This is a genomic window from Streptomyces sp. NPDC051738, assembly GCF_044453205.1.
Lineage (GTDB): Bacteria > Actinomycetota > Actinomycetes > Streptomycetales > Streptomycetaceae > Streptomyces.
In genome coordinates, this window is record NZ_JBITCM010000001.1 from 564,865 (window position 1) to 622,535 (window position 57,671).

Below are 57,671 nucleotides of genomic sequence, written 5' to 3' on the forward strand. Positions count from 1 at the left end.
CCGAGGACGTCAAGGCGCTGGCCGGGCCCGTCCTCGCGCACCGGCTGATCCTCACGCCGGAGGCCGAGTTGAGCGGTCGAACCGGTACGGACGTGATCGACGAAGTGCTGGCCACGGTGGAACTGAACAGCGGGGCACGCGTCTGATGCTGTCGGCCACCGGGTGGGGCACGCTGGCCGGCGGCGCGGCGCTGACCGCCGTCGGTTACGGGCTCGGGTACGGCGAGGCCGCGGCGCTCGGCGTGACCTGCGTGCTCGCCGTCGGCGTCGCCGTCCTGTGGGCGCTGCCCGCACCCGTACTGGTCGCCGAGCGGCGGATCGCGCCGAACAGGGTGGGCCGGGGCGATCCCGCCGAGGGTGTCGTCACCCTCACCAACAGCGGGAGCCGTACCCGGCGGGGCCTGCGCGCCGTCGACCGGTGCGGGGACCGGGACATCGCCGTCGACGTGCCGCCGCTGGCCCCGGGCACAGCCCATGAACTGCGGTACGAGCTGCCCACCACCCGCCGCGGCCGCGTCTTGGTGGGACCGCTGCGGCTCGAACGCACCGATCCTCTCGGGCTCGCCCGCCGCATGCGCCCGTACGGCGACGCGGACACGCTGCTCGTACGACCCCGGATCTGCCCGCTGCCCGTGCTGCCGTCCGGCCAGACGCACCATGTCGAGGGCCCGGTCTCCGACACCGCCGACGACGGCTCGCTGACCTTCCACACGCTGCGCGAGTACGTACTCGGCGACGACCTGCGACGGGTCCACTGGCGGTCGACCGCCCGCACCGGCACGCTGATGGTCCGACAGATGGTCGATGTCTCGCTCCCGCACACCACACTCGTGCTCGACACCCGGCAGCGTGCCTACGCCTCGGAGGACGACTTCGAGCTGGCCGTGGACTGCGCGGCCTCCATCGCGTACGCGGCCGCCCGCTCCCACTTCCCCGTGCGGCTGGTCGGCGAGACGGGAGCGGTCCTGCGCACCGAAGGCTCGGGCAGCGACGGCGAGGCGCTCCTGGACGGGCTGGCCGTCGTGCGCCGCTCCGACCTGACGTCCGTGGCGGCCGCCTTCGACGGTCTTGAGAACCATCGCGGGGGCGGGGCGCTGGTCGTCGTCACCGGCACCGGCGACACCCGGGGGCTGGGTGCCGTCGACCGGGTACGGCGCCGCTTCGACCGCGTGACCATGCTGCGTGTCGGCGCCGACGACGCGGCGACGGACGAGGTGTCCGGCCCCGGTTCCGACGTACGGCAGTTGTACGTCGCGTCGCTGGACGAACTGCTCGCCGGATGGCGTGGGGAGGCCGTGCGTTGAGCACCACGGCCGCTGTGGCCACCCCGTCGGTCCGAAGCGAAGTGCCGGATCCGGAACCGGACCGCGCCCGACGGCTGTGGTCGCTGCTGCCCGTCGCCGCTCTGTCCGGCGCCGCGGGATACGGATTCGCCCGGGTCTTCCCGCCTTCCGAGCTGCTTCCGGTGCTGGCGGTGGCCGTGTTCGCCCCGATCGTCCTGTCGGCGGTGCTGTCGGGTCTGCTCGGCCGCCGCCCCGCCCGCGAGTCCCGTCGCCCGGCGGGTCAGGGCGGTCGCCCCACCACGCCGCTCTGGCCGTCGGCCCTGCTCACCGTGGTCGCCTGGGCCGTCGTCGTCAGCGCGACGCTGTTCCACGAGGTGAGCGACGGCCTGCCCGGCGGGCCCGCGCTGCGCGCCGCGTGGTCCGCGCTGCTCGACGCCCCGCACGCGCTGCTCTCCACCATCCTGCCCGCGCCCGGCGAGCCCGAGCTGCTGGTGCTGCCGCACGCCGTCGTGTGGACGGCCACCGCCGTCGCCGCGGAACTCGCCCTGCGCACCCGCGCCCCGCTGCTCCCGGCCCTCCCGGCGGTCCTCGCCTTCGGCTTCCCACTGGTGCTCGGCGCGGACGGCCCGGGATCGTCGTACGCCGCCGCGGGCGCGCTGGCCGGGGCCGCCGCGCTGCTGGCGCTGGTGCGTTCACGCGCCCGACTTCCGCTGCGCGCCCTGCTGTTGCGGCTGCCGGCCGTGGCCGCGCCCGGCCTCGTCGCGGTGCTGCTGGGCCCGCACCTGCCCGGTCTCGGCGCCCCCTACGACCTGCGGGAGACGGTCACGCCGCCGACCGTACGGCCGCAGTCCACCAGCCCGTTGGACCAGGTCGCGGCCTGGACGCGCAACGGCGACGAGGGCGTCTTCACCGTACGGACCTCGGGCACGGCCCCCGGGAACTACCGGCTGGCGGTCCTCGACCGTTACGACGGGACGACCTGGACGAGCGGCGCCGGTCTGACCCGTACCGGAGGCCGGGTCCCGGCGGAGAAGGGCGCCGACCCCGGACGTACCAAGACGCTCCAACAGCGTTTCACCGTACGGTCGTTGCCCGGCATCTGGCTCCCCGCCGCCGACCGGCCCTCATCCGTGCGCACGCCCGAGGGAACCTCCTTGTCCGTCGACCCGGACAGCGGGGTGCTCTCCACGGGAGAGGCGGTCCCGCGCGGCTTCACCTACAGCGCGGCCTCGCATCTCCCCGGGTACGACGCCGAGCGGCTGCGGTACGCGGCCGCCGCCGACGACCCGGCACGGGTGAGGCTCCCCGCCCTCGACGCGGCCGGGCAGCCGATCCCCTCCGTGCGGTCCTTCCGGGAGATCGCCGAGCGGGTGACCCGGGGCAGCACCCACCCGTACGAGCGGGCCGTGCGCCTGGCCGACTGGCTGCGCGCGACCTACCGGTTCGACCCCGGGGCGCTGCCCGGCCACACCTACCGGAGCCTGGAGTTCTTCCTGGCGCAGGGCGGGCGCGGTACGTCCGAGCAGTTCGCCGCCTCGTACGCCGTACTGGCGCGCACCGTGGGCCTGCCCACCCGGGTGGCCGTGGGGTTCCGTCCGGGTACCCGGACCGGCTCCGGGACCTGGCAGGTACGGGGACGGGACGTGCTGGCCTGGCCGGAGGTGAGGTTCAGCGGTGTCGGCTGGGTGCCGTTCCATCCGACGCCCGGCGAGACCGCACGGGGCGGCTCCCCCGCCGTATCGGCGAAGGAGCCCGAGGATCCCCGGCAGGCGGACCGGGAGAGCACCGAACCGGCGCCGCCGTCGACGGGTCCGCGCACGCCGGGTGAGTCCTCCCGCGCCGCCGGGGGTACGTCCGGCTCCGGTCCGCCCGTCTGGCTCGTCGTTCCGCTCGCCCTGCTCCTGCTCGCCACGGCCTATGTGCTGTACGCGCTGTGGCTGCCGTACCGCAGGCGCGGCAGACGGCGAGGCGACCCGGACGCGCGGCGCAGGGTCCTCGGCGCCTGGCAGCAGATCACCGAAGTCCTCACGGAGATCGGCCTGCCCGCCACGGGAGCGCACACGGCGCAGGAGGTGGCCGCCTTCGGCGCGGAGCGCGTGGGTGACGCCGCGGGCCGGCGCCTGCCGGCGCTGGCCACCCTGGTCAACGAGGTCGAGTACGGAGGCCGCAGCCCCGACGCCGCGGCTGCGGCCTCCGCGTGGGCGGACTGCGACGCGGTCGAGAAGACCGTCCGTCGCCGCGTTCCGCGCCGCACCCGTCTGCTCCGCGTCCTGCGCTCCGCGGTCCCGGGCCGCGGGCGCGTGCGTGTCACCAGTCGAGGGCGTCGGCCATGGTCGACTGCCAGTAGGTGACGCGGATCGAGTCGTCGACGTACACACCCTTCGTAGGGAGCGACGGGTTGGCGGCGACGGTCGCGTCCACGTTGAAGTAGACCTCCAGGGACTTGGCCGTGTAGCCGTTGGAACCGCTGCCGTCGCCCGCCGACAGCAGGACGCCCGCATAGCCCGACTCACCGGGGGCCAGCGTGACCACCGCCTGCGGCTTGGAGTCCTCGAAGACCGGCGGGACGGACTGGGCCTCGCCGAACCGGACCGCCGGGTAGCCGACGAGGTTGCAGTTCTTCGAGCCGGTGTTGGTGACGGTGAGGAGAAGGTGGTTCAGGGGGCGGGAGACCTCGGTGGCGGTCGTCCGGGTGGAGGTGGTGGAGCAGGGGGTCTTGGTGGGCCCCGAGTCCGAGTCCCCCTGGGAGCCCGTGGAACCCGAAGAACCCGAGGAGCCCGTCGAACCCGACGTTCCCGTGGAACCCTTAGTGCCGCCGGAACCGGCCGCGCCGCCCGTCGAGCCTTGGGAGGTCGAGCCCGTCTGGTCGGTCTGCCCCGCCCCGGCGGAGCCTCCCCCGCTCGCCTCGGACGAGGACGTGGTCGAGGCCGAGGCCGCGGACCCCGCCGACGCGCCCTCGTCCTTGACGCCCTCTCCGTTGTTGCACGCCGTCAGCGTCAGCGTGACGGCCGTGAGCGCGGCGGCGGCGAGCATGCGAGTGCGGTGGGTGCGTGTGGACATGTGAATCCCCCTGGTGCGGTACGGGTGTTGGCATGGGCCGCTCGACCGGGTGCCGGGAGCGGCGTGCTTGGATGGCCCAAGCTTGTGCGGTGATCCGTTCCGGCCGCCACGACTGCCGGAACATCTGGAACGCTGGAACGCTCGCGATAGCGCTGACCTGGGGGAACGACCGCCCCCTGGAATGGGGTTCCGGAACGTGGGAGAGGGAGGAACCGTGGCGGGGGACGAGTTCTCGGAGCTGCTCGGCCGGTTGAAGGAGCGGTCCGGGCTCAGTTACGGGGTGCTCGGGAAGCGGCTGCACACGAGTGCGTCCACGCTTCACCGGTACATCAACGGGGACGCCGTACCGACGGACTACGCCCCCGTGGAGCGGTTCGCGCGGATGTGCAAGGCGACGCCCGATGAACTGGTCGAACTGCATCGGCGGTGGGTTCTCGCGGACGCCCGGCGGAGGCAGAAGGCGAGCGGGGCGGGGGCGGCCGAGCCCGACGCGGTGGCCGGATCCGACCCCTCTGACGACCCCGCTGACGATGCCGGTCCCGAGGTCGGTCCCGAGGTCGACCCGCCGGCCTCGACGGACGTTCCCGTGGCACGGCGGCGACGTACCGTCGTCCTCGCCGGGGCCGCGGTGGTCGCCGCGCTCGTGTCGGCCGTGCTCGTGGTGAACCTGGTGTCCGGCGAGGGCGATGACGACCGGGACGGGAACCGGCCCGTCGGCGCCGCCTCCCGGACCACCGACTCCGTCGACGCAAAGACCCCCGGCGCCTCCGAGTCGCCCGACGCCAAGGGCAGGTCCGCCTCGCCGTCGGCCTCGCGCGGCGGCAGTCCCACGGTCTCCCCGTCCGGCTCCGCCCCCGGCGGCGGTGGCGCCGGGGCGGCCGAGGGCGGCGGGAGCGAGGACGGTGCCACCGCGCCCAACGTCGCCGTCAACCCGTACAAGTGGGAAGGCCCCTGCAGCCAGCACTACCTGCTCGACCGAGAGCCCGAGCAGGTGGTTCCGCCGCCGAGTGAGCAGGACGCGCGCGGGTGGGTCACCGCGCTCGGCGGGGTCGCCGCCGGGCAGCAGATGCTCGCGCTGACCTTGCAGGGCACCGGGAAGGCCACCGTCGTCCTGGACGCCCTGCATGTGCGGGTGGTGGAGAAGAGCGCGCCGCTCGCCTGGAACGACTTCGCGATGGGCGTCGGCTGCGGTGGTGGCGTGGAGACGACGTCGTTCACGGTGGACCTGGACGCCGGGCGGCCCGCGGTCTCCACCAAGGCCGGTCAGCGCGACTTCCCGTACAAGGTGAGCGAGTCCGATCCCGAGGTCTTCTACGTCTTCGCCGACGCGCGGGCGCACAACGTGAGCTGGTACCTGGAGCTGGACTGGTCCAGCGGCGACCAGCACGGCACCGTACGCATCGACGACAACGGCAAGCCGTTCCGCACGAGCGGCAACGTGGGACGGCCCGCGTACGAGTATCCGCTCGGCAGCTCCGAGTGGGGGCGCAACGAGTACGAGCCCGACATCCCCGGCTGACCCCCGGCCGGCGACCCGCCCGCCCGTTCATGGATGTCAACGGTTCCGTTTGCGTCACGATGACGGTCAGCCAGCTGATCAGCGCCCTTCTCCACCTTGCTTGTCGGGCAGGGTGCCCGGTCCTTCAGGGCCGGGGGGGGAATGTCCGCTCCCGCGTAGCGGGGCAGGGGGAGCCGAGTTGCCGTCAGGGCGATTCGGCGTCTCGGGAGAGAGGGCGGTGAGGCAGGCCTCAAACCGTTCGTGGTGCCGATGGGTTGAGTGCCCTGTGGCCGGGGTTGCCCCTGGAAGGCGAAAGCGTGTCGGTCACTCTCACGGTGATGTTGATCGAAGACGTGCGCGGGAGGGGAACGGGGTGTCTAGGTTCGTGGCGTGAACGTCGCCCAGAAGTCCGGTCTCAACCGGGCGATCCTCGCCCAGGGCTGGGGCCTGCTGCGGCAGCGCACCGGGCACAAAGCCCCCGGCCGGGTCGAAGACGTACCCGCCCCCTACACCAGCCTGCGGTGCAGCGCCTGTGGTTGGATCGACAAGAACTCGCGCAAGAGCCAAGCCGAGTTCGTCTGCTCCTCCTGTGGCTTCACCTGCAACGCGGACACCAACGCGAGTATCAACGTCGCGGCAGGACAGGGCGGGATCCCCCGCCCCCGGCGAACAGCCGGTGCTGGAGGGACGACACCGCCCACACAGCGGTCGAGCGTCCGTGAACCTCGGCCCAAACGGGCTGGAATCCCCCTCTTTTAAGAGGGGGAGGATGTCAACTCTCTGGAAGGACGGCCCTTGTCCAGCTCCTCCTCCCCCTCTCTCTCCACCTACCGCACCGTTCCGCCCACCGCCGATGTCGTGATCATCGGTGGTGGGGTGATGGGTGCGAGCATCGCCTTCCACCTCGCCGAAGCGGGGGTGACCGACGTCGTCGTGGTCGAGCGCGGCGACCTGTGCAGCGGCAGTTCGGGCAAACCGATCGGCGGCGTGCGCGCCCAGTTCTCCGATCCGCTCAACATCGAGCTGGGCAGCCGCAGCCTGCGCGCCTTCCAGGACTTCCCGCACCGTCCCGGCGCCGACATCCGTCTCGACAGCGTCGGCTACCTCTTCCTGCTCACCACGGACCGGCAGGCCGCGGACTTCGAGGCGAGTGTCGGGATCCAGAACTCCCTGGGCGTCCCCACCCGCATGATCGGCCCGGACAAGGCACAGCGGCTGTGTCCGTACATCAGCACCGACGGGCTCCTGGCCGCAGCCTTCTCCCCCACCGACGGCCACGCCCGCCCCGCCCTGGTCGTCCAGGGATACGCCGACGCCGCCACCCGGGCCGGCGTCACCTTCGCCACCCACACCTGCGTGACCGGCATCGACACCGCCGGCGACCGGGTCACCGCGGTGCACACCGACCGCGGCCGGATCGACTGCTCCACCGTCATCTGTACGGCCGGCGCCTGGTCCGGGCAGATCGGCGCCATGGCCGGCGTCGACCTGCCGGTACGGCCGGTGCGCCGCCAGCTCGCGTTCACCGCGCCGCTCACTCCCCCGGCGCCCCGCATCCCCTTCACCATCGACTTCGCGTCGTCGGCCTACTTCCACAACAGCGACGACGGCCTGCTGTTCGGCCTCGCCGACCCCGGCCAGCCGGAGGGCTTCGACACGACTTGGACCCCGGAATGGCTGGAGCTCTTCCAGCAGGTCGCACGAGAGCGGGCCCCCGCGCTGGCGGACATGGAGATCGCCGACGGGTGGGCCGGACTGTACGAGGTCACGCCCGACCACAACGCGCTGATCGGACGCTCCGGCGAGGTGCCCAACTTCCTGTACGCCACCGGGTTTTCCGGCCACGGCTTCCTACAGGGCCCCGCCGTCGGCGAGATCGTGCGCGACCTGCACCTCGGCCGCGAACCCTTCGTCGACATCTCCCCCCTCAGCGCCGACCGTTTCCGGACGGGAGCCGAGATACGTCCCGAAGCCCACGTCGTGTGAACCCCCTGACAGGAAGGGCCTCTTCGATGATCAGCCAGTGGCAGCTGCGCGCCGCGTTCGCCGCGCGACTGTCGGACATGTACGGCCGTGAAGTCCCCGCCTACACCACGCTCGTGGACGTCTCGCGCGAGGTGAACGAGGACGTGCTGCGCGCGCAGGGCGCCGACGCCGAACGCCTCGGCTCCATCAGTCGGGTGACCGCGGAACGCCACGGCGCCATCCGCGTCGGCACCCCCGCCGAACTGGCCCAGGTGGCGCGTGTGTTCGGCGCCCTCGGCATGCGCCCGGTCGGCTTCTACGACCTGCGCGAGGCCGCCGCCAGCGCGGTACCGGTCGTATCGACCGCGTTCCGTCCCGTCGACGGGGAGGAGCTGGCCCGCAACCCCTTCCGTGTCTTCACCTCCATGCTCACCCCGGCGGACCCGCGGTTCTTCGACGCCGACCTGCGCGCCCGCCTGGAGACGTTCCTCGCCGGCCGCGAACTGTTCCCGCCGGAGCTGCTCGCCCTGGCCGACCGGGCGGAGGCGGAGGGGGAACTGCCGGACGCCGACGCCGAGCGCTTCCTCCACCTGGCCGTCGCCGCCTTCGAGTTGTCGACGGAACCGATCGACAAGGCCTGGTACCAGACCCTGGAGCAGGTCTCCGCCGTCGCCGCGGACATCGGCGGCGTGCGCAGCACCCACATCAACCACCTCACCCCGCGCGTCCTGGACATCGACGAGCTGTACCGCCGTATGACCGAGCGCGGCATCGAGATGATCGACACCATCCAGGGGCCGCCCAGGTGGAAGGGGCCCGACCTGCTGCTGCGCCAGACGTCCTTCCGGGCCCTGGCCGAACCCCGCGCCCTGCGCACCCCGGACGGCCAGGTGACCAGCGGCGCCCTGCGGGTGCGGTTCGGCGAGGTCGAGGCGCGCGGTATCGCCGTGACCCGCGAGGGCCGGGCCCTCTACGACCGTCTGCTCACCCTCCTCGACGAGCGGGCGGCCGCGCACCCCGGTGCCGACCGGGCCGAACTCGCCCACAGCCTGTGGACGGAGCACGTCCCCGGCACCGAACGGGAGCTGGCCGCCCAGAAACTGGCGTACTTCACCTACCGCGTCGCACCCGACCGGCCGCGGGACGGCAGCCGCCCGCCGCAGGCCCTCGACGAGCTCCTGGCCCAGGGCTGGGTACGGGCCGAGCCCATCGTCTACGAGGACTTCCTGCCCCGCTCGGCGGCCGGCATCTTCCAGTCCAACCTCAGCGACGCGGGTTCCCGGGACAACGACCAGCAAGGCGCCGCCTACGACAGCGACTGGCTCTCCGGCGCCATCGACCGCGCCGTACTCGACCCCTTCGCCCTGTACGAGCGGCAGCAGAACGAATCCCTCGCCCAGGTCGCCACAGAACTCGACCTGCACCTCACCACCCTCAAGGGAGCATCATGACCACCGCCGCCCTGCCCACCACCGAGGACCTGCGCGCCCGTGCCCTCGCGAGCCTGGAGCGCATCGGCGCGACCGTCCCCGAAGGCACCGGCCTCCAGGCCCGTACGCCCATCACCGGCGAGGACCTGTTCGGCCTGGCCGCCGCCACCGACGCCGAGGTCGAGGAGGCCCTTGCCGCCACCCGCGAGGCGTTCCTCACCTGGCGCACCACACCGGCGCCCCGCCGTGGTGAACTCGTGCGCCGGCTGGGCGAGTTGCTGCGCGAGCACAAGAGCGACCTCGCCGACCTCGTCACCATCGAGGCGGGCAAGATCCGCTCGGAGGCGCTCGGCGAGGTCCAGGAGATGATCGACATCTGCGAGTTCGCGGTCGGCCTTTCCCGGCAGCTCTACGGCCGCACCATCGCCTCCGAGCGGCCCGGCCACCGCCTCGCCGAGACCTGGCACCCGCTCGGGGTCGTCGGCGTCATCTCCGCGTTCAACTTCCCCGCCGCCGTGTGGTCGTGGAACACCGCCGTGGCCCTGGCCTGCGGCGACACGGTGGTCTGGAAGCCGTCGGAACTCACCCCGCTGATCTCCCTGGCCTGCGACCGCCTCCTCGCGCAAGCCGCCGAAGAGGTCGGCGCCCCCCGCGACGTACACCGTCTCCTCCTCGGCGACCGCGCCATCGGCGAGCGGCTCGTGGACGACCCGCGTGTCGCCCTCGTCAGCGCCACCGGCTCCACCCGCATGGGCCGCGAGGTCGGCCCCCGGGTCGCGGCCCGCTTCGGCCGCACCCTGCTGGAGCTCGGCGGCAACAACGCCGCCGTCGTCGCCCCCTCGGCCGACCTCGACCTCGCCGTGCAGGGCATCGTCTTCGCCGCGGCAGGTACGGCCGGACAGCGCTGCACCACGCTGCGCCGCCTCATCGTGCACCGCGACATCGCGGACACCCTCGTCGCCCGCCTGACGGCCGCCTACGCCAAGCTCCCCATCGGCGACCCGTTCGACGAGGGCACGCTGGTCGGCCCTCTCATCTCCGGCACCGCTTTCGACGCCATGCAGGACTCGGTCGCCCGCGCGCAGGCACAGGGCGGCAAGGTTCTCGTCGGCGGCGGCCGGCGCCTGGCCGAGGCGGCACCCGGGGCCGCCTACGCCGAGCCGGTCATCGTCCGCGTCGACGAACAGACCGACGTCGTGCGGCAGGAGACCTTCGCCCCGATCCTCTACGTCCTGACCTACGACACCTTCGAGGAGGCCGTCGCCCTGCACAACGACGTCCCGCAGGGCCTGTCCTCCAGCATCTTCACCCGCGACCAGCAGGAGGCCGAGCGCTTCCTCTCCGCCGAGGGCTCCGACTGCGGTATCGCCAACGTCAACATCGGCACCTCCGGAGCGGAGATCGGCGGCGCCTTCGGCGGCGAGAAGGAGACCGGCGGCGGCCGTGAGTCCGGCTCCGACGCCTGGCGCGCGTACATGCGCCCGGCGACCAACACCATCAACTACTCCAGCCGCCTCGCCCTCGCACAGAACGTCAGCTTCTTGTAGGGCTTTCCCTCCGTTCCGGGTCACTTCACCAAGCGGTACTTGAGGTGCGTGGCGAGAGGTGTGTCGACCACCCGGACCGGTTCGAGGTTCCGTCGCCCGGAGCCCAGCTCCTCGAAGAGCCGCAGTCCCTCTCCGAGGAGCGCGGGCACCACATGCAGCTGCAGTTCGTCGATGAGTCCCTCCCTGAGGTACTGCCGCACCGTGCTCGCCCCGCCCGCGATGTCGACGTTCCGGTCCCCGGCGGCGGCCTTCGCCTGGTCGAGGGCGCTGTGGATGCCGTCGGTGACGAAGGTGAAGGTGGTGCCGCCCTGCTTGACCAGGGTCGGCCGGGGGCGGTGGGTGAGCACGAAGACCGGGGCACGGAAGGGCGGGTTGTCGCCCCAGAACTCCTCGCCCGTGTCGTACATCATCCGCCCCATGACCACCGCCCCGGTCGCGTCGAACCACTCGCGCATCAGCTCGGAGTCGCGGTTCTCCTCCCCGCCGGTCATGCCCTGGCGCTCCCGCCAGCTCGCCAGGTTGTGAATCCACTCGAAGAGCGGCTCGGCGCCGTCGCCTCCCGGGTTGTCGAGGGAGACGTCGGTGCCGGCGACGTAGCCGTCGAGGGAGATGGCCATATCCGCGGTCACGATCACGATGGGGGCTCCTGAAGTCCTGGTTCTGGTCCTGGCCCGGTCCTGGTCCCGGTCCCGGTCCCGAGATGTGCTGCCTTCACTCTCACGTCGATCGGGACCCCGCACATTCGACATCCCCGGCGATGCGCGCAGCAGATACGTGCAGGACACACACTTGCAAAGAAACTTAGGTAAGCCTTACTATCCGAAATCGCACCACTCAGGGCCTAGGCCGTCACACCGGTCCGCCCGCGGCGAGCGCTTCACCGACGCAGCCTGGCCGTCCTGCCGGAACCAGCTGCTCAGGACCCGCCCGTGAATCACACCCCCCTCGGTCTCTACGACCCTGCCCGCGACCACAGTGACTGCGGCGTCGGCTTCCTCACCCGCCTCGACGGGGTGCCGAGCCATGACGTCATCCGCAAGGGCGACGAAGCGCTCCGCACCATCCCGCACCGCGGTGGCAAGTCCGCCGAGGGCGTCGGCGACGGCGCGGGCGTGAGCGTCGACCTGTCGGTGGAGTTCTTCGGCGCGATCACCGGCGAGGAGCTGCGCGCCGGGCACTTCGGCGTCGCCAACTGCTTCGTGCCGGTCGCCGAGGACCGCCGCGACGACGCGCTGGACCTCGTCGGCCGCAGCATCGCCGAGCAGGGCTTCGAGATCCTGCTGGTCCGCGACGTACCCGTCGATCACTCCGTCGCCTGCCCCGCCGCCGAGCAGTACCAACTGCCCATCGTGCAGTGGGTGTTCCGCGCGCCGGACCACTGGGAGCGCGCCGACATCGACACGGCCGCGAACCGCGCCCTGCTCGCCGTCGAGGCCGTCGCATACGCCGGCTCCACCGACGACACCGACACCTACGCCGGGCTGTATCCGCTGTCGCTCAGCGCGCGCACCCAGGTGCTCAAGGGGCGGCTCAACTCCGGGGAGGTCATCGGGTACTTCCGTGATCTGCGCGATCCCCGGCACTCCGTCCGGTCGCTGTACTTCCACACCCGGTTCTCCACGAACACCGAGCCGCACCCGACCATGGCCCAGCCGTTCCGTCTCATGGCGCACAACGGCGAGCTGAACACCGACCGCAAGAACCGGCTGAGCGACGAGGCGCTCGCGCGGGCCCGTACCCGGAGCATCGTGCGCCCGCCGGGGCAGTCCGACTCCAGCCGGCTCGACCAGACCCTGCAGAGCCGGGTGTTCGACGACGGCCTCGACCTCGTCGAGGCGGTCGTCTCGCTCATGCCGCCCGCCTGGGAGAACGACCACACCCTGCCCGACGGGGTGCGGGACATGCTGGAGTACTTCTCCCTGTACGAGGAGAAGAACGACGGTCCGGCGGCCCTCATCTTCAGCGACGGCGACGTCATCGGCGCCCGCCTCGACCGGCTCGGCCTGCGCCCGCTGCGTACCGTCGAGACCGCCGAGTACCTGATGGTGGCGTCGGAGGCCGGGCAGGTCGCCTTCCCTGACCAGGAAGTCGTGCATCGGGGGCGTATCGAGGCCGGCGGCATGCTCGTCGTCGACCACCGCACCGGACGCCGGATGCGCACCCGCGACGTGCTCGACGCCCTCGCCGCGCGCCGGCCGTACAGCGACCTGCTCGCCTCGGCCCGGGTGAACCTCGACGACCTGCCCGCGCCCGACTACTACCGCGGCACGACGACGCTCGGCTACGACGGTGATCTGAGCCTCGCCGGGCGGTACGTGGCGTACTCGCTGAACCAGGAGAGCTTCCGGTTCATGCTCGACCCGATGCTCGCCGACGGGTCGGAGCGGATCTCCGCGATGGGCTACGGCAACGCCATCAACGCGCTCAGCGACACCGAGGGCGGCATGGCGAAGTACTTCTCGCAGCGCTTCGCCCAGGTGACCAACCCGCCGCTGGACAGCATCCGCGAGGCCGACGGCATGAGCATGCGGGTGGCCCTCGGTCCGAAGCCGGACGGGACCCACCACACCAGCGGGCGGCAGCTCGTCGTCTCCTCGCCCGTGCTCGGGCACCTGGACATGGTGCGGCTGCGGGACCAGCGGGTCGTGCCGCTGGAGCGGTTCGCCATGCTCTACGACCCGGTGGCCGGGGACGAGACCGCCAACGCGGACGCGCTCCGGGCCGCGCTCCAGCGGCTCTGCGACGACGTCGAGCGGTTCGCCGGCGAGCAGGGCGGCATCGCGGTCCTCACCGACCGGGCCGTCTCCTCCACGCGCGCGCCGCTGCCGGTGATCCTCGCCGTCGCCGCCGTGAACCAGCGGCTCATCGAGACCGGGCTGCGGCTGCGCGTCTCGCTCGTGGTGGAGAGCGGGCAGCTGGCGTCCTCGCACCACGTCGCCACCGCGCTCGGCTTCGGCGCCTCCGCGGTCTACAGCCTCAGCGCCCGCCTGCGCGCCGAGGAGAAGTACCCGAGCGCACCCGCCCCCGCGGGCGAAATCACCGGGACCGACCGGGCGCTCGCGAAGTTCCGCAAGGCGGCCGAGAAGTCGCTCGCCAAGACCATGGGCCGCGTCGGGCTGTGCACCGCCGAGAGCTACATCGGCGGCGAGTTCTTCGAACCGAACTACCTCGACACCCGCGACGACGTGTTCGCGCGGGCCTTCCCGCACATGGAGGCCCCGGTCGGCGGGGTCGGGTTCGCGCGTATCGCGCAGGCCGCGACGGACTGGCACGAGCGGGCCCGTACGGTGGACGGCGAGCAGCAGATTCCGCTGCTCGGGCTGTTCAAGGAGCGGTCGGACGGGGCCGGGCACTCCTTCGGGGTCACGGCCGTGCGCGGCTTCGGTGACATGGTCGAGGAGCGGCCGGAGTTCGGGAAGCCCGAGGACTCCGACGCGCTGCGGCTGCTCACGCTCGGCCAGCTCGACGACGCGTTCGGGATCACCGACGCCGCCTACCGCAACACCGGGTACGACGCGCTCAGCGACGCCGAGATCGACGCGTTCCGGATCACGCCCGGGTACCGCGCCTTCCTGCGGACCACCCACGAGGAACGGTCGCGCCGCCCGGCCGCGCTGCGGGACGTGCTCGCACTGCCCGCCGACGTCACCGGTCTGCGTACGGCGGAGGACTTCGCCCGTGAGCTCGGCCGGTTCTCGACGACCGGCAACGCGAGCGTCACGGCTCGGGGTGTCGTCGTGTCCGTCACCGAGCAGGGCACCTTCCGGCTCCGTCTCACCTCCCCGGGCCCCGACGCCGCCGAGCGGCACACCGCCCTCGCCGCAGGGCTCGCGCACCTGGGCGAGGTCGAGACCCTGGCCGCCGGCGCCGACGGCATCGAGGTCACGGCCACCGGCCCCGCCGCCCGCCTCCTCACCCTCCTGGACAGCGCCCCCGACAGCGTCCCGCTCGACGACGTCCAGCCCGCCCACGAGATCACCCGCTCCCTCGCCTCCGGCGCGATGAGCCACGGCGCGCTCGTGGCGACCGCGCACGAGGCCGTCGCGCACGGCACGAACATGGTCGGCGCGATGTCGAACAGCGGCGAGGGCGGCGAGCACCACACCCGGTACGGCACCATCCGCGGCTCCCGGATCAAGCAGTTCGCGTCCGGCCGGTTCGGCATCTGGGCGGGCTATCTCGCCGATCCGATGCTGGAAGAGCTGGAGATCAAGATCGGGCAGGGCGCGAAGCCGGGTGAAGGCGGTCAGCTGCCCGCGCCGAAGGTCACCGTAGACATCGCGGCGGCCCGTGGCGGCACCCCCGGCATCGAACTCATCTCCCCTCCCCCGCACCACGACACGTACTCCATCGAGGACCTCGCCCAGCTCATCCACGACTGCAAGGCCGCCCGCGTCCGCGTCATCGTCAAGCTGGTCTCCTCGGAGGGCATCGGCACCATCGCGGTCGGCGTGGCCAAGGCCGGCGCGGACGTCATCAACGTCGCCGGGAACACCGGCGGCACGGGTGCCGCGGCCGTCACCAGCCTCAAGTACGCCGGGCGTTCGGCGGAGATCGGCGTCGCCGAGGTGCACCAGGCGCTCGTCGCGAACGGGCTGCGGCAGAAGGTCGTCCTGCGCTGTTCCGGCGCGCACCAGACCGGCGGCGACGTCGTCACGTCGGCGCTGCTCGGGGCGGACAGCTTCGAGTTCGGCACGACGGCCCTGATGATGCTCGGCTGCGTCATGGCGAAGAACTGCAACGTGAAGTGCCCCGCCGGACTCACCACCAACCCGGAGGTCTTCGAGGGCGACCCGCGCGCGCTGGCGCAGTACCTGCTCAACATCGCCCACGACGTCCGCCAGATCCTCGCCCGCCTCGGCCTGCGCTCCCTGCGCGAGGCCCGGGGGCGTACGGACCTGCTGCAACTCCTCGACCACCCCGCGAGCGTCGGGCGCCTGGACGTCCGCCGCCTGCTCGCGCGCGTGCCCGAGAAGGTCGTAGCGGATCCGGAGTACCTGGAGAAGGACTTCACCACCGACGACGCCCTCGTCGAGCGGGTGCGTGCCGCGCTCGTCGACCGGCGTGAGCCGTCCCTGCTCGTCGAGGGCATCCGCCTCGGCAACAGCGACAAGTCCGTCGGCGGGCAGCTCAGCATCGATGTCGAGCGGCTCCTCAACCACGAGAGCCACGGACTCGGCGACCTTGCAGGTGTCCCCGCCGTCACCACCGACGACCGCGGCCGTCGCCGCCTCGTCGACGACGCCGTCCGCATCCGCACCACCGGGTCCGCGGGACAGTCGTACGGCGTCTTCTGCAACGACGGCATCACCCTCGAACACACCGGCACCGCCAACGACGGCGTCGGCAAGAGCCAGAGCGGCGGCCGGATCGTCGTGCGCGCCCCGGGCGGCGGCAGCGCCGAGCGCGGCGGCAACGTGCTCGTCGGGAACTTCGCGCTGTTCGGCGCGACCGGTGGCCGGACCTTCGTGCAGGGCGAGGCCGGTGACCGGTTCGCCGTGCGCAACTCCGGTGCTACGGCGGTCGTCGAGGGCCTCGGCGACTTCGGCTGCGAGTACATGACCGGCGGTACGGTCCTCAACCTCGGCGGCTTCGGCAAGGGCCTCGGCAACGGCATGAGCGGCGGGTTCCTGTACCAGTACGACCCGTCGGGCGAGCTGGCCGGCCGGGTGAGCGCCGACTCGCTGCTGGTGTTCCCGGTGACGGACACCGGGCACGGCGCCTTCCACGAGGAGGCCGTACGGCTGCTGCTGGCCTGGCATGTGGAGGCCACCGGATCCCCGCTGGCCGCCCGGCTGTTGGAGCACTGGGAGTCCGAGCGGCAGCACCTGTACTGCGGGATGCCGCGCGCGCTGCTCCTCTACCAGGACTCGACCGAGATCCTCGCCGCGGCCACCCGGTCCCAGCTCCTCGACGAGCTCGCGACGTCGATCGCGACGGACAAGCTCCGCGCGTTCAAGGTCGACTACCGCGACCGCCGCACCGTGCTCGGCGGCCGTGCCCCGGCCTTCGGCGACCAGGGCAGCGACGACATGTTCTCGCTGCTGTCGTCGTACACGGTGCTCGGCGTCGCGCAGGACCTCGCGCTCCAGCGGGTGCCCGGGGCGACCGGACCGGACGACCCGCGGGTCGCCGAGGCCGTCCGCAATCTCGTGCTCACCGAGGACTTCTTCGTCAAGCAGCGCGTCGTGAAGTACCTGCGCGGCACGCTGGACCGTTTCGACGACGGCGAGTTGGCGACCCTGATCGCGATCAAGCGCCTCGACGACTACAAGCGCGCCCTCAAGCAGCGCAACAACCTCAGTGTGGACGCCCCCGGCACCTACGGCTGGATCGTCCACCAGACCACGAAGAACGCCGGCCGTGTCCGCGCCGCCCGGTTCGACGAACTGCTCGCGAACGCGGCCCTGGAGGACATCGCCTCCCGCCGCGCCCCGCAGGCCCCGACCGAGACGGTGACCGCGTGACCCTCATGCCCCCGACCGGGTCCCTCATCCCCGCCGACGCGCCCTTCTCCGCCCAGCAGGAGGCCTGGCTCGCCGGGTTCATCGCCGGTATCGCCGCCGCCGGCCGCCGGGACGGCGCGGCGGTCGACGCGCCCACGGCGACCATCGACGTCCTGGTCGGCACACAGACCGGGAACGCCGAACTGGTGGCCGACGAGGTCGTCGCCGGGGCCCGCGCCCGCGGCCTCGGCGGGAAGGCCGCCGCGCTCGACGACGTCACGCCCGAGCAGCTCGCCGCCATGTCCCACGTCCTCGTCGTCACCTCGACGTACGGCGAGGGCGAGATGCCCGACAACGCAGGGCTGTTCTGGGAGGCGCTGCAGTCCGACACGGCGCCGCGCCTGGAGGGCGTGCGCTACTCGGTCCTCGGGCTCGGTGACCAGGGCTACGACGACTTCTGCCAGGCCGCGAAGCTCATCGACACGCGGCTGGAGCAGCTCGGGGCGACCCGGGTGCACGAACGCGTGGACTGCGACGTCGACTTCGAGGAGCCGGCCGCCGCGTGGACTTCGGCGGTCCTGGAGCGGATCGCCTCGGAGACGGGCGCGACGGGCAAGGGCGACGCGAGTGCGCAGGCACCGGCGAAGCCCCGCTCCCCCTGGAACAGGCGCACCCCGTACCAGTCCCGCCTCGCCGTGAACCGGCTCCTGTCCTCCCCGCGCAGCGCGAAGGAGATCCGCCACTTCGAGTTCGACCTCGGCGACAGCGGCATCACCTACGAGGCGGGCGACGCGCTGGCCGTCGTACCGCTGAACGACGACGCTCTGGTCGGCGCGCTGCTGGAGCACCTGGGTGCGCGCGGTGACGAGGAGAGCGCCGAACTCCTGCGCACCGAGCGCGAGATCCGCACCCCGTCGAAGGAGCTGATCGCCGACCTGGTCGAGCGTGCCCCTGACGGCGAACTCGCCTCGGTCGTCGCGCACGGCGACCGCTCCGACCTGGACTCCTGGCTCTGGGGCCGGGATGTGCTCGATCTCCTGCGCGACGCCGGGTCCAAGGCACCGTCGCTCGCCGAACTCCTGCCGTTCCTACGGCCGTTGCAGGCCCGCCAGTACTCGATCTCGTCGAGCCCGCTCGCCCACCCGGGCAGCGTCCACCTCACGGTCGCGTCGGTTCGCTACGGCGCCGGGGACCGCCGGTACGAGGGTGTCGCGTCGACGTACCTGGCGGACCGAACCGGTGCGTCCCCGGTGGGCATCTACCTCCAGCCGAACGCCTCCTTCAGCGTCCCGGCCGACGACGAGGCCCCCGTGATCATGATCGGCCCGGGCACGGGCATCGCCCCCTTCCGCGGCTTCCTGCACGAGCGGGCCGCGCGGGGCGCCTCCGGCCGCAACTGGCTGTTCTTCGGCGACCAGCACCGCGAGACGGACTTCGTCTACGAGGACGAACTGTCCGAACTCCAAAAGAGCGGCGTACTCACCGAGTTGGACCTCGCCTTCTCGCGCGACCAGGCCGAGAAGATCTACGTGCAGACGCGGATGCGGGAGCGGTCACGGGAGTTGTACGCCTGGCTGGAGGAGGGCGCGCACCTCTACGTCTGCGGCAACGCCTCCCGCATGGCGAAGGACGTCGAGGCGGCGCTGCTGGGGGTCCTCGCCGAGCAGCGCGGACGCGGGGACGACGATGCCGCCGAGTACCTCGCCGACCTGCGGCGGGCGAAGCGCTACGTACGGGACGTGTACTGAGCATGACGGACCAGCACGGGTGCGCCTTCGAGGGCTGCTGCCCCAGGCGCGGCGACAGCGTGCGGCTGATCGACTCCCGCATGCCGGAGCTGGCACGGTGCCTGACCCTCTTCCAGTACGTCCAGGCGGTCACCGCAGGGCCGGTCGCGCGGATCGACCAGGCCGGCAGTTACGCGGTACCGAGCCTGCGCGGCGACGCGTTCGCCGTCCGGCCGGGCGAGATCGCGCTGCGCCTCGACGCCGACGGCGTCGCCGCGGCCGTGGTCGCGCGGGACGAGGGCACCGGATCGGTCGCCGTACGCCTGCTCGACGCGGACGGCCGGACCGTGCACCAGGGGCGGCTGCTCTCCGAGGGGGACCGGCTGCTGGTCGGACTCGCCGGCACGGTCGCCACCGGATCGCCGGGCACCGAACGGCCGTCCCCCGCCACGGAGTTGGCGGCGTGGGAGAACGGCGACCAGCTCGCCCAGCTCGACGCGGTCCTCACCGACGGCGGCATCGCCCGGCGCCAGGCGTTCGACCGGTACCGGGGCGAGCACCGGCCGATCGACGTCGGCGTCATCCCCTCCGTGCTCGACCACGTCTGCTCCGTCGGGCTGCCGATCGGCGTCGCGGTGTTCGCCCCGGCGGCCATGCAGGCGTGCGTCGGTCGTGTGCACGTCACCGACCGGACCGTCGGCGGGCGGGTGTTCGCGGCGATCGCGGAGAGCTCGGTGGAGATCGACCTGGCGGGCGTCCGCGCCTGCCACCTCGTCCGCTCCACGGCGGCACACGGCCCGACCTCGGCGCTCGAACTCGACGACGAGGACGGCCGCTGCGTCGCGGTGATCACGCAGTTCGGGATCGTCGGGGAGCAGGTGCACGCGGCGTGGGAGCACCTGGCGGCGTCGCTGCCCGACGCCTAGGGAGTGCGGTGGATCCGGCTGTCGCCGGGACCAGGTCGTGGACCTGTGCTACCTTTGCCTGAAGTGGCAGTTTTGGTTACCAGAGGCTTCTGAGTGCTCTTCGACCTTCCGTCGACGAGCACTCTTTGTGTTTCCGGGGGCTTTCCGGGACTTCTTGATCTTCCCGTCGGGTCAAAATCGCTGCTACGCCGGGTCCGCAAAGTGCGAACCCGGGCATTGCCTTAAGGGAGATTCAGTATGGCAACTGGCGTCGTGAAGTGGTTCAACGCGGAAAAGGGCTTCGGCTTCATCGAGCAGGAGGGTGGCGGCCCGGACGTGTTCGCCCACTACTCGAACATCGCCACCTCCGGTTTCCGTGAGCTTCAGGAAGGCCAGAAGGTGACCTTCGACGTCACGCAGGGCCAGAAGGGCCCCCAGGCCGAGAACATCGTTCCCGCCTGACGCTGACGCGCACGCACGGCCGGGGCCCGCACCTTTGGGGTGTGGGCCCCGGCTCGTGTGCGACAGGTGCCGACAGGCGCCGACAGTGCTGTATCGAGGAAGGTCCCCATTGAACCGCTCGGCTCGTACGAACAGCAGCTCCTCCCGCTCCCGCACGGACAAGGGCTCCGCAGGCTCCACCGGTACCGCCGGTTCCGCCCGGGGCAACCGCGTCCGTTCGCAGGGGACGGGCCGCCAGGGCGCGCCCTCGCGTTCGGCCAAGGCCGGGCGGAGCGGTCGCGGAGGCAGGCCCGCCGCGTCCGGCGGTGAGTTCGCGCTGCCGGTGACGCTGACCCCCGCACTGCCGCCGGTCGAGGCGTTCACCGAGCTCGACATGCCGGGGCAGCTGTTGGCGACCCTGAGCGCCGAAGGCGTGACCGCCCCGTTCCCCATCCAGGCCGCCACGCTGCCGAACTCGCTGGCCGGCCGGGACGTCCTGGGCCGGGGCCGCACCGGTTCGGGCAAGACGCTGGCCTTCGGCCTCGCGCTGCTGGCCCGTACGGCAGGGCAGCGCGCCGAGCCCAAGCAGCCGCTGTCCCTCGTCCTCGTACCCACCCGTGAGCTGGCCCAGCAGGTCACCGACGCGCTCACCCCCTACGCCCGTACGCTGCGCCTGCGGCTCGCCACCGTCGTCGGCGGCCTGTCGATCGGCCGCCAGGCGAGCGCGCTGCGCGGCGGTGCCGAGGTCGTCGTCGCGACGCCCGGCCGGCTCAAGGACCTCATCGACCGAGGCGACTGCCGTCTTGACCGCGTCGCCATCACGGTCCTGGACGAGGCCGACCAGATGGCCGACATGGGCTTCATGCCGCAGGTGACCGCCCTGCTCGACCAGGTGCGGCCCGACGGCCAGCGGCTGCTGTTCTCCGCCACGCTGGACCGCAATGTCGACCGGCTGGTCCGCAACTACCTGCACGATCCCGTCGTCCACTCGGTCGACCCGTCCGCGGGCGCCGTCACGACGATGGACCACCACGTGCTGCACGTGGAGGACGACGACAAGCACGCCACCACGACCGAGATCGCCGCCCGCGACGGGCGGGTGATCATGTTCCTGGACAGCAAGCACGCCACGGACCGGCTGGCCAAGAAGCTCCTGGCCGTCGGTGTGCGCGCCGCCTCCCTGCACGGCGGCAAGTCGCAGTCCCAGCGCAACCGTGCCCTGACCCAGTTCAAGGACGGTCACGTCACGGCCCTGATCGCCACCAACGTCGCCGCCCGCGGCATCCACGTCGACGACCTCGACCTCGTCGTCAACGTCGACCCGCCCGGCGACCACAAGGACTACCTGCACCGGGGCGGCCGTACCGCACGCGCCGGCGAGTCCGGCACGGTCGTCACCCTGGTGCTGCCCCACCAACGCCGCGACATGACGCGGCTGATGTCCGACGCCGGCATCACTCCGACGACCACCAGGGTCCGCTCGGGCGGGACCGAACTGAACCGCATCACCGGCGCCCAGACGCCCTCCGGCGTGCCGGTCGTCCTCCCTCCGCCCGTCACCGAGGACCGCCCCGAGCGCACGGGTTCCGCCCGGCGTTCAGGCCGCGGCCGACCCGGCCAGGGCCGCCGCCGCTCCTCCTCCGCCTCCTCCGGCGCCTCCTCCGCCTCCGCCTCCGCCGCCAAGAGGAAGGGCCGCTGAGACGGGCGCGTCACCAGCCGGTGACGCGCTTCCAGAATTCCTGGATCCGCGGTGCGGTGTCGGCGGCGGATTCGGCGGTTCGCGTGCTGTCGACGACGTGGTAGCCGTGGTGCTGGGCGGCCGTGGCGCAGGCGTGGTTGGGCAGGATGCGCAGGCGGGTGCCGACGGGCAGGTCGGGCAGGCGTGCACCGTCGCGGACGTTGAGGGTGCCGTGTTCCTGGCTCGCGGCCGTCATGACCAGACCGGGGACGAGGGTGCCGTCGAGGGTGGTGACCAGGCCGTAGCCCTGGTCCTGCGCCTGGCCGGAGGTGCCGCGATCGCGTGACATGGCCATCCACCCGCCGTCGGTGACGATCCACCCGTACTCGGGGCGGTGGCCGATGACGGTGACGACGACCGACAGGGCGAGGTCCTCGATGCGGCAGACGCCGAGGCCGGCCATCACCAGGTCGAAGAAGACGTAGTTGCCCGCGCGTAGTTCGGTGACGCCGGTGAGGTCCTCGGCCGCGTGGGCCGTGGGCGTGGAGCCGACGCTGACGGTGGCCACGGGCAGACCGGCCGCGCGCAGCCGCTCGGCCGCGGCGACGGCGGTGTCGCGTTCATTCCTCGCCGCCAGGCGCCGCTCCTCGGCGGTGTAGGCGAAGTAGGACTCGCCCGCGTGGGTCAGTACGCCGTCCAGACAGCCCGCTTCGTGCAGGATGCGGCCGATCTCGGGGAGCGCGGGGGCGTCGGGCCTGAGGCCGCCGCGGTGGCCGTCGCAGTCGATCTCGATCTGGGTGGGGACGGGGAGACCGGCCCGGCGGGCGGCGTCGGCGACGAAGGTCGCCTGCTCGGTGCTGTCCAGCAGGATGCGCAGGGCGACACCGCGGCGCAGCAGGGCGATCACGCGCGGGAGTTTGTGGGGGTCGATGCCGACGGCGTAGGTGATGTCGCGGTAGCCGCCGTCGGTGAACGCCTCCGCCTCGGCGAGGGTGGAGACGGTGATCGGGCCGGGGGTGCCGTGCCGCAGGAGGGCGGCGACGTCGAGGCTCTTGGCCGTCTTCACGTGGGGGCGCAGGGCGACGCCGAGCCGGTCGGCCCTTTCCGCCAGCCGTTCGATGTTGCGCCGGGTCCGGTGGACGTCGACGACGGCGAACGGGGTGTCGGGGTCGGCCAGGGTCAGGGCGGGGTGGGGAGTGCTCACAGGGAGATGTCCATCCGGATTTTGGATTCTGGATTGTGATTCTGGATTGCGACTCTGGATTTTCATTCCAACTATAGACAGACAGTCCAGAAGTTCCGGGCGGTGTGGTGCCGCCGTACGCGATAGGGGCGGGACTTGTGAGAGTCGCAGCAGGTCGCCGCAGTCCTTATAGGCTCCCCGCGTGCCGATCAAGTGTGAGTTATCCACGGATGCAAATCAGCAACTGCGATTCGCTCTGCTCGGTCCGCTTCAGGCTTGGCGCGGCGACGCGTCCGTGGAGCTCGGGCCGGTTCGTGAACAGGCTCTCCTGGCCTCTCTCCTGCTTCGACCGGGCAGGACGGTCAGTCGGCAGCAACTGCTCGACGGCGTGTGGGGTGCCGATCTTCCCGGTACCGGCGACAAAGTGCTCCCGGTCTATGTGCACCGGTTACGCAAACGCCTGGATGCGCACGCGAGCGCGGAGCGCTCGGGCCGGTCCGTGATCGACACCGTTCGCGGTGGCTATCGCTTCGCACCGGCGAGCGCGCAGGTGGACCTGACGCGATGCGAGGAGATCGCCGTCGAAGGGCGTGCGGCGAGGGATTCCGGAGACCTGGATGCCGCCGTGGACGCATGGTCCAGGGCACTGGGGCTCTTCCACGGCGAGCCCTTGACCGGAATCCCGGGCCCCTTCGCGGAGGGGGAGCGGTTGCGGCTGGTGGAGCGGCGGCTCGTGCTGGTGCAGGACAAGGTGGACTGCCAGCTGCGGCTGGGACGGCATGCCGAGGCCGTCGGCGAACTCTTCTCCCTGACCACGACCCACCCCCACAACGAGGCGCTGGCCGCCCTGCTCATGCGTGCTCTGCACGCCGGCAACCGGCAGGCCGACGCGCTCGACGTCTACGCCACGATGCGCCGCCGTCTGGTGGACGAGCAGGGGGTGGAGCCCGGCGCCGAACTGCGCCGGGTGCACGAGGCGGTCCTCCGGGGCGACGACGCGTTTCCGCCGACGGCAGGTCTCACGACATGGCACGTGTCAATAGGGCACGTGACGACAGGGCAGCCGACGGAACAGCCGGATGAACCCCGACGGCCGGGTCAGGCTCGCCGGCCCGGTCAGGCGCGTCAGCAGCGCCGGGTACGCCAGGAACTGCCCGTCGAGATCGGCCACTTCACGGGCCGGGAGCGGGAACTCGACCTGCTCGTCGCGCCTGCCGACGCGCGGGCGGTCACCGTCCGGGCGGTGGACGGCATGGCCGGCGTCGGGAAGACCGCGCTGGTGGTGCGTGCGGCGCGAGCGCTGCGGGACCGGTACCCCGACGGCTGCCTGTTCGTGGAGCTGCACGGGCACCGCGAGGACCGTGAGACGGCCGGGCGGCACCGCGTACTGCGCCGGTTGCTGCGGGCGGTGGGCGCCGGTGAGGGCGAGGGCTCCGAGGACCTGGACGAGTCGGCCGCGTCATGGCGGGCGGCGACCGCATCCCTGCGGCTGCTCCTGGTCCTCGATGACGCCGCCCGCGCCGAGCAGGTGCGGCCGCTGTTACCCGCCGGCCCCGGCAGCATGGTGATGGTGACGAGCCGCCGGCGCCTCACCGGGTTGGACGCGGACCGCAGGGTCTCCCTGTCGCCCCTCGGCATCGACGAGGCGGCGGGCCTTTTGACCCGCATCGTCGGCGGCGAAGGATCCGACCGCGAGCGCATCGCCGTACGCGAACTGGCCACCTTGTGCGACCGGCTCCCGCTGGCGTTGCGCATCGTCGGGGCACGCATCCAGGACCGCCCGCTGTGGGAGGTGGAAGCCCTGCTGGCGCGCCTGGCCGACGACGAGCGGCGGCTCGACGAACTCGCGGTGGAGGACCGCAGCGTCGAGGCCGCGTTCCAGATCTCCTACGACCGGCTTCCGGTCGCCGAGCAGCAGGCCTTCCGCGCCCTGGGCCTGTCGCCCACCGTGCGGCTGGACCGGCTGACGCTGGCCGCGCTGGTCGACTGGACGCCCCCCGACGCCGAGCGCCGCCTGGAAAGCCTGGCCGACGCGAGTCTGGTGCAGCGGGTGACCGCCGACCGCTACCGCTTGCACGACCTGGCGGCGGTCTACGCCCGACGCGTTGCCGCCGCATCGCCCGACGAGGTCGCGGCGGGCCGCAGCGGTGTGTTCCGGCTGTACGTGACCGCCGCCCGCTGCGCCAGCGACTGGGGCGCCTCCTTCCCGACCGGCCCGCAGGGCATCGGCCCCTTCACGGACTGGGAGGAGGCCACCGCCTGGCTGGACGCGGCGGGCGGTGAACTGGTCGACGTGGTCGCTCAGGCGGTGGCCGTGGGCCGGCTGGACGACGCCTGTTGGCTCGCCGAGGGCCTGGTCGACTACCTCACCCGACAGGGGCGGTTCCACGAGTGCCGCAGCGCGCTGGAGACGGTGCTGCCGGTGGTGGGCCGGGCGACCGACCGGCGCATGGTCTCCGCGCTGCGCACGAGCCTGGGCATCATGTACGGGCTGCGGGGCCGCTACGAGCAGGCCCGCGCCTGGTTCACGGAAGCGCTGGACATCAGCCGCCGGGCCGGTGACCCGCATGAGCGGGCCCGAGCCGCGGCAGGTCTCGGGACCTTCGCCAACCTGGAGGGGCGGATAGCCGAGTCCATGACCCATTTCGCCGAAGTGGCCGGCCTGGTGGGGACGTTCGACCACGACGGCTGGCTCATGGGTTCGGTCATGACCCGCGTCGGCGACATCCACCACCAACTCGAAGAGCACGACAAGGCGTACGACCGCTACCTGGAGGCGATCGCCCTCGCCGAGAAGACGGGCAGTCCCAGGCTGCACGGCAAGACGCTGCTCCGCCTGGGCGGCCTCCAACTCGACCTCGGCAGACCGGCCGAGGCCGTCGGCACCCTCGGCAAGGCCGAGGACCTGGCCAGGCGGCTCGGGGACGTCCCCCTGTACGCCGCCGTGCTCCGCAGACTGTCCACGGCCGAAGCGGAGCTGGGCAACCCACAGGCGGCCGCCGAACTCCTCCACCGCTCCCGCGCGATCCTGGACGAGCAGACCGGCACCGCCTCGGAGATCGCGATACGCCACCGCCTGATCTGGCACGGCGCGGTGGCGGAAGACCTGGCCGGGGCAAGCGACTTCTTCGAGCGGTCCACGACCCTCCCCGCCGCTGACGCCAACCGGGCGAGAATCTCCCGCGTGCTGGATGACCTCGGGCGGCGACGGCAGGCGGGCGGGGACGGCGCGTAACCGCTCGCCCCTCGGCCCGGCCGACGCGTGGTCGGCCGGGCCGCTGCTCCCCCTGTCCCCGTTCCCCCGTTCCCGTTCCCGTTCCCGTTCCGCCGGGAGCCTTACCCGGCCTCGGGGCTCCCGTCGGCCTTCCTCCAGTGGACCCCGTGCTGACCGTGGTCGGCCAGGGTCTGGGGGATGACGAACTCCGGGTACTTCCCGTGCAGGGTGAAGTAGTTGGGCGCGTTCAGGGGGGACCTCAGATCGCACACCGGGTCGGCGGTGATGCAGTACCGCGAGACCGGGATGCCGTTGAAGTCCACCGGGCCGGCGCCAGGAAGGGTGGCCACCCCGGGGATGCCCAACCCCTTGGGGAAGTGCGCCCCGAGGCCGGTGTCGGGCTGCATCGGGTCGGCGTAGAGCACACCGTCGACCTGCGAGCGCGGAATGCCGGTGCCGCCGGCCGCGATCGTCTGGAGCACCCGGTCGGCGATCTGTGCGCCCTGGGAGTAGCCGGTGATCGTGAGACGTGCGGCCGGGTGATTCTTGTGGGTTTCCAACGCCTTGTCCAACGCCGCCTTGTAGCCCTTCTCCACACTGGCGTCGTAGGTCGGGGCGGTGAGGGCGTCGGGGTTGAACCTCAGGGCCTCGTCGATGAGGCTGCCGTGAGGGCCTATGAGCGGACCGGCGCTGGCCGGGTAGCACACCGGGACCGCGGAGGCACCGAGGTTGAGAGCCCGGTTCGCCTGGTCGTAGGAGGAAGTGGCGGTGTCGCATCCGGGCCGGTTCTCCGTGCGACCGGTGCCGCCGATCTGGATGTAGTAGTGCTCCGCGTCGGCCGCCTGAGCGGCGGAGGGAAAGGCCACGGCGGTACCGACCGCCAACGCCGCCGTCATGACCGCGGTGCCGACAGCCCGTACCGTCCTGCTCGTCTTCGACATTGCTGATCTCCCCGTTGGAGTCGTGGGCGTACCCGTCAACGAACACTCCAGACGGTAGGAACAGCTCTTCACATCGCGATGACATGGCGATGACTGCGCTGGTGGGGGGCAGTTGGGCACCACAGTGGCACCGCCGGCCTGATCGCAACGTCAGGCCGGCGGTGCGATCAGGCCGACGCCTCGGCCGTCGAGCCCGCCCGGGCCGGTTGTGCCACGACGCGGCGACGGCGGGCCGGGATGCCCATCGTCGGGTTGGCGACGCCCCAGGCCGCGCCCTTGCAGACCAGTTCCTTGTAGGCGGCGGCGAGTCGTCCCGTCAGGGCCGCGCGGACCGCTCGGTCGTCGGCGGTGACGTACTGGATGAGGCCTTCCTTGCGGCCCAGCGAGATGCACTGGTTGAAGTAGCGCAGCGGTGCGTTCGGGAGCTTGCCGCCGGTCAGGCGGGCCGCGATGGCGTCGGCGGCCTGCCATGCGGTGGGGGTGCCCGAGGCGCACGACATCCGCAGGGGCTTGTCGCCGGGGCCCATCGCGAGGGCCGCGTCGCCGATGGCGTACACGTCCGGGTGCGAGACCGAGCGCATCGTCCCGTCGACCACGATCTGGCCGGTGTCGGTGGCCTCCAGGGTGGTGGCCCGCGCGATCGGGTGGACGGCGAAGCCGGTGGTCCAGACGGTGACCGCGGCCGGGATCGTCCCGCCATCAGCGGTGGTGACGTGGTCGGCCGCTACGGCGGTGACCGCGGCGTGCTCGTGCACGGTGATGCCGAGCCGGCCGAAGACCTTCCGCAGGTGCCGGGTGCCCTTGGGCGAGAGCCAGTCGCCGAGGGCGCCGCGGGCGGCGAGGGCCACGTCGAGATCCGGGCGGGCCTCGGCGATCTCGGTCGCCGCCTCCACGCCGGTGAGGCCGCCGCCGACCACGACGACGGGCTGTCCGGCGTCCAGGCGGGCCAGGCGCTCACGCAGCCGGAGCGCTCCGGGGCGAGAGGCGATCTCGTGGGCGTGCTCGGCGGTGCCGGGGACGCCGTGGTCGTTCCAGCCGCTGCCGAGGGCGTACACGAGGGTGTCGTACGGCACCAGTTCCTCCGTACCGCTCGCGTCGGTGACGGCGACCGTCCTGCCGTCGACGTCCACGCCGGTGACCTTCGCGAGCCTCAGTTCGACGCCGGTGCCCGCGAACATCTCGCTGAAGGGCCGGGGCTTGAGGTCCTGGCCGACCGCGAGCTGGTGCATCCGGACGCGCTCGACGAAGTCGGGTTCGGCGTTGACGAGGGTGATGCCGACGTCAGCGCGGTGCAGCCGCTTGGCCAGGCGCCCGGCGGCGATGGCCCCGGTGTAGCCGGCTCCGAGGACGACGATGCGGTGCTGCATGTCCGTACTCCTGTCTTGGGCGGTTCTTGGGCGGTTTGTTGCTCGGTTTCTTGGGCTGATTCGCCACTTGAACCGGGCGGGCCGCCGTTTCCTGACAGGAATGAGATGTGAAGCACGTCACATCATCGTTAGTGGGCTCAATCGTTGTCAGTGGGCTCAGAAAGCGTTGCGCAGCAGCGGCTCCCCGTGGTCCATCGCCGCCCACCGCTCCGCCGCGCGGCCGAGCTTGTCGGGGTTGACCTGGTTACGGACCCCGACGATGCCCTCGGCGGTCACCTCCAGGCACATGACGCCGATGACCCGGCCGTCGAGGACCGCCACGAGGGCCGGGTCGCCGTTGGCGGTCGCGGCGTAGAGCTCGGGCGAGCCGCCGACGATGGCGCGCTTGGCCACGCCGGGCTTGAACAGGCCCCGCAGGAACTTCGCGACCGCGACGGCGCCCTCGAACGCCTTCGCGCGGGCCGGGACCTTGCCGCCACCGTCGCCGATCGTGACGGCGTCCTGGGTGAGCAGCCGGACGAGCGGCTCGGTACGACCGCTGGTGGCCGCCTCCAGGAACTCCTCCACGATGCGCCGCGCGGCGGCCTCGTCGACCTCGGTGCGGGCCTTGCCGGCCGCGACGTGCTTCTTGGCGCGGTGGAGGATCTGCTGGCTGGCGGCCTCGGTGAGGTCGAGGATCTCGGCGATCTCCCGGTGCGGGTAGTCGAAGGCCTCGCGCAGCACGTACACCACGCGCTCGTTGGGGGAGAGGCGTTCCAGTACGGCGAGGACCGCGTACGACACCGACTCGCGCTGTTCCGCGGTGTCGGCCGGGCCGAGCATCGGGTCGCCGGCGAGCAGCGGCTCGGGGAGCCATTGGCCCACGTAGGTCTCGCGCCGGGCGCGGGCCGAGGTGAGCTGGTTGAGGCACAGGTTGGTGAGCACCTTCGTCAGCCAGGCCTCGGGCACCTCGATGCGGCCGACGTCGGCGGCCTGCCAGCGCAGGAACGTCTCCTGCACGGCGTCCTCGGCCTCGCTCGCGGAGCCGAGGAGGCGATAGGCGATGGCCTCCAGGCGGGGCCTCGTCGCCTCGAACCGGTCCACGTCGTTCACGGTCAGCGCCATGATTCGGATCCTAGCCCCCGGCCGGCCTCCGAAGCCCGGCCGGAAAGCGTGGCACTCGGCGTCGTGGCGGTCGGCGTCGTGGCCGTCGTCAGCGCGATGCTGTCGCCGACGCGGATCCGGGCGTAGAACCACTTGGCGTCCCCGCCGTCGAGGGCGAGCCAGTCACTGGTGACCTTGTACTCGCCGAGGGCCAACGGCTTGGTGTAGCTGCCGACGTAGAGGGGCTTGTCCCGTGTGTCGCGCAGCTCGACCACGTAGGGGACGGCCACGTCGACGGGGCCCTTGGAGGGCATGCCGACGGCCAGGTCGCGGGAGGCGTGCTTCGCGACCACCGTCAGCGGGCCCGCGAACCTGCGGGAGCCGTCGTATCCCGAGAGGGCCGACAGTGTCCGGCCGTCGACCGTGAGAGTGCGCTCGGACAGGAGGAGCGTGCCGGCGACCGGTTCGGGGGCGCCAGGGGATGGCGGGACGGACTGGGCCGGACCGCTCGTGGGACCGGTCGTGGACCCGCTCGTCGCCCCGTCGGCGGCCGGGATTTGAGGCCGGACCGAACGGTCCGCGGGCCCGTCCAGAGTCGATGTCAGGGCGAGGCCCAGCAGGGCGAGGGCGGCGGTCCCCGCGCCGAGGGTCACGGCGGTACGGCGGCGGCGCCTGCGGCGGATCGCCCGGGCGCGTATCCCGGCGCCGTCGACGACCGGCGGGGTGGCCCGGCTCGCGGCCAACTCGCTTAGCCAGTCGGAGAGTTCATCGGACACGGCCGCTCTCCTCCCGTACCGGCCCGTCGGCCTCCGCCTCGTCCACCGCGAGACGCTTCGCCAGAGCCGCCCTCCCCCGGGACAGCCTCGCCTTGACCGTCCCCACGGGCGCGCCGGTCTCGGAGGCTACCTGCTGCACGCTCAGGTCACACAAATGGTGCAGGACGATCGCCATCCGCTGAACCTCGGGCAGTTCGCGCAGGGCGGCCACGAGCGCGGTGTGCTCGGGGTCCGGCCCGGGGGTGGAGTCGGGCGGCGGAGTGCGCCGTACCAGTTCCAGCCAGCGTTTCGCCCGCCGCCAGCGGCTCACCGCCAGCCGCATGGCCACCGTACGGATCCACGCCTCGGGGGCACTGTCCGCCAGGAACTGCCTGCGCCGGTCCCAGGCCCGTACGAACGCTTCCTGTACGACGTCCTGGGCCTCGCCGTGGTCTCCGGTGAAGGCGTAGAGCTGGCCGGTCAGCCGGGGGAACGCGGTCGCGTAGAACGCGTCGAACTCTTCCTCGGTCATGCCCCCACCGGAATCCGTGCCCTCTCCTTGCAACCCGTCCACCTCCGCCGTGCGTACAGGTCCCGTCCGGGAAGACGACGCACAGGGGTCCCAGGCTCCCCTTTTTTCAACGGCGTTGGCTCCTCGGCTGCTCAACCCGTCTCCATGCTCCATCAGTTGCCCCGAGTTCCCGAGCCGAAGGACCGCCCACGTGCCACCGACCCCCCACGCACTCCCCGCAGGCCACGACTTCGCCGCGTACGCCCGAACGCACTGGTCCGGGCTGCTGGCGACCGCGCGGCTGCTCACCGACGACCCCGGTGCGGCGGAGGAGTTGGCGCGGAGAACGCTGGTGCGGATGTGCGCACGGTGGCGGCGCGTGCCGCGCAACGACGTGGACTTCCATGTACGGCGCTGTCTGGTGCGGGGTCATCTGCGCCCGGTGCGCGGCCGTCGGGCGGCACGGCGGCGGGCGGTTCTGGTGCTGCGGTTCTGGGAGGGGCTGGCGGACGCGGAGATCGCCCAGTTGCTGGGCTGTTCGGTGGGCTCGGTGCGGGCCCAGGTCAGACAGGGCCTCAAGACGGCCGGCGCCGACCCCGGACGGCTGCGCGAGGTGTACGCCCGTGCCGTCGAGGACGTCGTCCCGTCCGAGGTGCCGCTGGCCGACCTCCAGGCAGGGGGCCGCATGCGGCAGAAGCGCCGGCTCACCGTGGCCTCGGCCGCGTGCGCGGCACTGCTCACACCGGTCGCGCTGCTCGGCGTCGACCGCATGAGCGGTGCGCAGGGCGGGACTTCCGGAGCCCGGGCCGGGGACGGCACCGGTTCGGCGGCCAGCCCGATCCGGGTCGTGGGGCCGGGCGAGCGGGTGACCGTCGGGCCGGGGGTGCGGGTGTGGCTGACGGCGGATCGCGGGTACTGGTCGGTGCCCATCCGTCTCAAGGGGCCGGAGGACAGCGAGCCCGCCCGCGACGAACCGGGAGTGTCCGTCCGAGTCGACAACGTGGACGGCGGCTTCTTCCTGTCGGGCCTCTTCCATGGCCTCAACGGCGAACCGGACCGCGTCGAGGTACGGACCGGTGACGGCACGGTCACCGCGAAGGTGCTGGTCCTGGCGGGCAGTCCGGGCTGGGGCCTTTGGTACGCGAGGACGCCCGTACCCGACGAGGACATGAAAGCGGTCCTCTCCACGGAAGGGGACGAACGGATCGTCACGGTGTACGACGCGCAGGGCGACGTCGCGGCGCGGTCCGCCGGTGAGTGGTGGCGGATATGAACGATACGAACGATACGAACGAGATGAACGGGCCGGACGGGCAGGACAATCCGGACCTCCCGCCATCCGCGCGGAGCGTGCGGCGCGTCGAGAGGCGCACCCGGCACCGTGTGCGCATGCCGCTGCGCACCCGGTTCCGACGCACCCGGGGCCGTCGACTGCGCCTGCTGCTCTACGCCTTCCTCACGCTGGTCGCGACGCTGTGCGCGGCGGCCGTCCTGGCGTACCAGCTGACGCCCATCCCGAAGCCGCACCCCGAGACCGTCACCCAGAGCACCGTGTTCCTCGACACGGAGGGCGCGTATCTCGGGCGGCGCGGACCGGTCGACCGGCAGGACGTCCCGTTGTCGGCGGTGCCCCGGCATGTCCAGGAGGCGGTGATCGCCGCGGAGAACCGCTCCTTCCGTACGGACAGCGGCATCTCGCCGAAGGCCATCGCGCGGGCAACGCTCGCGACCCTGACCGGCGGCGACCCGCAGGGCGGCTCCACCATCACCCAGCAGTACGTGAAGAACGCGCTGCTGAGCCCGGAGCGTTCGCTGTCCCGCAAGGCGCGTGAGGCGATCGTCGCGATCAAGCTGGACCGCACCCGCGGCAAGGACGAGATCCTGGAGGGCTATCTCAACACCGTGTACTTCGGCCGGGGCGCCGCCGGGATCCAGTCCGCCGCGCGCAACTACTTCGGCGTGGACGCCAAGAGCCTGACGGTCGCGCAGGGGGCGGCGCTCGCGTCCATCGTCAACATCCCCTCGTACTACGAGAAGGCGGGCTCCGATCCGAAGGTGACCGCGAAACTGCGGGACCGCTGGGAGTGGGTGCTCGACGCGATGGCGGCGGGCGGGAGCATCACGGCGAAGCAGCGGGACGCGGCACGGTTCCCGGCGTTCCGGTTCTATCCGCCGGGCGAGACCGAGGGGCAGCGGCAGTATCTGATCGACGTCGCCGCGAAGGAGGCCGCCGACCGGCTCGGCATCACCGAGGACCAACTGGCGAGCGGCGGCTACAGCGTGACGACCACCTTCGACCTGGCGCTCCAGGACAGCGCCGCGCAGCTGGTCCAGGAGCACCCCGGGGGCAAGGGCGGCGTCCGGGTGCACACCGCCGTCGTCGGGACGGTGCCCGGCGACGGGGCCGTACGACTGCTGTACGGGGGCTCGGACTACGCGCGGCAGCCGTTCAACGACGCGGTGAGCGGGGCGGTGGAGGCGGGGACGGCACTGGAGCCGTTCGGCGCGCTGCGAGGGGCGGCGGGCGAGCCGCTGCGCGCCCTGCTGCGGACGCCGGCGCCGACCCCGCTGAACCTGGCGTCGGCCTACGCGACGCTGGCGGCGGACGGCAGGTACGCCGCCCCGTACACCGTCGCACGCATCACCCGGGAGGGCCGCACCGTCTACCGGGCGCGTCCCGAGGTGCGTCGGGTGCTGGGTGAGAAGGAGGCGCTCGTGGCGGGCGCGCGCGCGGGCGCCGGGCCGACGCCCGTCTCCGCCGGACCGGCGAAGGCGACGGTGTTCGCCACCGGTGGTGCGGGGGGCGGCATCACCCGACGCACCGTGTGGACCACCGGCTACGACGCCCGACTCGCCCTGACGGTCGCGCTGTTCGCCGACCGGGCGGGCGGCAAGAAGGGCACGACGGCGCCCGCGCAGCTACCGAACGAGCCGCCGCCGGTCGAGTTCGCGCAGGGGGTGGCCGCGGGGATCTGGGAGGCTGCCGTGCCCCGGCCGAGGTGAGTCGACCGGGGTGTCCGCTCCCGTCAGAGGCTGGTTCCCGGGTTCTCCGGCCGGATGCGGCCGCGCCAGCCCCCGCTGTCCCCGGCGCTCTCGACGTAGTCCTTGAAACGACGCAGGTCCCCCTTCACCCGCCGGTCGATCACACCCAGCGCGTCCGCGCCCTTCTCGACGACACCGCTCGGCTGCACGTCCATCGTGAGCTCCACCCGCGTGTGCGTGTCGTCCAGCCGCTCGAACCGGACCGAGCCGCGCTGCTCGGAGTCACCACCGATGGACCGCCACGTGATCCGGTCGTCCGCCAGCTGATCGACGATCTCCGTGTCGAACTCGCGCCGCACCCCACCGATGCTGGTGGTCCAGTGGTTGTGCCGGTCGTCGAGCTGCCGGACCTCGTCGACGCCTTCCATGAAGCGCGGGAACTCCTCGAACTGGGTCCACTGGTCGTACGCCTTGCGGAGCGGGACCTCCACCTCGATCGTTTCCTTGACCGTGCTCATCGATGCCTCCTGGTCGACTCGTCTCCTGTCGTCTCCTGCGTGTGTACGGAGCCCCGGGTACCCGGGAAACCCGACGTGAAAGAACACGATCCAGATGGCCCGCGACGGTCCGCGATGGTCCGCGTGTCATCCCACGGGGCGGGAACTCGGTGGCCATGAACGCCGAGAGAGAGTTCCAAGGCTCGTACTGGCTGGAAACCGCGCCACCCGGTGCCCCCGCCCCGCCACCGGCCGGTGACCTCGCCGTCGACGTCGCCGTGGTCGGCGGCGGCATCGCGGGACTCAGTACGGCCTGGGAACTGGTACGCCAGGGACGCGAGGTCGCCGTCCTGGAAGCGGGGCGCCTCGCCGCGGGCGTCACCGGCCACACGACGGCCAAACTCACCGCACTGCACACCCTGATCTACGACCGCCTGCGCCGCACCCGCGGCCCGGAGGGCGCACGGCTGTACGCGCGCTCGCAGACCGCCGCGATCCGGCACGCCGCCGACATCGTGGCCGAGTTGGGCATCGACTGCGCGTGGGAGGAGGCCGCGGCCTTCACGTACGCCGAGAACCCGCGCCGTGTCGGGGAGCTGCGAGCGGAGGCGGAGGCGGCACGTGAGGCGGGCCTGCCGGCCGAGTTCGTCACGGAGACGGGGTTGCCCTTCCCCGTCGCCGGGGCGGTCCGGGTGAGCGGGCAGGCCCAGTTCCATCCCCGGAAGTATCTGCTGGCGCTCGCGGACGACCTGCGCCGGCGCGGCGGCTCGGTCTACGAGGGCACTCGGGTCGTCGGGCTCACCGAGGGGGAGCCCTGCGTGCTGTCGACCGACGCGGGTGTGTCGGTGCGCGCCCGCGAAGTCGTGGTCGCCTCGCACTACCCCGTCTTCGACCGGGCCCTGCTCTTCACCCGGCTGTCCCCGCGCCGGGAGCTGGTCGTGGCCGGGCCCGTCGCCGAGGAGCGGGCCCCGCGCGACATGTACATCACCCCGGAGCAGGCCACGCGCTCGGTGCGCACAGCGCCTCTCGGCGACGGCGAACGCCTGCTGATCGTCACCGGGGAGCACTTCACGCCCGGCGCCGCCGACGTCGAGGAACGGTTCGCCCGGCTGTCCGCCTGGGCCGACGCCCGCTTCCCCGGGGTCACCCTCACCCACCGCTGGGCCACCCAGGACAACGACTCCACCGACTCCGTCCCGCTCGTCGGGCCGCTCCACCCCGGCAGCCGCCACACCTATGTGGCGACCGGGTTCGGCGGCTGGGGAATGAGCGGCGGCATCATGGCGGGCCGCCTGATCGGCGATCTCGTCGGCGGGCGTACGGTCGAGTGGAGCGGCCTCTACGATCCTCGCCGGCTGGGCTCCGTGGTCCGTGCGGGCGGGTCGTTCCTGAAACACCAGGCCAACGTGGCCCGGCACTTCGTCGGCGACCGGATACCGCCGCTGACCGGGGTCGCGCCGGAGGACATTCCGCCGGGTGAGGGCGCCGTGGTGCGGATGGACGGCGGGCAGTACGCCGTTCACCGCGACGAGAAGGGGCGGCTCCAGGCGGTCTCGGCCCGCTGCACCCATCTCGGCTGCGTCGTGGCCTTCAACAGTGCGGAACAGGCGTGGGAGTGCCCGTGCCACGGCTCCCGGTTCGCCCCGGACGGCCGGATCCTCCATGGGCCCGCCGTACGGCCGCTGAGGAAGCGTGATCTCTGACGGCCACTGCGCGTGTCTCGATCGGTACGTTCCGTCGCCAGTACGTTCCGTTCCCTGTGCATCAATTGTCCGGCGCGGGGTATCCCGAGGCCCGTGAGGATAAGCGTGCTGGATACGGGCTCCAACACGGTCCGGCTGGCCGTGTGCGACGTGGGGGACGGCGTACCGCTTCCGGTGCACACCGCGAAGTGGAAGCTGCGTCTGTCCGAGCAGGTCGGCAGCGACGGCCGACTCGGGGAGGAGGCCACTGATCACCTGGTCAAAGCGCTGAACGCGGCGGTCGAGACGGCGCGGCGGTGGGACGCGCCGGAACCGCTGGCGTTCGCGACGGCCGTGGTGCGCGACGCGCCGGACCGGGCGGACGTCCTGCGGACCGTGCACAGCCGGACCGGCCTGCGGCTGCGCGTGCTGCCGGGTGAGGCGGAGGCCCGGCTGACGTTCCTCGGTGCCCGGCGCTGGATGGGCTGGCGCTCGGGCCCGCTGGCCCTGTTCGACATCGGCGGCGGCACCCTCGAAGTGGCCTTCGGGCGGGGCAGGACACCCGAGTTCGTGGCCTGTCTGCCGCTCGGCGCCAACCGTCTCACCAACGAGTTCTTCGCCTCGACCGACCCTCCCCCACCGTCCGAGGTGGCCGCCCTGCGCCGCAAGGTCCGCCACCAGTTACGTGACGTCTCCGCCCGCATCCGCTGGGAGCATCCGCACACGGCCGTCGCCACCTCACGGACGTTCCAGCAGCTGGGGCGGTTGTGCGGCGCCGCTCCGGGCCGGCACGGGCCGTTCGTCGAGCGGGTCCTGCGCCGACGCGACCTGCGCCAGGCGGTCGACCGGCTGGTCCCGCTGTCCGTCGCCGAGCGGGCCGGGCTGCCCGGCATCTCCGCGCCTCGGGCCCGGCAGAGTCTGGCGGGAGCGCTCGTCGGGCACTCCGTGATGAAACTCAGCGGCGTGAAGGCCCTGATGATCTGCCCCTGGGCCCTGCGCGAGGGCATCCTCCTGCGCTACCTGGAGGACGGGGCCGACTGGTGGGCCGATCTGGAGCGGCACGGGGAGTCGGGACAGGGGCTGGACGCAACGCCGGTCGGAACTATGGTCGCAACGCCGGTCGTCCCACGGCCACTGCGCATGGCGACACCCTCGTCGCTGCCCTGAGGCGCCCCCGTGATCGCCGGGCGTGGGGCGCGTGCCACGGTCCGGACGGGGCAGCGGTGGGAGTAGGTCATCGCGGTGTGACAGCGGCAGGCCCAGGCGGAGCGGCAGGTCCAGGCGGAGCGGCAGGCCCAGGCGGAGCGGGAGGGAGATCTCCGCCCTTGTTAGGCGCGCCGGGCCCATGGGTACTCGGCGGCGCGCCCCGAAACCGTCACCCGCGCCGCACCTGGGAGAACGCGATGCCCGACTTCGGATACTTCCTGTCGTCCGAGGAACACGGCCCGGCAGAGCTCGTCGAGCAGGCCCGTATGGCCGAGCAGGCCGGCTTCGACTCGCTCTGGATCTCGGACCACTTTCACCCGTGGAACGACGCCCAGGGCCAGAGTCCGTTCGTGTGGACGGTGATCGGCGCCCTGTCCCAGGCCGTCTCGCTGCCCGTGGAAACGGCCGTGACCTGCCCTGTCCTGCGCACCCATCCCGCGGTGATCGCACAGGCGGCCGCCACCAGCGCCGCCCAGCTCGGCGGCCGGTTCCGGCTGGGCGTCGGCACCGGCGAGGCCCTCAACGAGCACATCCTGGGCACCCACTGGCCCGAGGCACCCGTACGCCTGGAAATGCTGGAGGAAGCGCTCCAGATCATCCGCAAGCTGTTCACCGGCGAGCAGACAAGCCACTACGGCAAGCACTACACAGTGGAGAACGCCCGTCTGTACACCCTGCCCGACGAGCCGGTCCCCATCGACGTCTCCGCCTTCGGCCCGCAGGCCGCCGAGGTCGCGGCACGGATCGGCGACGGACTGATCACGACGATGCCCGACACCACCTTGGTCGAGCGCTTCCGCCGCGCGGGCGGCACCACCAAGCCGGTGTACGGAGGACCCAAGGTGTGCTGGGGCACGGACCGGCAGGAGGCACGGCGCACCGCGCACCGCCTGTGGGCGAACGAGCGACTCCCCGGGGAACTGGCCCAGATCCTGCCCACCCCCCGCCACTTCGAGCAGGCGTCCCAGGTGGTGACGGAGGATCAGGTGGCGTCGTCGGTACCGTGCGGCGACGATCCGGACGCCCACCTGGAGGCCCTGACCGCGTTCGTCGACGCGGGGTTCGACACGGTGTACGTCAGCCAGATCGGCAAGGACCAACAGGGCTTCTTCGACTTCTACCGCACGAAGATCCTTCCGCAACTGCGTGCCTGACGGCGGCGGACGGACGGGCGAAGACCGTGAACCGGCAGAGCGGACCCAAAAGGCCCCGGGGGCCGGGCCTCGTCGTGATCGACATGATCAACACCTACGACCACGAGGACGCCGACCTGCTCGTGCCGTCCGCCCGACGCGTCGTACCCGTCCTGGCGGAGCTGATCGATCGGGCCCGCGGGGCGGACGTACCGGTGATCTACGCGAACGACAACTTCGGTCTGTGGCGCTCCCACCACGGAGAACTCGTCGACACCGCGCTGGCCCGCCCGCACGCCGACCTCATCGAGCCGATCCGCCCCGACGACGAGTCGCTCTTCGTCGTCAAAGCCCGCCACTCCGTCTTCTACGAGACCCCCCTGTCCTACCTCCTGTGGCGCCTGGACGTCGGCCACGTCGTGCTGACCGGCCAGGTCACCGAGCAGTGCGTCCTCTACTCCGCCCTGGACGCCCACATCCGCCACCTGGAGGTCACCGTGCCCGAGGACGCGGTCGCCTCCATCCATCCCCATCTGGCGTCCGCCGCCCTGGAGATGATGCGGCGCAACATGGGCGCCCGGATCGTCACGGCGAAGGAGATCGACTTCACCCGCCCCTTCACCTGCGATGACGACCTGCGCTGAAACCCACTGGCGGGCCCGGGCCTTCGCGCACGAGGATGGAACGCATGGCTATGGCTGACGAACCCGCACGATGGAGCCAGGCATCCGTCTACCCCGACATGTGGGTCGACCCGGACGACGACCCCCGCAACAGCGACGGGGTCAGTCCGGACGGCGAGTTGGGGACGCTGCAGGACTTCCTGACGAACTACCGCAGCACCCTGCGGATGAAGTGCGAGGGACTGGACGCGGAGCAGCTGGCCCGCCGGTCGGTACCGCCGTCGACGATGTCGCTGCTCGGCCTGATCCGGCACCTCGCCGAGGTGGAGCGGGACTGGCTCAACTGGATCACCGAAGGCGAGCCGCTGCCGAAGCTGTACGGCGACCCTGACGGGGACTTCCACGGAGCCGTCGCCGAACAGGCCGTGGTCGACGCCGCGTACGCCGACCTGGAGCGCGAGCAGGCCGCGACCGACGCCGCGCTGGCCGAGCATCCGGATCTGGGCGAGCGGGTGGGCAAGGACGGGTTCGCGGTGCGCGAGCTGCTGGTGCACCGGATCGAGGAGTACGCCCGGCACTGCGGGCACGCCGACCTGCTGCGCGAGTGCGTCGACGGACGGGTGGGCCAGTGACGGGCGGGCGTCCTCCGGCTGCCAACGGGTGAATCCGGCCGGGTGGGGCGTGGCGGCCGGGGAACAGCGGGAAGGGCATCTCGCGTACCGGACCAGCGACGGGCAGGGAGCGTCCCGATGCCGAAGTTCCTCGTTCAGGCCAGCTACACGCCCGAGGGCACCAAGGGGCTGCTCGAAGAAGGCGCGAGTGCGCGCCGTGCCGCCGTCGAGCAGGTCGTCGCCGACCTCGGCGGCGAGCTCGACGCCATGTACTTCGCCTTCGGCGAGGACGACCTCGTGTGCATCATCGACTTCCCCGACGCGGTCTCCATGGCCGCCGTGAGCCTCCGGGTCAAGGCCAGCGGCGCCCTCCACACCCGGGCCACCCCCCTCCTCACCCTCGAAGAGACCGACCGCGCCATCCGCCGGCAGGTCTCCTTCCGGGCCCCCGGCACGTAGGGCCTGTCGTTTGGATCATCCCGGCGTCGCGGGGTCTGCTGAAAGGCGCCGAATCTCACAGCCGGCCTGATCCAAACGACAGGCCCTAGCCGTCCGAGGCATCAATGACCTCGGCGAGGGAAAGGGCACCGCGACGCCACGCACGCCGCCCGACAGAAAGCCGAGCCCATGGCCATCGACGTCTCCGCCCTGCGGGCCCACTTCCCCTCCCTCGACACCGGCCTCGCCTTCTTCGACGGACCGGGCGGAACGCAGACCCCCCGCCCCGTCGCCGACGCCATCGCCGCGACGCTGACCGGCCCGCTGTCCAACCGGGGCACCGTCGGCCCGTCCGAGCTCAACGCCGAGCGCGCCGTGGCCGAGTTCCGCGCCGCGTACGCCGACCTGCTCAATGTGCCCGGCCGGGGCATCGTCCACGGGCGCAGCGCCACCCAGCTGACGTACGACTTCTCCCGCCACCTGGCCAAGGGCTGGAAGGCCGGCGACGAGATCGTCCTCAGCCGCCTCGATCACGACTCCAACGTCCGCCCCTGGCTCCAGGCGGCCGAGCGCACGGGAATGGCGGTCCGCTGGATCGAGATCGACGCCGGGACGACGGAGCTGGACCTCGACTCGTACGAACGCGCCCTGTCCCCCCGGACCCGGCTGGTCGCGGTCACGGCGGGCTCGAACGTGCTCGGCACGAAGCCGCCCGTCCGCCACATCGCCGACCGCGCCCACGAGGTCGGCGCCCTGGTGTTCGTGGACGGCGTGCACTACGCCGCGCACCACCTCGTGGACGTACCTGCCCTCGGGGCCGACCTGTTCGTCTGCTCGCCGTACAAGTTCCTCGGACCGCACTGCGGGGTGCTCGCGGCGGCGCCCGAGCTCCTCGAAACCGTGCACCCGGACAAGCTCCTGCCCTCCTCCGACACCGTGCCGGAACGCTTCGAGTTCGGCACGCTGCCCTACGAGACCCTGGCGGGCGCCACCGCGGCCGTCGACTTCCTCGCGGCGATGGACCCGGGCACGGCGGCCACGCGCCGGGAGCGGCTCGCGCATGCGCTGGGCGCCCTGCACGAGCACGAGCGGGTCCTGCGCACGAGGCTGGAGGCGGGCGTGCGGGCGCTGGACGACGCCGTCACCCTGCACTCGAAGGCCCCCGACAGAACCCCGACCTTCCTGATGACCCTCGAAGGCCGCGACGCCCGCGAGGCCCAGGCCCACCTGGCCGCGCGCGACGTGGTGGCACCGGCCGGATCGTTCTACGCGTACGAGCCCTTCACCGCACTGAAGCTCCAGGACCCCGCCCTGCGCGCGGGCCTGGCTCCCTACAACACCACCGACGAGGTGGACCGCCTCCTGGAGGGCCTCGCCGCGTTCCTGTGACCGCTGGGCTACTGATCGGTTCACACCTGCGAGCAGCGCTGTAGTAGTGCCGTAGTAGGGTCATTGAAAGTTTGAGAGAGTTGGGAAATCCCTCAACAGGGCTTTACCGCCGCGCTGCGTACCCTTGAAAACGTCCGCGGCCGACCGCACCCACCGAGAAGACCGGTTCACCCGAGCGAATTCGAAGGAACAGCGAACGTGTCGTTGAAGAACAGTCGTCTCAGGCTCGCTTCCGTGGCGCTCATCGTGGCGCTCTCCGGCCTGGCCGCGGCGGGCCCCGCCATGGCGGCCACGCAGCCGTCGGTCGCGGCGGCGTCCGCAGGCACTCAGGAGCAGGCACCCGCGGCCCCCACCGACTTCGTGGACCTGCCCACGAGCCCCCTCCCGGCCGACAGCGCGCCCCACGAATTCACGGTCACCTACCGCAACGACTCGTCGGCCGACCGCACCGTCGCCCCGCAGCTCCTGGTGACGTCCCCGGACGCGGGGCCGTTCCTGACCCCCGCCGACGTCAAGCTGGAGCGACGCACCACGCACGGCTGCTGGGAGCCCGTCCAGACCGGCGCCCAGACGGGCACGCTGTTCACCGACCTCACGACCGCACAGCGCACCCTGCCCGCAGGCGAGACCCTCACCCAGGTCTACCGGCTGACCGTCGTCAACCCGCAGGCCCAGGGCACGGTGGCTCCGCGGGTGGCCCTGTACGGCTGAGCCCGTCTCCGGCCGCTCAACCGACGCCCCGCCCCGCCCTGAACCGGGCGGCCGCCGCCTCCAGGTCCACGATCGGGGCGGGGTAGTCCAGGCCCGCACGGTCGGCTTCGCCGAGCTGCGGGAGCCGGTGCACCGTCCCGGCGTCGAGGTGTCGCAACTCCGGGAGCCAGCGGCGTACGTACTCCCCGTCGGGGTCGAAACGGCGTGCCTGGACGAGGGGTTGAGGAGCCGGTTCGGGCGGGTGTCCGTGCCGGTTCCGGCGGCCCACTGCCAGTTGAGCTGGTTGTTCGCGAGGTCGCCGTCGACCAGCAGGTCCAGGAAGTGCCGCGCGCCTGGGCCAGGCAGGCCTGGTAGGCCGGTGCGCCTGGTGGCCGAAAGGGCCCACCCGGCCGCGGCGGCGATGTTACGGACGAGCCGCCGAAGACCACGGAACCCACGCGGCGCCGCGGCGTTCGGCCTGCCGCTCCTACGAGAGGTTCGCCGACCACGCGGTGTCGGTGGCCGCACGCGACCGGGCGGCCCTAAGCGCCGGTACAGGCCGCCGTACCGGGGCATCCTGGACGCGCGACCGGTCGAGCTGCCCGACACCCGCGTGCGACCCGTGGCCTCAAACCCCCTGCTCGGACGGCGAGTTCGGGGCGATGTCAGTGGCGTCCCGTAAGTTCGTGGCATGAGTTCTTCGCTGAGCGTCCACCTGCTCGACGTCGCCGCCACGCGTGCCCTGGTCGGATCCCGGGACGACCAACTGCTGGAGGTCATACGGGACAAGTTCGGGGACGACCTGACCCGCGACGACGACTACTTCCGCCACGAGATCGAGCGAGGCGCCCCGACGGCGTACGAGGCGCTGCGCGCGGTCGTCCACGGCGGGCCGTTCAGCGAGAACGAGGACCACGCCTTCCAGTACGGCTACGCCTACCAGCGGCTGTGCTCGCTCACCGGCTCGTTCCTGGACAACAGCTGCTTCACACCGCACCGAGGCGACTGGCTGGCGCAGGTCGACCAGGGCCTGAAGGCGCTCGGCATCACCGCCGTGTCCGTGGAGGACTTCGGCTACGGCGGCCTGCCCGCTCCGCTGCCGTACACCTTCACCCCGGGCTGCGGCACCTGGACGCCGAAGGCCATCGCACAGGCGCTGGAGCAGTTCGAGGCCACCAAGCGGGCGGTCGACGCGTCGGGCGAGGCGCCGCCGCTGGAGCCCGAGATCGCGGACGCCGTCATGGAGTGCATCAGCTGGATGCGGCACGCGGAGGAACGACCGGGCTTCGGCGTCATCGGCTTCCGCTCCTGACGGTTCGAGCGAGCCCCAGAGCAAGCCCAGAGCGAGCCCCAGAGCCGCCCCCACCCCAAGGCGCGGGCGGCGTTCACGGGCGCTGCCGTCCCTTTCCGCTTCCGCGCTCGCGTTCCCCCGGCCGGGACGACGCCCACCGATCGAGGGGCTCCTCGGGCGCGAGCCGGGACAGGGCCTCCGTCAGGCGCTCGCAGACCCTCTCGATCTCCCGGAGGGTGCGGTTGCGCTCGGCGATGACCGCCGAGAGCAGCAGCGCGGTCAGGGACACGGTGCCGTTGAAGGCCTGGAGGATGACCATCTGGGCGAGGAGATCGTGCCCGGCGAAGGGGCCCACCCCGCGGGCCCCCGCGTGGATGGTGATCACGGACGTGATCAGCACACAGGGCGCGGCGCCGACCAGCTGGAAGCGGAAGGCCGCCCAGACCAGGAAGGGGACGACGAGGAAGAGCAGGTCGAGCCGGCTGTGCGTGGCCAGCACCGAGACGGCCGCCGTACCGCCGAGCAGGGCCACCGCCTCCGTCCAGCGCAGGGCGGACACCCCCCGTGGCCACCGGATGTCGCGCGCGGCCAGCAGGAGCGGCGCGACGACCAGGACGCCCATCGCGTCGCCCGTCCACCACACCGACCAGGTCGGCCAGAAGTCATCGGCCGCCAGCGCCTCGGAGGCCACGAGCACTCCCGTGCCGACCGTCGCGCTGACCACCATCCCGACCAGGGCCCCGAGGAAGACCAGCGCCAGGGCGTCCTGGAGCCGGTCGAGAGCGATACGGAAGCCCACCCGCCGCAGGAGCAGACAGGCGAACACCGGGGCGAGCGTGTTGCCGACGGTGATGGCGAGCACGGGGAGGATCGACGGACCCAGCGCCACGTTCACCAGGAACGCGCCGAGCGCGACGGCCGGCCACATCCGCAGGCCCCACAGCAGCAGGACGACGAGCGCGATGCCGGTCGGCGGCCAGAAGGGCGTGACCTGCCCCCGCACCAGTTCCTGCTGCAGCCCGATCTTGCCGCTGACGTAGTAGGCGGCAACGACGGCAGCCACCCGCAGTCCCTCGGCCGCGTACTGCCGGCGCCGCGCACCCCGTGCCACATCGGTCATCTGCGCCTGCCCCGGCGGCCGTGCCGGTCATCCGTACCGCGCATGCCCGCTCACCTCTCGCCCTGCCGCCGCTGCGGCCGGTCTTGTGGCCGCTGCTCCTGAAGCCCGCCATAGCGAAGGACGAGAACCGCGGCGTCATCGCTGTGGCCGGTCGCGTCCGCCACCTTGATGATCTGCGCGGCCAGCTCGTCCGGGTCGCCGCGGTAGGCGCCGCCCGCCAGTGCGGCCACCCGCTCAAGACCCTCCTCGATCGGGTAGCTGGGGCCCTCCACCAACCCGTCGGTGACCAGCACGAACACACCCACGCCGGTCAGCGACCGGCGGGTCGAGGGGTATTTCTCACCGGCGTGGATACCGAGCGGCAGACCGCCTTCGGTCAGCACGATGTCGCACCGGCCGCTGTCCGTCGCCCAGACGGCCGGAACGTGCCCGGCGCGGGCGTCGACGAGCTCGTTCGTGGCCGGGTCGAAGCGCAGGAACGAGCAGGTCACGAAGAGGCCGGAGGCCATGGAGACGAGCAGATCGTTGGTGCGGCGGAGCACCTCCGCCGGATCCGTGGTGGCGGTCGCGACGGCCCGCAGACAGATACGCACCTGCCCCATCAGCGCCGCCGCCTCGACGTCGTGCCCCTGCACGTCCCCGATCGCGAACCCCACCGAGCCGTCCGGCATGAGGAACCCGTCGTACCAGTCGCCCCCGATGTCGAGCCCGGCCCGCGCCGGCGCGTACCGTCCCGCCGCGCGCAGGCAAGGCAGGACCGGCAGCTCGGCCGCGAGGACCTGGCGCTGCAGCGCGGCCGCCAGTTCGACGCGGGCCTGCTGGAACTTGATCCGGTCCAGTATCCGGCCGGTCAGATCGCCGAGCGTCTGGAGCAGCTCTCCGGTGCCACCGGGCGGGTTGGAGCGACGGTGGGCCATGGCATCACACTCCGGGTTCCTACGGAGTTGCGCCATTTAGGACGCTTTTACGTTACCCCTGTGCGCCTCGATGCACGGCTCCCGCAGGTCAGCGGCCCTGCCTCGGCCGGGAACTTCACGGAGTCGTGGAGAGTTGCCAGAGGGACGCGTGGAACGCGCGCCGATGACCGGAACGACATGGGCTGAAGCCGAGGTGGCACGGATGGCGATGTGGGATCGGATCAAGGACCAGGCCAAGGGTCTGCAGCAGCAGGCACAGGGGGCGCGCGGAGCCGGCGGACACGGCGCCGGCGGGCACGGCCGGCCGGGTTCGGGGTCCTCCGGGGGTTCGAAGGCGCAGCTGGTGAGCGCACTCAAGTCCCAGCTCACCTCCCTCAAGACGGAGCTGAAGAGCGGTGCCTACCGTGACGCCAGCATGGCCATGTGCGCCCTGGTCGCCGCCGCCGACGGGAATGTCGACCCGGCCGAACGCCAGCACGTGGAGTCGCTGATCCTGAACAACGACGTCCTGCAGAACTTCCCGTCCGAACAGCTGCGGCAGCGCTTCAACAAGCACGTCGACCAGCTGTCGTACAACTTCCAGCAGGGCAAGACCGAGGCCCTCCAGGAGATCGCCAAGGCGGCGAAGAAGCCCACCGAGGCCAGGGCGGTCGTCCAGACGGGCTTCGTCGTCGCGGGCGCGGACGGCTACATCGCCCCGGCCGAGGAGCAGGTCCTGCGCGAGGCGTGCTCGACTCTCGGTCTGTCGCCTCAGGAGTTCGGTCTCTGACGGATCCGGCGGATCAGGGGTTCGGTCCCTGACGGGTGTCCGCCTCGGCCGGGTGCGGCTGGAGCGGGAGCGTGGTGGTGACCTCGAAGCCGCCCTCGGGGCGGGGCCCGGCGTGGAGCTCGCCGCCGATGGAGTGGGCGCGTTCGCGCATGCCCATGACGCCGAAGCCCCGGGGATGCGGGGCCCCGTTGTTCCCGGGGGCTGCCGTGGGGCCGTCGTCGGTGACCGTGATCAGCAGACGCGTGCCGGAGTAGACGAGTCGTACGTGAGCGGCCTCCGTGGTGGCGTGCTTGGTGACGTTGGTGAGCGCCTCCTGCACGATGCGGAACGCGGTCAGGTCCACGCCGGGAGACAGCGGCCGCGGCGCCCCCTCCGTGGTGACCGTGACGGTGACCCCCGCGGAGGCGCACGCCGAGACCAGTTCGGGCAGCCGGGCCAGCCCGGGCGAGGGCTCCAGCGGTGCGGAGTCCGCGTCGTCGTTCTGCCGCAGCAGCCCCAGCGTGGCCTTCAGCTCGCGCAGCGCGGCGGACGTGGTGCCGGTCAGGTCGGTGAGGATCTCCCGTGTCTGCTCCGGACTGGTGAGCGCCAGGTGTGCGGCCGTGCCGGCCTGGGCGTTGGCCAGGGCCAGATGGTGGGCGACGACGTCGTGCAGCTCACGGGCGATACGCATGCGCTCCTCCGTGACCCTGCGCCGGGCCTCCTCCTCCCGGGTGCGCTCGGCGTGCTCGGCGCGGGCGTGCATCGACTGGAGATAGGCGCGCCGCAGCTGGGTCATCTTGCCGGCGGCGAGGGGCAGCATCAGCCAGAAGAACGGGCCGATCGTCCTCAGCAGCACCGAGAGGTGGTCCATGGAGTCGGAGAACGCGGCCGCGACCATCAGCGCCACCGTGGCGGAGATGCCGTAGGCGCGGGTGGTTTTCCGGTCGGTGTGGCTGGCCAGCCAGAACAGCGCCGCCATGATCGGCGCCAGCAGCAGCGGGGTGACCAGGTATCCCACCGCCACGACGGTGACCGTGCAGACCGCGGTCACGACGAGGGCGATGCGTGGATGAGTGCGGTGCTTCAGCAGGGCGAGGCAGGCCACGCCCAGGAGGACGACACTGGTCCTGTCCTGGTCCGGCGGCTCGGCGCCGGGCAGGGTGAGCAGGCTGCCGAGGGTCGCGGAGCCCATCAGCGCCGCGGCGATGACCAGGTCGACGACGAAGGCGTGGCGGTCCGCGAATCCCTCAAGGCGGTCCGCGTAGCGGCGCTCCTGGCTGGTGGTGGTCATCGGACTCTCCGGTCGGTGTGGTGCTGAGGCCATGGTGGACGATCCCGGTCACGGACGGCCGACGGGGCCGCCCGTGACCTCGTCCTGGTCACGGGCGGCCCCTGGTGGGGGGTGGGCCGGGGGATCAGGTGCGCGCCGCTTCCCTCTCCTTCTCCTTGCTCTCGGCCGGCTCCGCCACCGCCTCCGACCGACGGCTGAGCGCCTCGCCCTCCACGTCCACCCGCGGCAGGATCCGGTCCAGCCACTTCGGCAGCCACCAGGCCTTGTCGCCGAGCAGGGCGAGCACGGCGGGCACGATCGCCATCCGTACGACGAAGGCGTCGAAGAGCACGGCGGAGGCGAGCCCGAACCCGATCATCTTGATCATGGAGTCGCTCTCCCCGATGAACCCGGCGAAGACCGCGATCATGATCAGCGCGGCGGCCACGACCACCCGGGCGCTGTGCCGGAACCCGCTGGTCACGGCCTGGCCGGCCGACTCCCCGTGGACGTATGCCTCCCGCATCCGCGAGACGAGGAAGACCTCGTAGTCCATGGCGAGCCCGAAGACGATGCCCACCAGGAAGATCGGCATCAGGCTCATGATCGGCCCGGTCTGCTCCACGCCCAGCAGCTCCGCGCCGTGCCCCTGCTGGAAGACCACGACGACCACGCCGAGGGAGGCCAGCACCGACAGCAGGAAGCCGAGGGCGGCCTTCAGCGGGACGAGCAGCGACCGGAAGACGACGAGCAGCAGGACGATCGCAAGACCGACCACCACGATCAGATACGGGACCAGCGCGGACTGCACCTTGTCGGCGATATCGATGTTCATCGCGGTGGTCCCGGTGACCTCGAAGGTCGCCCCGCTCTCGGCCTCCACCCCCGGACGCTCGCCCCGGATGGTGGTCACCAGCTCCTTGGTCTTCTCGTCCGTGGGAGCGGTGGACGGCACGACGGAGAACACGGCGGTGTCACCGGCGTCGTTGAAGCGGGCGGGAGACACGGACACAACACCCTCCGTGCCCCGGATCTCCTCCGAGACCGTCGAAACGGCACCCTTCGGATCCGCGTCCCCCTTGACGTCCACGACGACGGTCAACGGCCCGTTGAAGCCCGGCCCGAAGGCCTCGGCGAGCGCGTCGTAGGCCCGCCGCTCGGTGGTGGAGGTCGACTTGGCCTCGTCGCCGGGCATGCCCAGCTGAAGCTGCGTCATCGGCACGGCGAGCGCCCCGAGGCCGACGACGCCGAGCAGCAGGACGGGCAGCGGCCGGCGCAGCACGAACCGCGCCCACCGGGTCCCGCCGTTGGTGTCACTGACCTCTTCCATACGACCGCTCTTGCGGGCCTTCCTCGGCAGTACGGCGTTCGGCCAGAAGCCGAGGAAGGCCGGGACCAGCGTCAACGCGATGAACACGGCGACGACGACGGCACCGGCCGCGGCCAGCCCCATCTTGGTGAGCATCGGAATACCGACGACCGACAGCCCGGCGAGCGCGATGACGACGGTGAGCCCGGCGAAGACGACCGCCGACCCAGCCGTCCCGACGGCCATCCCGGCCGCCTCCTGCGGCGTACGGCCCTTGGCGCGCTCCTCGCGATAGCGCGAGACGACGAACAGGGCGTAGTCGATGCCGACCGCGAGGCCCAGCATCATGGCGAGGGTGCCGGTCGTGCTGGACAGTCCGAGGGCGTCGGACAGGGCGAGGATCGTGGCCATGCTGACGCCGACGCCGATGATGGCGGTCAGCAGCGGCAGCCCGGCCGCGGCCAGCGAGCCGAAGGTGACGAGGAGAACGACGGCGGCGATCGCGACGCCGATCACCTCGGCCACACCGCCCGGGCCGGCGCTGTCGCCCGTCGCGCTCCCGCCGGCCTCGACGGTCAGCCCGGAGTCCCGGGCGTCGTCGAGCGCCCGCTCCAGATGGGTCCTGCTGGCGTCGGTCAGCTCATTGGCCTTGACCTTGTAGGTGACGGTCGCGTACGCGGTCGTACCGTCCGCACTGACCGCCTTCGCCTGGAACGGATCGACGACGGACGCCACCTGCGAACCATCGCCCAGCCCGCTCACGGCCTCCTCGACGGCCTTCTTGTTCGCTACGGCGGTCACCTTCTCACCGCCGGGCGCGACGAAGACGACCCGCGCGGTCGCACTGTCGGCCGTCGCACCCGGGAAGCGCTCCTCCATCAGGTCGAACGCCTTCTGCGACTCGATGCCCGGCATGGAGAACTCCTCGTCGGCGGCCCCCGGAGCCTTGAGGGCACCCAACCCGACGGCGGCCAGCACGGCCGCCCAGACCAGGGCGACGTACCAACGCCGCCGGAAGGCCAGACGGCCCACGCGATAAAGGAAAGTAGCCACGGCAGGGGGTCTCCACATCTGGGACTCGAACGTGAGACCAGGCTGTCGGGAGTGGGGGTGCCGCGTCGTCGTGCGGGTGCCGACAATCCCCCGTACTGAGAACGCAGTACGGAGTGGTGCGTGGGTCAGCCAGGAGTACGACAGCCGGCGCTGCTCGCGCAAAGTGCCGCGACAGCGATTCCCAGCCCCGGCAACCATTCCGCCCCCGGCGACCACTGACACATGGAAAACTCCCCACCCGGGAGCCCCACATCCACCACCCCCACGTGCTCTGCCGCTGCCGAACCACGTAAGGACGGACTCACCCGTGGCTTCCCCTTCCCACCGCCGATCTCCCCGAGGTTGGCGGACAGTCCTGGTCCCCGCGGTGGTCGTTGCCGCGATCGCACTCGCCGCATCCCTCCTGATGGCGCTACGCCCCGACACGGAACCCACGGCAGGTCACGCCACGACCACGCCGACGGCAGACAAGCGGTCGAACTCCCCGACGAATCCGCGGGGCCCGTCCCCCACCCAAAACCGAAAGCCCTCCACAAAGCCCACCCCCACACCAACCCCCACCCCACAACCCCGCACAACCCCCAGAACGACACCCACCTCGGCAGACCCCGCCCCCCAACCGGCCTCGGCGACAGCCCCGTTGGCAGGCCGAATACACCCCGACACCACCTACAAAGGAACCGCGACCTTCTACGACGCCGGCAACGGCGACGGCGCCTGCCTCTACGGCCCCACCGACGACGTCATGACCGCGGCGATGAACACCACGGACTACGAGACCTCAAAGGCCTGCGGAGCATACGTCCAGGTCCGCGCGGCAACCGGCGCCTCCATCACGGTCCGCATCACCAACGAATGCCCCGCCCCCTGCGCCCCCGGCCAACTCGACCTCAGCGCCCAGGCCTTCGCCAAGCTGGCCACCCCCTCGACCGGCCAGATCCCCATCACCTGGACCCTGCTGAGCCCGACCGCCTCCGACAAGATCGCGATCCGCTACAAAACAGGCTCCAGCCGCTACTGGTGCGGCATCCAGGCCGTAGGCCACCGCAATCCCCTGGCCCGCCTGGAGGTCCGCGACGGCACCACATGGCGCCAACTGCCGCGCACCGAGTACAACTACTTCCTCTCCGAGCAGGGGACCGGGTGCGGGGGCGACATCAGGCTGACGGACATCTACGGGGAGACGCTGACGGTGGACGGGCTCGCGGTACGGCCGGATGTGCTGCAGGCTACGGGGGTGCAGTTCGGGGCGCACTGACTCAGGGGGCGGGCAACCTTCGCCGGACAGCCTGCGGGCTGCCACAACGGTTGTCAGTTCTGCTTCTCCCCGAGCGCAGTGCGCAACCAGTCGAGGGACTCGGACCTCCAGAACTGCGCCTGCAAGTTTTTTCACAGCCTCGGGGAACGCCATGTGATCAAGGCGGAGTTGAAGGCCCGAGAGCACTCTCCCGAGGCGGTCATTAGGTAGCTCAGCCAACGGGCAACGGCCCGAAGAGACGAGGCTTGTGCACTACGACGGCCAGGCATCGGCCATCACGAAGGAGACGACCGTACCGCCGAAGCGGCTCGGGCCGGAGTGCCACGAGTCGGCGATGGAGTCGACCAGGAGGAGGCCACGCCCGTGCGCGTCGTTGGCGTCCGGCCGACGCACGCGCACCTTCGCCGGGAACCCGGGGTTGTGCACTCCAACGCGCAGCGAGTCTCCCTCGCGGCATGCGCCCTCCCTTGGGCGGGCCCGGCAGACGGGGAAGATCTACAAATGTTCGACCTCGTACGCTGTCCGCATGACGCGGTTGATCGTCGCAGCAGGAGGAGGGGGCGACGCAGTCGCCGCCGCAATGCTTGACGCCGCCCTCTACGGTGACGAGGACCCGGCGGTGATCCTCACGTACGCGTGGGACCGCTTGCTCGTCGATCCGGTCCCGGGTCCCCGCGGCGTCCACGACTTCACCGGCCTCGAACAGCTCACGCCGTCCGTCTCGGCAGTGCCGGCCGAAGCCCGCCCGATCGCTCCGGCGGGATCCACCCTCCCTCGACTCGCGGCAGAGCTCCCGCACACGTTCGCGCTGGTAGACCCGCACCGGGGTGCCGAAGGCAGCGCGCGCCAACTCGCCGAGCTAGTGAGCCACTTGGAGCCCAAGTCGATCGACCTTCTGGACGTCGGCGGCGACATCCTGGCCCGAGGCGACGAGCCGACTCTCAGGAGCCCACTCGCCGACGCCCTTACCCTGGCCGCGTGCTGCCAGGTGAACGCGCCCATCCGCCTCCTGGTTGCCGGGCCCGGCCTGGACGGCGAACTCCCGCACGAGCACCTGCGCGGCGTGCTGGGCCCCCTGGTCCACACCTTCACTGCGAAGGACACGGAGTCGATCAGCTCAGTTCTGGAGTGGCACCCGTCAGAGGCAACCGGGATGCTCGCGGCGACGGCACGAGGAGCGCGAGGCACCTGTGAAGTGCGGGATGCCGGGCTTCCTGTATCGCTCACGGACGAAGGGCCTACGGTCCACGAGGCCGACATGGACGAGGCGTTGAGCCGTAACCGGCTGGCCCGCGCTGTCATAGCGACGGAGAACCTCGGCGAGGTGGAGGCGCACAGCCGTGAAGTCTGCGGCTACTCGGAGATCGACTACGAGCGCAACAAGGCCGCATGGCTCAGCGAGCGGCCACCGCTGGAGCTGGACCCAGATACGGTCCTGGCCCAGCTGGACCAGTTCGAGGCCGAAGCCCGAAGCCGCGGAGTCACCCACACGACGTTCCGCCACATCACCGAAGCCCTGAACCTCAACGGCGGCCAGCGCCACGCCCTACGCGAGCTGCTGATCAACAGCCATCCGGAGCAGTACGACGCGCCTCTGTGGCGCATCACGACCTCACCTGAGTAACAACCTTCTTCACGGGTTCGAGGCGCAACAACCACAGCTCACCAGATCGGCGTATCGCCTCACGCTGCTCCGGCGTGCTGCAAGTTTGGGCCATTATGCGGTGGTTAGGGTGAGATGAGGAGCGTCGCCAATAGGCACGGACGGAGAATCGGACGACTTGTCACCGGAGCCGAGCGGAGAGCCGGAAGGCCCCGCACAGCCGGATGGCACACCGGGTGCCCCCGATGATGCAGCCGATGCGCCGCCGAGAGGCCTGCCGGATCGTGGAAGCCAACCGGTAGCGGATCCTGTCACGCCCACGGAGAAGCGCCTGTTACGCATCCAGATGGCCACGGTGCTCGCCACACTCCTGCCCGGCATGGCCGCACTCTTTGCGCTGATCTTCACGTTCACTTCGGTGAACCAGACACGCGAGGAACTCCGGATCGCCGAGCAGGGGCAGATTACCGACCGCTACACCGCGGCAGTCACCAACCTCGGATCGGACTCCATCGACCAGCGCATTGGCGGAGCCTTCGCCCTCCAGCGCATCATGAGGGACTCGCCACGCGACCGGCCAAGCATCGTCCGGATCCTGTGCGCCTTCGTGCGTGTGCACGCGCCGACCCGCAGGCCCCACACTGCGTCCAGTGGCAAGATCGCTGTGATCCCGCCCTATCCAGCCGCCGACGTCTCTGCCGCTCTCGAAGTGCTGCGCAGCCGGACCATTCGCCGTGGCGACGCACTGGGCGTCGAACTCAGTAATGCCGCGATCCGCGGTGCGTACCTGTACGGAGCCCGCTTGGAGGGGGCATTTCTGAACCTGGCGGACCTCAGGGGCGCAGACCTGAATCGCGCCTGGCTGCGGTTCGCCTACCTGCGGGAGGCCGACCTGCGCGGGGCGTATCTCCGCGGTGCGCGGATGGAGGGCGTGCACCTGCGCGGAGCCGATCTGCGAGGCGCTGACCTACGCGGGGCGCACTTCTACCACGCCGGATTCAACGCGACCAACCTGCGGGGAGCCGATATCCGGGGCACTGATCTGCGAGGAACGTTCACACTCACGACCGAGCAGGTCGTATCGGCAGTGCCGGACTCCAAGACGCTGTTGCCCACGGATATCGCCGAAGATCCCCGAGTGCGAGCGCGGATCGCAGAGGTCGAGGATCGAGGGTGATCCATGCATCACGTCCATGACCGCGTGATAGCGCTGCTCGACCACGCTCAACTCCACCAGCACGGCCCCGACCCTCACCATGCGCCACATCCAGGCGCACAGCCAAGCCGAGGCAAGCGGTGTCAAGCATCAAGTGAGGCCACTGATGGCTACCCGCGGGTGGGGTGGCGCCATTCGTCACCGTGGTTCATCGTTCTGCGCGACAATCTTCAACCCTGGATCAAGTGGGGGTTGGAGGGGTGGGCGGGAGTAGCGCTGGCGTGGTCCCAAGACCTTGGTCAACCAGAACGAGTCTGGTGGACGTGAAGCTCTGGTGTAAGCCTGTTGGCCCAACGCGCGCACCACGACCGCACCACAAGCGCACCAGATCGGGCGGGGAACAGCGGGGAATCACGGGGAATGGGGCTCAGCCCAGAGCGTCCGCGGTCCGGCCGTTCACGCAGGTCAGCGGCCGAACTAACCGCAGATGATCGCAGCTTCCCAAGCTGATTGCGCTGTACGGCACTGGGCTATCGGTCACTCAGCGACGGGCGTCGTACTCCTCGCGCGCTGCGAGCACCTTTTCGATGTGCTCCTCGGCCCAGCGGCCCAGTGCTTCCAGGGGCATGTGCAGCGTGCGTCCCAGCGCGGTCAGCTCGTACTCGACCCTCGGCGGCACCTCGGCGTAAACATGGCGGGTGACGAGGCCGTCACGTTCCAGATCCCGCAGGGTGTCGGTGAGGACCTTGGCACTGATGCCGTCGACAGTGGTGCGCAGGTCGCGGAAGCGCATCCTGCCGCCGCTGAGGGCGATGACGACCATGGCGGTCCACTTGTTGGCGATGCGGGCCAGCGACGTGCGGGAAGGGCAGGTCGCGGTCATCACGTTGAAATCCGGATGCTGTGGCATGCGTCACACCGGTCCATTGGTTACGTTGAGGTGACTGGTTACCGATGGTGAGTATAGGGCTCCAGCAGCAAGAACCCGACGAAGGAGAGAACCATGGAGTCCAACACGCTCACTGTCGCCCGCCACTACGTCGACGCCGTGTCCGCCAAGGACTTCGCCACGGTCGCGGGCCTGTTCGCCGACGACATCGTGTGGCACCAGCCCGGCGACAACGCGGTCTCCGGTACCCACAGCGGCGGGGCCGCGGTAGGCGAGATGCTGGCCACCCAGATGACCGCCACCGAGGGAACCTTCGAACTCCAGCTGACCGGCGACCCCATGGTCAACGGCGCACTGGTCGCGATCCCCATCCACTTCTCGGCCAAGCGCGCGGGCAATGAGATGTCGATGGACGGCGTCGACGTGCTGAGGGTCGAGGGCGACAAGATCGCGGAAGTGTGGCTGTTCTCCGCCGACCAGCAGGCCGAGGACGCCTTCTGGGGTGCCAGCTGAACACCGGGCGGCCCTGACAGAGCCGTTGCAGCCGCCCAACGCAGTGGAGTGGAGTGGCTGGTGCTGTACGGAGGCCGAAGCCTGAGGGTTGACGCACCGCCCAACACCTGCCACTCCGAACACGAGTCTCACCCGACGGCGGCAAGTGAAAACAGTCGGCCTCTACATCATCGGCACGATTATCTCGGTCGTGGCCCGTCTCAGTTTCCGTCTCATTCAGCGCCGTTCAATGTCGTTCAGGCGAGACCCGGAGCCGTCCCCGCACCAGCGGCCAACCGCCCATGAACGCAGGTGGACGCCCCTGTACACAACCCATCGCCCCACCAACACAGTTGGAAAGCGTGTTGGAGGAAGGCCGGGCCTATTACAGCAAGCAGATCCCGCCGAGCCGTACGTCGAGTTCGGCTACTGGACATGCTTCGACGCGTAGTCGACGAAGTCTCTGATGGCTGCCTTGGCGACGTCGTCCAATTGGTCCCGCTCGCTGTCGTTCGCAGCGCGCCTGGTAAGCCAACCGAGAGGCCTCCCCGTCAGGATTCCGTTGCTTGCTGAAGTAGCGCTCGGCCTGCCCCCACCGGAAGTCCTCTACGGCGGAGGCAAACGCGGTGTACGCAGCGATCCGCTCGTCGCGCAACCTCTGCTGCTTGGCTGCAAGCCGCTGAAAGGGATAGGTGACTACGGCGCCCAGCAACGTGCCGGCCACGGCCACAACACTGGTCCATATCGGCTCCATGGCCACAGAGGAGCATAGGCGTACCTCAGTATCGGAGATCTCGCCCTGTTCTTCATCGAACGTCCCCATGCGGACGGGCGGTGATCCAGCCGTGATCCATGGTGAAGTGTGGCCGCTTGTCGCGTTTGGCGGCTCGCAGGACACCTGGGGCAAGCGAGACCAGCTGTACAGCCCCTAAAGCGGGGCTTCGTTCGCTAAGCGGTCCCGAGGGCATCGCGCAGGAGCGAAACAGCCTGGTCCACGGCCGCTCGGGTGGCCCTGGTCCGGCTCAGTGAGTTGAGCATCATGAAGTCGTGCACCGCGCCGTCGTAGCGCACCGTTGTGACCGGGACGCCTGCTGCGCGCAGCTTGGCGGCGTAGGCCTCGCCCTCGTCGCGCAGCACGTCGGCCTCGTCGACGATCAGGAGGGCGGGCGGCAGACCGTCGAGTTGCTCGGTGGAGGCGCGGTTGGGGGAGGCGGTGATCTCCTCGCGCTGCGCCGGGTCGGTGGTGTAGGCGTCCCAGAACCACTCCATGGCCTTGCGGCTGAGGTAGTAGCCGGTGTCGAACTGTTCGTAGGACCTGGTGTCCATGGCCGCGTCCGTGACCGGGTAGTACATGGACTGCTGGACGAAGGTGACGTCACCGCGTTCCTTGGCCATCAGGGCGAGCGCGGCCGTCATGTTCCCGCCGACCGAGTCGCCGGCCACTGCCATGCGCCCGGCGTCCAGGCCCTTGGACGCACCCTCACGCTTGATCCACTGCGCGGTGGCGTAGCCCTGCTCGATGGCCACGGGGTAGTGGGCCTCCGGTGAGGCCGTGTACTCCACGAAGGCCACCGCTGCGCGGGCACCGACCGCCAGCTCCCGTACCAGGCGGTCATGGGTGGCGGCGTTGCCCAGCACCCAGCCGCCGCCGTGCATGTACAGCACGACGGGCAGTGGTCCGGTGGCACCCTGCGGTTTGACTATGCGCACCCGTACGTCGCCCACGGAGGCGGATACGGTGATCCACTCCTCGTCGACCGGCAGCTTGTCGACCGGCGCTGCCTGCAGGTCGTCGAGGACCTTGCGTGCTTCGACCGGCTTCAGTTCGTACAAGAACGGATGGTGCGAGGTCGCGTCGGCCAGCTCCTGCGCCGGGCGCTCCAGGACGATCGAGTCGGGTTGAGCAGTCATGACAGTGCTCCTGGCAGTGCTGAGAAGCTCAAAAGTAGAGGGTGGTGCGTGTGTGGTGACTCCCCTGCGGGGGTCCACGCCGCCGCGGGCCCGGGCTCTGATCCGAGCCCCGACCAACCCCTCGAATGGGGCAATACGCCCATCCTAGACGCGCGCCCCGCAACCCTCGACTTCGGAGCCCGGCCGGCGGAAGCCGGCCCGAGTCCTTCATCGCCGGCGCGTTCACCGTTCAGGGCGAGGGAGGGGAGTGGACCCACGTACCACTTCGATGCGATCAGCACCGACTCAGCGGAAGTTCACATCACTGCACAGGAAGTACGTCTGATCCATGTGCGACGCCTGCCAGATCGTGTACACGACGTGGCGGCCG

At 71.4% G+C, this 57,671-nt stretch carries 46 protein-coding genes and 2 pseudogenes (2 of these 48 only partly in view); 30 read left to right on the forward strand and 18 right to left on the reverse strand.

The genetic code is table 11. From position 1 onward, the window contains the following. The 3 genes in view from ACIA8X_RS02545 to ACIA8X_RS02555 are tightly spaced (each overlapping or abutting the next) and all read left to right on the forward strand, a layout consistent with a single transcriptional unit that may run on beyond the window. Positions 1-146, forward strand: partial view of an AAA family ATPase gene (locus ACIA8X_RS02545; RefSeq protein WP_399457616.1) — the end only. The gene continues 814 nt to the left of window position 1, outside the view; only the last 146 of its 960 coding nucleotides appear in the window; the start codon falls outside the window, past its left edge; it ends in the stop codon at positions 144-146. Next, positions 146-1,303: a DUF58 domain-containing protein gene (locus ACIA8X_RS02550; protein ID WP_399457617.1), complete on the forward strand. Its 1,158-nt coding sequence runs from the start codon at positions 146-148 to the stop codon at positions 1,301-1,303. The genes ACIA8X_RS02545 and ACIA8X_RS02550 overlap by 1 nt, the downstream gene beginning before the upstream one ends. Then, entirely contained in the window at positions 1,300-3,633 is a 2,334-nt protein-coding gene (locus tag ACIA8X_RS02555) for a DUF3488 and transglutaminase-like domain-containing protein (RefSeq protein WP_399457618.1), read from the forward strand. Before ACIA8X_RS02550 ends, ACIA8X_RS02555 begins: the two co-directional genes overlap by 4 nt. Here the strand turns inward: ACIA8X_RS02555 and ACIA8X_RS02560 are convergent. Then, entirely contained in the window at positions 3,590-4,342 is a 753-nt protein-coding gene (locus tag ACIA8X_RS02560) for a DUF4232 domain-containing protein (protein WP_393454472.1), read from the reverse strand. The genes ACIA8X_RS02555 and ACIA8X_RS02560 overlap by 44 nt on opposite strands. Before the next feature lie 214 nt (positions 4,343-4,556). On the opposite strand from ACIA8X_RS02560, the gene ACIA8X_RS02565 reads away from it, so the two are divergent. From ACIA8X_RS02565 to ACIA8X_RS02585, 5 genes are all read left to right on the forward strand, one after another. Next, positions 4,557-5,861, forward strand: a complete 1,305-nt coding sequence (locus ACIA8X_RS02565; protein WP_399457619.1) for a helix-turn-helix domain-containing protein — start codon at positions 4,557-4,559, stop codon at positions 5,859-5,861. A 369-nt stretch (positions 5,862-6,230) separates the two neighbouring features. Continuing rightward, positions 6,231-6,599: a zinc ribbon domain-containing protein gene (locus tag ACIA8X_RS02570; RefSeq protein ID WP_393454466.1), complete on the forward strand. Its 369-nt coding sequence runs from the start codon at positions 6,231-6,233 to the stop codon at positions 6,597-6,599. A gap of 36 nt (positions 6,600-6,635) precedes the next feature. Beyond that, entirely contained in the window at positions 6,636-7,826 is a 1,191-nt protein-coding gene (locus ACIA8X_RS02575; protein WP_399457620.1) for an NAD(P)/FAD-dependent oxidoreductase, read from the forward strand. Positions 7,827-7,852: 26 nt separating this feature from the next. After that, the gene (locus ACIA8X_RS02580) at positions 7,853-9,256 is read left to right on the forward strand and encodes a 2-oxoadipate dioxygenase/decarboxylase family protein (protein ID WP_393454460.1); all 1,404 of its coding nucleotides are present in this window, start codon (positions 7,853-7,855) and stop codon (positions 9,254-9,256) included. Then, positions 9,253-10,782 carry an aldehyde dehydrogenase family protein gene (locus ACIA8X_RS02585; RefSeq protein WP_393454457.1) on the forward strand — a complete coding sequence of 510 codons (1,530 nt, stop codon included), beginning with the start codon at positions 9,253-9,255 and terminating at the stop codon, positions 10,780-10,782. The genes ACIA8X_RS02580 and ACIA8X_RS02585 overlap by 4 nt, the downstream gene beginning before the upstream one ends. A 20-nt stretch (positions 10,783-10,802) precedes the next feature. Here the strand turns inward: ACIA8X_RS02585 and ACIA8X_RS02590 are convergent, their stop codons facing one another. Beyond that, entirely contained in the window at positions 10,803-11,417 is a 615-nt protein-coding gene (locus ACIA8X_RS02590) for a dihydrofolate reductase family protein (RefSeq protein WP_393454454.1), read from the reverse strand. A gap of 294 nt (positions 11,418-11,711) precedes the next feature. On the opposite strand from ACIA8X_RS02590, the gene ACIA8X_RS02595 reads away from it, so the two are divergent. From ACIA8X_RS02595 to ACIA8X_RS02615, 5 genes are all read left to right on the forward strand, one after another. Next, a complete protein-coding gene (locus ACIA8X_RS02595) occupies positions 11,712-17,249 on the forward strand; it encodes a glutamate synthase-related protein (protein ID WP_399457621.1) in 5,538 nt (1,845 codons plus the stop codon). A gap of 5 nt (positions 17,250-17,254) precedes the next feature. Continuing rightward, positions 17,255-18,976 carry a sulfite reductase flavoprotein subunit alpha gene (locus ACIA8X_RS02600; protein WP_399457764.1) on the forward strand — a complete coding sequence of 574 codons (1,722 nt, stop codon included), beginning with the start codon at positions 17,255-17,257 and terminating at the stop codon, positions 18,974-18,976. A 2-nt stretch (positions 18,977-18,978) separates the two neighbouring features. Next, positions 18,979-19,881: a hypothetical protein gene (locus ACIA8X_RS02605; protein ID WP_399457622.1), complete on the forward strand. Its 903-nt coding sequence runs from the start codon at positions 18,979-18,981 to the stop codon at positions 19,879-19,881. Between the two features lie 237 nt (positions 19,882-20,118). Next, positions 20,119-20,322 (forward strand): cold-shock protein, encoded by a 204-nt coding sequence (locus ACIA8X_RS02610; protein ID WP_093907474.1) that lies wholly within the window; start codon positions 20,119-20,121, stop codon positions 20,320-20,322. Between the two features lie 109 nt (positions 20,323-20,431). Further along, positions 20,432-22,000: a DEAD/DEAH box helicase gene (locus ACIA8X_RS02615; protein WP_399457623.1), complete on the forward strand. Its 1,569-nt coding sequence runs from the start codon at positions 20,432-20,434 to the stop codon at positions 21,998-22,000. Positions 22,001-22,010: 10 nt separating this feature from the next. Here the strand turns inward: ACIA8X_RS02615 and ACIA8X_RS02620 are convergent, their stop codons facing one another. Further along, complete coding sequence (locus tag ACIA8X_RS02620; RefSeq protein WP_399457624.1) at positions 22,011-23,183, reverse strand: DSD1 family PLP-dependent enzyme; 1,173 nt, start codon at positions 23,181-23,183, stop codon at positions 22,011-22,013. A gap of 274 nt (positions 23,184-23,457) precedes the next feature. Between ACIA8X_RS02620 and ACIA8X_RS02625 the strand changes: the two genes are divergently transcribed. Next, entirely contained in the window at positions 23,458-26,397 is a 2,940-nt protein-coding gene (locus ACIA8X_RS02625) for an AfsR/SARP family transcriptional regulator (RefSeq protein WP_399457765.1), read from the forward strand. A 101-nt stretch (positions 26,398-26,498) separates the two neighbouring features. Here ACIA8X_RS02625 and ACIA8X_RS02630 read toward each other — a convergent pair whose 3' ends face one another. From ACIA8X_RS02630 to ACIA8X_RS02650, 5 genes are all read right to left on the reverse strand, one after another. Further along, positions 26,499-27,317 (reverse strand): PE-PPE domain-containing protein, encoded by an 819-nt coding sequence (locus ACIA8X_RS02630; RefSeq protein ID WP_393454438.1) that lies wholly within the window; start codon positions 27,315-27,317, stop codon positions 26,499-26,501. A 167-nt stretch (positions 27,318-27,484) separates the two neighbouring features. Continuing rightward, on the reverse strand, positions 27,485-28,684 hold the full coding sequence (locus tag ACIA8X_RS02635) for an NAD(P)/FAD-dependent oxidoreductase (RefSeq protein WP_399457625.1): 1,200 nt from the start codon (positions 28,682-28,684) through the stop codon (positions 27,485-27,487). Positions 28,685-28,840: 156 nt separating this feature from the next. Then, entirely contained in the window at positions 28,841-29,788 is a 948-nt protein-coding gene (locus tag ACIA8X_RS02640; protein WP_399457626.1) for an RNA polymerase sigma-70 factor, read from the reverse strand. Further along, positions 29,779-30,543 carry a hypothetical protein gene (locus ACIA8X_RS02645; RefSeq protein WP_399457627.1) on the reverse strand — a complete coding sequence of 255 codons (765 nt, stop codon included), beginning with the start codon at positions 30,541-30,543 and terminating at the stop codon, positions 29,779-29,781. Before ACIA8X_RS02645 ends, ACIA8X_RS02640 begins: the two co-directional genes overlap by 10 nt. Next, positions 30,533-31,054 (reverse strand): SigE family RNA polymerase sigma factor, encoded by a 522-nt coding sequence (locus ACIA8X_RS02650; RefSeq protein WP_399457628.1) that lies wholly within the window; start codon positions 31,052-31,054, stop codon positions 30,533-30,535. The genes ACIA8X_RS02645 and ACIA8X_RS02650 overlap by 11 nt, the downstream gene beginning before the upstream one ends. A gap of 190 nt (positions 31,055-31,244) precedes the next feature. Here ACIA8X_RS02650 and ACIA8X_RS02655 point away from each other — a divergent pair, with 190 nt between their 5' ends. Beyond that, entirely contained in the window at positions 31,245-32,306 is a 1,062-nt protein-coding gene (locus ACIA8X_RS02655) for a sigma factor-like helix-turn-helix DNA-binding protein (RefSeq protein ID WP_399457629.1), read from the forward strand. Positions 32,307-32,422: 116 nt separating this feature from the next. Beyond that, a complete protein-coding gene (locus ACIA8X_RS02660; protein ID WP_399457630.1) occupies positions 32,423-34,036 on the forward strand; it encodes a transglycosylase domain-containing protein in 1,614 nt (537 codons plus the stop codon). A gap of 23 nt (positions 34,037-34,059) precedes the next feature. Here the strand turns inward: ACIA8X_RS02660 and ACIA8X_RS02665 are convergent, their stop codons facing one another. After that, positions 34,060-34,533, reverse strand: coding sequence for an SRPBCC family protein (locus ACIA8X_RS02665; RefSeq protein WP_399457631.1), 474 nt, complete (start codon positions 34,531-34,533; stop codon positions 34,060-34,062). A gap of 155 nt (positions 34,534-34,688) precedes the next feature. On the opposite strand from ACIA8X_RS02665, the gene ACIA8X_RS02670 reads away from it, so the two are divergent. The 8 genes from ACIA8X_RS02670 (at position 34,689) to ACIA8X_RS02705 (ending at position 42,305) form a co-directional block, all read left to right on the forward strand. Then, the gene (locus ACIA8X_RS02670; RefSeq protein WP_399457632.1) at positions 34,689-36,215 is read left to right on the forward strand and encodes an FAD-dependent oxidoreductase; all 1,527 of its coding nucleotides are present in this window, start codon (positions 34,689-34,691) and stop codon (positions 36,213-36,215) included. 93 nt (positions 36,216-36,308) lie between these two features. Beyond that, a complete protein-coding gene (locus ACIA8X_RS02675; RefSeq protein ID WP_399457633.1) occupies positions 36,309-37,361 on the forward strand; it encodes a Ppx/GppA family phosphatase in 1,053 nt (350 codons plus the stop codon). A 236-nt stretch (positions 37,362-37,597) separates the two neighbouring features. Then, entirely contained in the window at positions 37,598-38,554 is a 957-nt protein-coding gene (locus ACIA8X_RS02680; RefSeq protein WP_393454408.1) for an LLM class F420-dependent oxidoreductase, read from the forward strand. Between the two features lie 74 nt (positions 38,555-38,628). Further along, complete coding sequence (locus ACIA8X_RS02685; RefSeq protein ID WP_393454405.1) at positions 38,629-39,177, forward strand: cysteine hydrolase family protein; 549 nt, start codon at positions 38,629-38,631, stop codon at positions 39,175-39,177. A gap of 50 nt (positions 39,178-39,227) precedes the next feature. Further along, positions 39,228-39,788, forward strand: a complete 561-nt coding sequence (locus tag ACIA8X_RS02690) for a DinB family protein (protein WP_393454767.1) — start codon at positions 39,228-39,230, stop codon at positions 39,786-39,788. 117 nt (positions 39,789-39,905) lie between these two features. After that, entirely contained in the window at positions 39,906-40,226 is a 321-nt protein-coding gene (locus ACIA8X_RS02695; protein WP_399457634.1) for a GYD domain-containing protein, read from the forward strand. 168 nt (positions 40,227-40,394) lie between these two features. Continuing rightward, entirely contained in the window at positions 40,395-41,594 is a 1,200-nt protein-coding gene (locus tag ACIA8X_RS02700; protein WP_399457635.1) for a cysteine desulfurase-like protein, read from the forward strand. A 198-nt stretch (positions 41,595-41,792) separates the two neighbouring features. Continuing rightward, positions 41,793-42,305, forward strand: a complete 513-nt coding sequence (locus tag ACIA8X_RS02705; RefSeq protein WP_399457636.1) for a signal peptide protein — start codon at positions 41,793-41,795, stop codon at positions 42,303-42,305. A 16-nt stretch (positions 42,306-42,321) separates the two neighbouring features. Here the strand turns inward: ACIA8X_RS02705 and ACIA8X_RS02710 are convergent. Further along, positions 42,322-42,638: pseudogene (locus tag ACIA8X_RS02710) on the reverse strand (FAD-binding domain-containing protein); the annotation flags it as partial. A gap of 337 nt (positions 42,639-42,975) precedes the next feature. Between ACIA8X_RS02710 and ACIA8X_RS02715 the strand changes: the two are divergent. Beyond that, complete coding sequence (locus ACIA8X_RS02715; RefSeq protein WP_399457637.1) at positions 42,976-43,596, forward strand: hypothetical protein; 621 nt, start codon at positions 42,976-42,978, stop codon at positions 43,594-43,596. A gap of 73 nt (positions 43,597-43,669) precedes the next feature. Here ACIA8X_RS02715 and ACIA8X_RS02720 read toward each other — a convergent pair whose 3' ends face one another. Further along, positions 43,670-44,695: an MASE1 domain-containing protein gene (locus tag ACIA8X_RS02720; protein WP_399457638.1), complete on the reverse strand. Its 1,026-nt coding sequence runs from the start codon at positions 44,693-44,695 to the stop codon at positions 43,670-43,672. Positions 44,696-44,745: 50 nt separating this feature from the next. Next, positions 44,746-45,612, reverse strand: a complete 867-nt coding sequence (locus tag ACIA8X_RS02725; RefSeq protein ID WP_399457639.1) for a PP2C family protein-serine/threonine phosphatase — start codon at positions 45,610-45,612, stop codon at positions 44,746-44,748. 202 nt (positions 45,613-45,814) lie between these two features. Here ACIA8X_RS02725 and ACIA8X_RS02730 point away from each other — a divergent pair, with 202 nt between their 5' ends. Further along, positions 45,815-46,381 (forward strand): tellurite resistance TerB family protein, encoded by a 567-nt coding sequence (locus tag ACIA8X_RS02730; RefSeq protein ID WP_393454384.1) that lies wholly within the window; start codon positions 45,815-45,817, stop codon positions 46,379-46,381. Positions 46,382-46,394: 13 nt separating this feature from the next. On the opposite strand, the gene ACIA8X_RS02735 is transcribed toward ACIA8X_RS02730, so the two are convergent. Both ACIA8X_RS02735 and ACIA8X_RS02740 read right to left on the reverse strand, forming a co-directional pair. Then, positions 46,395-47,651 carry a sensor histidine kinase gene (locus ACIA8X_RS02735; RefSeq protein WP_399457640.1) on the reverse strand — a complete coding sequence of 419 codons (1,257 nt, stop codon included), beginning with the start codon at positions 47,649-47,651 and terminating at the stop codon, positions 46,395-46,397. Between the two features lie 124 nt (positions 47,652-47,775). After that, complete coding sequence (locus ACIA8X_RS02740) at positions 47,776-49,992, reverse strand: MMPL family transporter (protein WP_393454378.1); 2,217 nt, start codon at positions 49,990-49,992, stop codon at positions 47,776-47,778. Positions 49,993-50,632: 640 nt separating this feature from the next. Between ACIA8X_RS02740 and ACIA8X_RS02745 the strand changes: the two genes are divergently transcribed. Continuing rightward, positions 50,633-51,250 (forward strand): expansin EXLX1 family cellulose-binding protein, encoded by a 618-nt coding sequence (locus ACIA8X_RS02745; protein ID WP_393454375.1) that lies wholly within the window; start codon positions 50,633-50,635, stop codon positions 51,248-51,250. 252 nt (positions 51,251-51,502) lie between these two features. On the opposite strand, the pseudogene ACIA8X_RS02750 reads toward ACIA8X_RS02745, so the two are convergent. Then, positions 51,503-51,703: pseudogene (locus ACIA8X_RS02750) on the reverse strand (ATP-binding protein); the annotation flags it as partial. A gap of 73 nt (positions 51,704-51,776) precedes the next feature. On the opposite strand from ACIA8X_RS02750, the gene ACIA8X_RS02755 reads away from it, so the two are divergent. Both ACIA8X_RS02755 and ACIA8X_RS02760 read left to right on the forward strand, forming a co-directional pair. Beyond that, positions 51,777-52,874: a DUF1152 domain-containing protein gene (locus tag ACIA8X_RS02755; protein ID WP_399457641.1), complete on the forward strand. Its 1,098-nt coding sequence runs from the start codon at positions 51,777-51,779 to the stop codon at positions 52,872-52,874. A 325-nt stretch (positions 52,875-53,199) separates the two neighbouring features. Beyond that, positions 53,200-54,030, forward strand: a complete 831-nt coding sequence (locus ACIA8X_RS02760; protein ID WP_393454369.1) for a pentapeptide repeat-containing protein — start codon at positions 53,200-53,202, stop codon at positions 54,028-54,030. A 520-nt stretch (positions 54,031-54,550) separates the two neighbouring features. On the opposite strand, the gene ACIA8X_RS02765 is transcribed toward ACIA8X_RS02760, so the two are convergent. After that, positions 54,551-54,919, reverse strand: a complete 369-nt coding sequence (locus ACIA8X_RS02765; RefSeq protein ID WP_391890207.1) for a winged helix-turn-helix transcriptional regulator — start codon at positions 54,917-54,919, stop codon at positions 54,551-54,553. Between the two features lie 93 nt (positions 54,920-55,012). On the opposite strand from ACIA8X_RS02765, the gene ACIA8X_RS02770 reads away from it, so the two are divergent. After that, positions 55,013-55,411 (forward strand): nuclear transport factor 2 family protein, encoded by a 399-nt coding sequence (locus ACIA8X_RS02770; protein WP_393454366.1) that lies wholly within the window; start codon positions 55,013-55,015, stop codon positions 55,409-55,411. A 927-nt stretch (positions 55,412-56,338) separates the two neighbouring features. On the opposite strand, the gene ACIA8X_RS02775 is transcribed toward ACIA8X_RS02770, so the two are convergent. Next, positions 56,339-57,301, reverse strand: a complete 963-nt coding sequence (locus ACIA8X_RS02775) for an alpha/beta hydrolase (RefSeq protein ID WP_393454363.1) — start codon at positions 57,299-57,301, stop codon at positions 56,339-56,341. A gap of 285 nt (positions 57,302-57,586) precedes the next feature. Further along, positions 57,587-57,671, reverse strand: the end of a protein-coding gene (locus ACIA8X_RS02780) for a lytic polysaccharide monooxygenase (RefSeq protein ID WP_393454764.1). 536 nt of this gene lie beyond the right edge of the window; the window shows 85 of its 621 coding nt (coding positions 537-621); the start codon falls outside the window, past its right edge; it ends in the stop codon at positions 57,587-57,589.

Bases quoted from the DNA above. Each gene is read 5' to 3' on its own strand.
- ACIA8X_RS02550 (WP_399457617.1), top strand. From the start codon at position 146: ATGCTGTCGGCCACCGGGTGGGGCACGCTGGCCGGCGGCGCGGCGCTG.
- ACIA8X_RS02560 (WP_393454472.1), bottom strand. From the start codon at position 4,342: ATGTCCACACGCACCCACCGCACTCGCATGCTCGCCGCCGCCGCGCTC.
- ACIA8X_RS02580 (WP_393454460.1), top strand. From the start codon at position 7,853: ATGATCAGCCAGTGGCAGCTGCGCGCCGCGTTCGCCGCGCGACTGTCG.
- ACIA8X_RS02585 (WP_393454457.1), top strand. From the start codon at position 9,253: ATGACCACCGCCGCCCTGCCCACCACCGAGGACCTGCGCGCCCGTGCC.
- ACIA8X_RS02600 (WP_399457764.1), top strand. From the start codon at position 17,255: ATGCCCCCGACCGGGTCCCTCATCCCCGCCGACGCGCCCTTCTCCGCC.
- ACIA8X_RS02605 (WP_399457622.1), top strand. From the start codon at position 18,979: ATGACGGACCAGCACGGGTGCGCCTTCGAGGGCTGCTGCCCCAGGCGC.
- ACIA8X_RS02610 (WP_093907474.1), top strand. From the start codon at position 20,119: ATGGCAACTGGCGTCGTGAAGTGGTTCAACGCGGAAAAGGGCTTCGGC.
- ACIA8X_RS02630 (WP_393454438.1), bottom strand. From the start codon at position 27,317: ATGTCGAAGACGAGCAGGACGGTACGGGCTGTCGGCACCGCGGTCATG.
- ACIA8X_RS02635 (WP_399457625.1), bottom strand. From the start codon at position 28,684: ATGCAGCACCGCATCGTCGTCCTCGGAGCCGGCTACACCGGGGCCATC.
- ACIA8X_RS02640 (WP_399457626.1), bottom strand. From the start codon at position 29,788: ATGGCGCTGACCGTGAACGACGTGGACCGGTTCGAGGCGACGAGGCCC.
- ACIA8X_RS02650 (WP_399457628.1), bottom strand. From the start codon at position 31,054: ATGACCGAGGAAGAGTTCGACGCGTTCTACGCGACCGCGTTCCCCCGG.
- ACIA8X_RS02660 (WP_399457630.1), top strand. From the start codon at position 32,423: ATGCCGCTGCGCACCCGGTTCCGACGCACCCGGGGCCGTCGACTGCGC.
- ACIA8X_RS02665 (WP_399457631.1), bottom strand. From the start codon at position 34,533: ATGAGCACGGTCAAGGAAACGATCGAGGTGGAGGTCCCGCTCCGCAAG.
- ACIA8X_RS02670 (WP_399457632.1), top strand. From the start codon at position 34,689: ATGAACGCCGAGAGAGAGTTCCAAGGCTCGTACTGGCTGGAAACCGCG.
- ACIA8X_RS02680 (WP_393454408.1), top strand. From the start codon at position 37,598: ATGCCCGACTTCGGATACTTCCTGTCGTCCGAGGAACACGGCCCGGCA.
- ACIA8X_RS02690 (WP_393454767.1), top strand. From the start codon at position 39,228: ATGGCTGACGAACCCGCACGATGGAGCCAGGCATCCGTCTACCCCGAC.
- ACIA8X_RS02695 (WP_399457634.1), top strand. From the start codon at position 39,906: ATGCCGAAGTTCCTCGTTCAGGCCAGCTACACGCCCGAGGGCACCAAG.
- ACIA8X_RS02700 (WP_399457635.1), top strand. From the start codon at position 40,395: ATGGCCATCGACGTCTCCGCCCTGCGGGCCCACTTCCCCTCCCTCGAC.
- ACIA8X_RS02715 (WP_399457637.1), top strand. From the start codon at position 42,976: ATGAGTTCTTCGCTGAGCGTCCACCTGCTCGACGTCGCCGCCACGCGT.
- ACIA8X_RS02720 (WP_399457638.1), bottom strand. From the start codon at position 44,695: ATGACCGATGTGGCACGGGGTGCGCGGCGCCGGCAGTACGCGGCCGAG.
- ACIA8X_RS02725 (WP_399457639.1), bottom strand. From the start codon at position 45,612: ATGGCCCACCGTCGCTCCAACCCGCCCGGTGGCACCGGAGAGCTGCTC.
- ACIA8X_RS02730 (WP_393454384.1), top strand. From the start codon at position 45,815: ATGGCGATGTGGGATCGGATCAAGGACCAGGCCAAGGGTCTGCAGCAG.
- ACIA8X_RS02735 (WP_399457640.1), bottom strand. From the start codon at position 47,651: ATGACCACCACCAGCCAGGAGCGCCGCTACGCGGACCGCCTTGAGGGA.
- ACIA8X_RS02755 (WP_399457641.1), top strand. From the start codon at position 51,777: ATGACGCGGTTGATCGTCGCAGCAGGAGGAGGGGGCGACGCAGTCGCC.
- ACIA8X_RS02760 (WP_393454369.1), top strand. From the start codon at position 53,200: ATGGCCACGGTGCTCGCCACACTCCTGCCCGGCATGGCCGCACTCTTT.
- ACIA8X_RS02765 (WP_391890207.1), bottom strand. From the start codon at position 54,919: ATGCCACAGCATCCGGATTTCAACGTGATGACCGCGACCTGCCCTTCC.
- ACIA8X_RS02770 (WP_393454366.1), top strand. From the start codon at position 55,013: ATGGAGTCCAACACGCTCACTGTCGCCCGCCACTACGTCGACGCCGTG.
- ACIA8X_RS02775 (WP_393454363.1), bottom strand. From the start codon at position 57,301: ATGACTGCTCAACCCGACTCGATCGTCCTGGAGCGCCCGGCGCAGGAG.